The following is a 57,505-nucleotide window of genomic DNA, read 5'->3' on the forward strand; positions in this document are numbered from 1 at the left end:
ATCAGCGTAGGGCCGTGAGCTGTGAGCGGAAGGCACTTTGCAGAACTGATTGAACCCGTGCGGCTACTTGGCGTGCGCGAATGTTTAGGGTGAGTTCCATGTTTCGTATCGAGACAGAAGTGGACAAGGACCGGCAGGCGCAGCTGCATCGGCGGCTGCGGGACACGAATACGGAGCGCTCCCCGGTGCTGCGCGCCCTGCGCGGAACGCCGTCGGAGAAGGAAGTCCCTTTGCACGTCTGGGGGTTGAACGAGGAGGGGCTGCTCGCGGGGGGCCTGGTGGGGCGCACGTGGGCGGGGTGGCTGCACGTCGACCTCCTGTGGATCGAGGCGGGGCTGCGCTCGGGGGGCCTGGGCTCTCAACTCCTCGCCTCGGCCGAGGAGTTGGCGCGCGCCGAGCGGGGTTGCGGATTTTCCCGGGTGGAGACGTGGGACTTCCAGGCGCCGGGGTTCTACCGCAAGCGGGGGTACGAGGTGGTGTGCGCGATCCCCGACTATCCTCCGGGGGTCACGGAGTACACCCTGACCAAGCGCCTGGGCTAGGGCCCCACCCTGCCCGGGGCTCCGCCCCGGACCCCGAGGGACTCGCCCACCCGCCCGCCCGTTACTCAGGGTGGGATGGTTCGGCCCCTGGGGCTGCGCCCCAGCCCCCCTCCACCCCCGGCGGCCACGCGGCACAGCCGCAAAGGGTTGCAGCGGGAAGGGGCGGGGAGGGGCCAACCGGGTCTGGGGCGGAGCCCGCAGCGCACCCCGCCGAACCACCCCGCCCCCCTCACCCCACCCGCCGCGCCCCCTCCGACGGCACCGCCTCGAACACCCTCGGGCGGGTCAGGCCGGATGCCTCGAAGGAGGCGACCAGGGCCTTCGTCACGGGGCCCACCCCCGCCTCCTCCACCAGCACGATCGCCGAGCCCCCGAAACCCCCGCCCGTCATGCGCGCACCCAGCGCCCCCGAGGACACCGCCGTGGACACCACCAGGTCCAGCTCCGCGCAGGACACCCGCAGATCGTCCCGCAGGGAGGCGTGGCCCTCGGTCAGGACGGGGCCGACGCCCCGGACGTCGCCCGCCGACAGCAGCGCCGCCACCCGCTCCACCCGCTCGTTGTCGCTCACCACATGCCGTACGTAGTCCCGTACGATCGGGGACGACAACTGGCCCAGCGCGGTGGGGAGTTGTGCGAAGGAGATCTCGCGCAGGGTCCGTACACCCAGCTCCCGCGCGCCCTGCTCGCAGCCGGCGCGCCGTTCGGCGTACGCGCCGTCCCCCAGCGCGTGCTTCACGCGGGTGTCCACGACCAGGAGTCGCAGACCGTGCGCCGGCAGATCGAAGGGGATCTGGTTCCTGCTCAGGCCCCTCGCGTCCAGGTGCAGCACATGGCCCTCCGTGCAGCACGCCGACGCCGTCTGGTCCATGATCCCGCAGGGGACGCCCACGAAGTCATTCTCCGCGCGTTGCGCCAGACCGGCCAGCTCTTCCATCGACAGGCGGAGTTGGAATACATCACGCAGCGCAAGCCCCGTCACCACCTCCAGCGCCGCCGACGACGACAGGCCCGCGCCCGTCGGTACCGTCGACGTCAGGTGGATGTCGGCGCCCGGCACCTCGTGGCCCGCCTGTCGCAGTGCCCACACCACGCCCGCCGGGTATGCCGCCCAGCCCGCGCCGGACAGCGGCTCCAGGTCGTCGGTCCGGAGTTCCACCACCGGGCCCTCGATGTCCGCCGAGTGGATGCGCAGGACCCCGTCCGTGCGCCGGGACACCGCCGCCACCGCCGTGTGCGGCAGGGCGAGCGGCATGACGAAGCCCTCGTTGAAGTCGGTGTACTCGCCGATCAGGTTGACCCGGCCCGGTGCCGCCCACACCCCCTCGGGCTCGTATCCGTACAACTCCCGGAAGGCGGCGGCCACTTCACTCACCCGGGTGCTCCGTCCGCCGCGCGAACGCCCAGGCGTCCGCCACGATTCCGGCGAGGTCGGCGCGCGAGGGCTGCCAGCCCAGGCGTTCGTGGGCGCGCGCCGCCGAGGCCACCAGGACCGCCGGGTCGCCGCCGCGCCGGCCCGCGACGACCTCCGGGACCGGATGTCCGGTCACCTTGCGTACGGTCTCCACGACCTCGCGGACCGAGAACCCGTTGCCGTTGCCCAGGTTGCAGACCAGGTGCTCGCCCGCCGTCGCCGCGTCGAGCGCGAGCAGGTGGGCCTCCGCCAGGTCGGCCACGTGGATGTAGTCCCGTACGCAGGTGCCGTCCGGGGTCGGGTAGTCGTCGCCGTAGACCGAGATGAACTCCCGCTCCCCCAGGGCCACTTGGAGCACCAGCGGGATCAGGTGGGACTCCGGGTCGTGGCGTTCGCCGCAGTTTCCGTACGCGCCCGCCACGTTGAAGTAGCGCAGCGACACCGCGGCCAGGCCGTGGGCCGTGCACTCGCCCGCGATCATGTGGTCGACCGCGAGCTTGGAGGCCCCGTACGGGCTGGTCGGGGCCGTCGGGTCGGTCTCGGTGATCGGGGTCGAGACCGGTTCGCCGTAGGTCGCGGCCGTGGAGGAGAAGACCAGCGTGCGGACGTCCGCGTCGCGCATCGCCCCGAGCAGCGCCATCGTGCCGCCGACGTTGTTCGACCAGTACTTCTCGGGGTTCACGACCGACTCGCCGACCTGCGAGAACGCCGCGAAGTGGAGGACCGCGTCGAAGGAGAGGTTCAGCCACTTGGCCGCGTCCTGGATGCGGCCCTCGATGAACTCGGCACCCGCCGGGACCGCCTCGCGGAAGCCTGTGGAGAGGTCGTCCAGGACGGTCACCTCGTGGCCGGCCTCGACCAGATGGGCCGCCACCACGCTGCCCACGTACCCCGCACCGCCCGTCACCAGGTACTTGCTCACTTACTGGCCACCTCTCGCAGTCGTTCGGCCGCGGCCTCCGGCGGCACGTCGTTGATGAACACGCTCATGCCGGACTCGGAACCCGCGAGGTACTTCAGCTTGCCGGAAGTGCGTCGGATGGTGAAAAGCTCGAGATGGAGCCCGAACTCCTCGCGGTCGACGGCGCCCTCGCCCCTGAACGGCGCCTGGTGCCAGGCGGCGATGTAGGGGGTGGGCGGCTCGTCGGGGCCGAAGATCCGGTCGAAGCGCCTCAAGAGTTCCAGATAGATCTGTGGGAACTCTGTGCGCGCGCCGTCGTCGAGCGCCCGCAGGTCCGGGACGCGCCGCTTGGGGTGCAGATGGACCTCGTACGGCCAGTGGGCCGCGTACGGCACGAACGCCACCCAGTGTTCGCCTTCGAGGACCACCCGGTCGCCGTCGGCGAGCTCCCGCTCGACCACGTCGTCGAAGAGGTTGCGGCCGCCGGTGCGCTCGCGGTGCTCGGCGAGCGAGCGCAGCATGAGGGCGGTGCGGGGGGTGGTGAAGGGGTAGCCGTAGATCTGGCCGTGCGGGTGGCCGAGGGTGACTCCTATTTCGGCACCCCGGTTCTCGAAGCAGAACACCTGCTGAACTTGGGGGAGTTCAGCGAGTTCGGCGGTGCGGTCGGCCCAGGCCTCCAGGACGAGCGCGGCCTGCTCCTCGGTGAGGTCGGCGAAGGACGCGTCGTGGTCGGAGGTGAAGCAGACGACCTCGCAGCGCCCGGAGTCGCCGGCGAGGGAGGGGAAGCGGTTCTCGAAGACGACGACGTCGTAGTCGGCGGCCGGGATCTCGCTGAGGCGCCCGTCGCGGGATGGGCACAGGGGGCATTCGTCGGCCGGCGGGTGGTAGGTGCGGGCCTGGCGGTGGGAGGCGACGGCGACGGCGTCGCCCAGCAGCGGGTCGCGGCGGATCTCGGACGCGGTCGAGACCGGGTCGAGGGGGCGGGGATCCGTCTCGTCCCGTACGAGGTCGTCCCGCGAGTCGTAGTAGAGCAGCTCACGACCGTCGGCGAGCCGGGTCGACGTCTTCTTCACCTGCAACCAACCTCCACCATCCAACAGAACCGCACACAACAAACCACAAGCCAACAGGCTCCGTCAATGGGCGTGCAAGCGGTTGCTATGGATGATCAAGTACGGCGGCGAAGCGCGACGGCAGGCCGGGCCGAGGTCCACGCTCGATCACAATCAAACAAACAATCTCATCAAAACTGTTCAGTTTCTGAACATGGAGGCGTAGGTTCCCGTCCCGGATCAGTAAGCGCGACGAAGCGAGTACGCATGCAATACCTGGCCGCGGGGCTTCGGCTCCCCACCAACGGGCTCGACTACACGATTCTGGCGATCTACTTCATCGTCGTTCTGGGCATCGGCTTCGCCGCCCGCGCCAGCGTGAAGACCAGCCTCGACTTCTTCCTGTCGGGCCGGTCGCTGCCGGCCTGGGTGACCGGGCTCGCCTTCGTCGCCGCCAACCTCGGCGCCACCGAGATCCTGGGCATGTCCGCGACGGGCGCCCAGTACGGCGTCGCGGTCGTGCACTGGTACTGGATCGGCGCGATCCCGGCGATGGTCTTCCTCGGGCTCGTGATGATGCCCTTCTACTACGGCTCGAAGGTCCGCTCCGTACCGGAATTCCTGCTCCAGCGCTTCGACAAGTCGGCGCACCTGCTGGCCTCGGTGCTTTTCGCGTTCGCCGCGGTGCTGATCGCGGGCGTCAACCTGTACGCCCTCTCGATCGTCGTGGAGGCGCTGCTCGGCTGGCCGCAGTGGGTGGCGATCGTCGTCGCCGGGCTCTTCGTGCTCGCCTACATCACCATCGGCGGGCTGTCCTCGGCGATCTACAACGAGGTGCTCCAGTTCTTCGTGATCCTGGCCGCGCTCATACCGCTGACGATCCTGGGCCTGAAGCGGGTCGGCGGCTGGGACGGCCTGACCGGGTCGCTCAAGGCGAGCCACGGCGACAACTTCCTGTCCGCGTGGGGCGGCACCGGCATCGGCCAGGCCAACCCGCTGGGCGCGAACTGGCTGACCATCGTGCTCGGGCTCGGCTTCGTGCTGTCCTTCGGGTACTGGACGACCAACTTCGCCGAGGTGCAGCGGGCGCTGTCCGCGAAGAACCTGAGCGCGGCCCGGCGCACCCCGCTGATCGCCGCGTTCCCGAAGATGTTCATCGTGTTCCTGGTGATGATCCCGGGCCTGGTCGCGGCCGTGCTCGTGCCCAAGATCGGCACGCCGGGCTCGGACCTGACGTACAACGACGCGATCCCGATGCTCATGCAGGAGCTGCTGCCCAACGGCGTGCTCGGCATCGCGGTGACCGGTCTGCTCGCGGCGTTCATGGCGGGCATGGCGGCGAACGTGTCGTCCTTCAACACGGTGTTCACGTACGACATCTGGGCCAAGTACGTGAAGAAGGACCAGCCGGACGGCTACTACCTGAAGTTCGGCCGCCTGATCACGGCGATCGGGGTGCTCGCCTCGATCGGTACGGCGTTCATAGCCTCCTCCTTCTCCAACATCATGGGCTACCTCCAGACCCTGTTCTCCTTCTTCAACGTGCCCATGTTCGTGGTGTTCGTGATCGGGATGTTCTGGAAGCGGGCGTCGGTGAAGTCGGGGGTGTGGGGACTCTTCGCGGGCACCGCGGCGGCGATGGTCAACTACTTCTGGATCTACAAGCAGGGTGTCGTGTCCATCCCGACCGACCAGGGCGCGAACTTCGTCTCGGCGATCGTGGGCTTCGTGGCGGGTGCGGTGGTGATGGTGCTGGTCACCCTGTTCACAGCGCCGAAGCCGGCCTCCGAGCTCGCGGGCCTCGTCTACGGGACGAAGTCCCCCGGCGTCGAGGAGCCGCCCGCCGAGGGCGACGCGGCCTGGTACCGCCGGCCCGCCCTGCTCGGCTGGGGCGCGATCGCGCTGGCCGCGCTCTGCTACGTCCCCTACTCCTTCTGACTCGGAGGTCACCTCACATGTCCGAACTGCAGCGAGAAGTAACCGAGTTGGAGCGAAAGTCGGCGTCGGCGGCCCGGTTGTTCGACATCCGCCGCATCATCGGGGGGCTGTTCACCCTGTACGGGGTGATGGTGGGCGGGGCGGGGGTCTTCGCGTCCTCCGCGGACCTGAAGAAGGCGCAGGGGGTGAACATCAACCTCTGGACGGGGCTGGGGATGCTGGCCCTGGGACTGTTCTTCCTGATCTGGCTGAAGCTGCGGCCTACGGCTCCGCCTGTACCCGAGGACGGCTGAGGGGTTCTGCGGGTGGGGGTTGGCTGGGGGGCGGGCCGGTCAGGTGCGAGTCGGCTGTGACTGGTCGCGCAGTTCCCCGCGCCCCTGGCAGGATCGATGCCGGCCACCACCGGCATCTTCAGCCTGTCATGGGGCCCCTGGCCCTTGAGGCGCGGACGGGGTCTGGGGCGGAGCTCCAGCGCATCCCGCCGGGTCGCACCCGACACCTCACCCCCCTACAGGGAATCCGCGCTCGGCTGGGCCGCGCGGTCCAGGAGGCCCGTTCGCGCGGCCAGCGCCGCCGCCTCAAGGCGTGAGCCGACCCCCAGCTTCATCAGGACGCGCTGGACGTGGGTCCGGGCCGTCGAGGGCGCTATCCCCATGCCCGCCGCGATCAGCCGCGTGTCCTCGCCGTCCGCCACCCTGACCAGCACCTCCACCTCGCGCGGGGTCAGCAGTTGCAACAGCCTCTGGCCCTCGTCGTCGGGCTGGGCCGCCGGGTTGAGGAGTTCGGCGAACGCGCCCTGCAACAGCTGCGGGGCCACCGCCGCCTCCCCCGCCCGGGCCTTCACCATCGCCCGCTCGACACCCTCGATGCGCTCGTCGTGGCGCACGTACCCCGACGCCCCCGCCGCGAACGCCGCCGCGATTCCGCGCGGGCTCGGCACCGGGCCGAGCACCACCACGGCCACCTGCGGCCGCTCCCGTTTGATCCGTACGATCGGGTCGAACACCCCCGGTTCGGCGGGCGAGGCCGTGCCGAGCAGGCACACCTCCGGCGCCCGGCTCACCACCAGTTCGGCGGCCCCGGCGACCGGAGCCGCCGCGGCGAGCACCCGGTGGCCCCGCAGTTTCAGCGCCGAGGCGAGTGCCTCGGCGAGCAGCCGGTGGTCGTCGACCACCATGAGCCGCACGCCCATCGAGCTACCCCCCATCCCCTCGGCTCTCCCCAGCTCTGCGAGCTGAGGGCAGCCCACTCGGACCCCCCGGTCCCCGGCCCCTCTTGCCCCGGCAAGCTACACGCTTGTTCGACGCCGCGCGCCCCTTACCGGTAAGAAGCCCCCAGAATGCCGAATTCTCCGGCATTCAGGCCCGGTTGAGGAAGAAGGAGGGGACACACAAGGAGCGAACTCGACCCGTACCGAACCGCCCGCACGCCCCCCGACCTGCGAGGGAACAGGTGGCCGAAAGCGAGTGCGGGAAAAGCGGAAGGCCCCGGCGGCGGAGTTCGTACTCCGCCGCCGGGGCCTTCCCCGGACCCGCGCCTCAGCTCGTGCCGGTCGCCATGAACAGGAACTTCTTGTCGGCGTCGCTCGCCGAGTACGGCTTGCTCAGGAGCACCGCGCCCAGGTACAGGCGGCCGTTTCCGTAGAGCATTTCGGAGTACTTCGGCGAGAACGACGTGATCGCGTCGCGGACCGCGCGGTCGGCCGGGTTCTCCAGGAGCAGTGTCGACTTGAGGCTGCCGCCGTCGATGCTGACGACCTGGGTGCCCTTGTTGTACGGGGCGTCCTTGTACGCGATGACGTTGTTGCCGTCCATGCGCATCGGGTACAGCGTGTAGCCGTCGCCCGCGTCCGCCTTGCCGGGCACGGGCTGGCCGGTGGTGAGGTCGAAGGCGACGATCTCGTTGGTGCGGCCGAGCGAGCCGGAGCCGTTCGCTGCGTTCTCGTGCTGCTCGGTCGGCACGTACAGCCGGCCGTTGCCGGCCGCGACCATCGTGCACTTCTCGACGGAGGTGCCGTCGCAGTCGGCCGCGTACTTGTCGCCGGGGGCCGGGATGCGGGCGAGCAGCTTGCCGGTCTTGGCGTCGACGGAGAAGAAGTCCGAGATGCCGCTGCCGTCGCCCGCGCTCTCGCCGACGTCGGCGGCGAGCACCAGCGGGCTGGTGGAGACGATGTGGGCGTACTGGATGCCGGGCAGCATCTTGTACGTCGACGTCGGCTGGCCCGTCTTCGGGTCGAGGGTCTGGATGTTGATGGTGGGCTTGTCGTAGTCGCCGCACTTGCGGACCGCCACGAGTGCGTCACCGCCGCCGTAGCCGACGTCCTTGCACTGGTCGGCGGTGGTGGTGGGCTTCCAGAGTTCCTTGCCGGTGTTCAGGTCCCAGGCCGCACCGCCGTCGAGGCCGCCCGCGGCGACGGTGCCCGCGCCCAGGGTGACCTCGTCGAAGCGGGTCTTGCGGTCGCCGCTGGCGCCCTTGATGTTCGCCTGCCACAGGAGCTTGCCCGTGTTCAGGTCGAGGCCGGCGACCTCGGTGCAGGAGGCGATCTTGGCGCCGTTCTCCTGGCTCTCGAAGGCGAACGCGGTCTTGCCGTCGGCCGAGACGTGCGTGGTCGACTCGCAGACGTTGCCGGTCAGCGGGAGCTTCCACAGCTGGGTGCCCTTGACGGGGTCGTAGCCGACGATCTCCTTGACGCCGGACTTGACGTACACCTTGTCGGTGAGCCAGGAGCCGTGCACCGAGGTGAGGTCGGTGACCTTGGGCTGGGGGGTCTGGAAGAGCACCTTGGCGGAGGTGTTGGCGGGGGCCTTCTCCTTGCCGCCGCCTCCGGTCGCGCTGCCGCCGCCCTGGGCGCCGCCGGTGTCGCCCTGCTTGGCGTCGCTCTTGCCGTCGTCCTTGCCGGCGTACCAGATGCCGCCGCCGACGATGAGGCCCACCGCGACGACCGCCGCGATGATGATCGTCATCTGGGTGTTGAGCTTCTTGCCGCCGCCGCCCTGGCCGCCGGGGGCGGGCGCGCCCGGCATGGCGTACTGCGGCTGCACCGGCTGGGTGGGGGGCTGCGTCGGGTATCCGTAACCGGGCTGGCCGGGCTGCTGCGGCTGGCCCGGGTAGCCGTAGCCCGGCTGCTGCGGGGGCGGGGTCTGCGGGTAGCCGTAGCCGGGCTGCTGCCCGGGCGTCTGCGGGTAGCCGTACGCCGGGGCGGCAGCGGGCGGCGGGGTGCTCGGCGGACCGGCGGGCGGCGGCGGGGTGGGCGCGCCGAACCCGGGCGCGGCCGGCTCCTGGGGCGCGCCGAACCCGGGGGCCGGGGGCTGCTGCGGGGCGCCGAAGCCCTTGGGCGCGTCCTCTGGCTGTGGGGGCTGCTGCGGGGGCTGGGGGGGCTGGCTCATGCCGGGGAGACCTCTGACTGGAAGGCGGGAACAGGGAGTTGGGGCGTCACTTGCCGAAGGACAGGATCGAGTTGTCCTTCTTGTCGGCCTTGGGGCTGTTCACTCGCCCGTTGAGCAGGAAGACGCGCCCGCCCGCCCACGCGATGTGGGGGCTGAAGAAGGCCTGCTCCGTGCTGGCGGCCGCCGACGGGCTCTGCAGGGTGATCGTCGGGGTGCCGCCGGTCGGCGGCAGGGTCGCGATCGCGGCCCCCTCGTCGTCGATGCCGGGCTCGATGTAGACGACGACCTTGCCGCCCTCGACGGCCAGCGGCTGCATCATGCGGCCCTTGGGCGCGGCCGCGTGCCACTTCTCCTTGCCGGTGCCGAGGTCGATGGCGACCACGTCGTTGCTGCGGCCGACCCCGAGGTCGCCGCTGTCCTTGCCCTCGGTGGAGATGTAGAGGGTGTTGGCGTCGGCGGCCGTGCCGGAGCAGTCCTGGAGCTGGCGGTCGACGATGCCGAAGCCGCTGCAGTTCGCGGTCAGTTGGGACTTGGAGTCGACCTGCGAGCGGATCTTGCCGTCAGGGGTGAAGGTGGAGATGTTCCACGTCTTCTTGTCCTTGTTGGTGGCGTAGACGACCAGCGGGTCCATCGAGTAGACGCGCCGGATCGACCAGCCCTTGTCGTACTGGTAGCTCCACTTGGGCTTGCCGGTCGCCGGGTCCAGCTCCTGAAGGAGCTCCGACTGAGGGGCGTCCATGCTGGTGTTGTTCGGGTCGCTGCAGGTGCCCACGGAGATCAGCCTGGGGCCGCCCGCGAACGCGTCGGAGCTGCAGTTGCCGGTCTTCGGGGTGCCGTACAGCTTCTTGCCGTCCGCGATGGAGAAGCCGCTCGCGCCGCCCATGCGGGCCAGCACCACGGTGTTGCCGCTGATCGCCATGTCGCCGCCGACCATGATGTCGAAGAGGCCCTCCGACGGCACCGGGGCCTTCCAGCCCGCCTTGCCGGCCGTCAGGTCGACCATCTGGAGCTGGTTGCACTTGGCGTCCTTGGTGTTGTTCTCCTGGACGCCGAAGACGATCTTTCCGTCCGCGGTGGTGTCGTGCGGGGCGCTGCAGATGGGGGTGTCCAGGGACACCTTCCACTTCTCCTTGCCGTCCGCCACGGCGTAGCCGACGACCTCCTTGTACATGGCCTTGACGACGACGTCGCCCAGGCGCCAGGGGCCGTGCTGCTCCGCGCCGTTCTGGGTCAGCGGGGTCTCGTTCTCGTGCAGCCAGGCCCGCGCCTCGCCGTCCTTGATCCCGGCGTTGATGTCGTCGGAGTCGCTGCCGCCGTTGCCCTTGCCGTCGCCCTTGTCGACGGAGGGCGAGCCGGAGGGAAGTGCGCCGTGGCTCTTGTCGGCTATGGGCTTCTTGTCGTCGCCGCTGCCGCCGCTGAACATGAAGTACGCGCCGCCGCCGATGACAAGGAGGCCCGCGACCGCCGCGGCCACGATCATTCCGGGCTTGCCCTTGAACGGGTTCTTGCCACCGCCCTGCGGCGGCACCGGGGCACCCGGGTACTGCGGCTGGCCGGGGTACCCATAGCCGCCCTGCTGAGTCTGCGCATAGGGGTTGGGGCCCGTCGGGGGCTGGCCCGGGTAGCCGTAGCCGGGCTGCTGCCCAGGGGTTTGCGGATAGCCGTAACCCGGCTGCTGCGGGGCCGCCTGCGGGTAGCCGTAGCCGGGCGCTCCGGCCGGCGGCGTGGGCGGCATCTGCGGCGGCTGCGCGGGCGGGGTAGGTGGAGCGGCCGGCATCTGCGGCGGCTGGGGCGGCGGCCCCTGCGGCTGGGCAGGCGGCCCCTGCGGCTTGTCCTGCGGTGCTCCGAAGCCCCCCTGCGGTGGCTGCGAACTGGGCGGCTGGGTCACAGCGAGATACCCCCGAATTTGCGTCTTTGCGTCTTTACGTCAGTCGAACGGAGCTACTTTCTATCACTCGGAGCAGTACACGCCACGGGCCGGTCATCCCTGTTCCCAAGGGAGGACCGGCCCGTAATGCCGCCGTTACTGACTCTGTACGCGGTCTCTACGCAAGCGCCGCAAGACGTTCGTACGCGTCTGCCTCAGGCCTCCTCGGCCAGTTCGAGCCAGCGCATCTCCAACTCGTCGCGTTCGACGATCAGTTCGCGCAGCTCGGCATCCAGTTTCGCCACCTTCCCGAAGTCCGTGGCGTTATCGGCGATTTGCGCATGCAGATTCGTCTCGCGGTCGGAGATCTTGTTGAGCTGCCGCTCGACCTTCTGGAGTTCCTTCTTCGCGGCGCGGGCGTCCTGGGACGACACCGTGCTCGCGGACTTGGCGGCGGGGGCCGCGACCGGGGCCGGCGCGGACTCGATCATCCGCTGCCTGCGCTCCAGGTACTCGTCGATGCCGCGCGGCAGCATCCGCAGCGTGGCGTCGCCGAGCAGCGCCCACACGTGGTCGGTGGTGCGCTCGATGAAGAACCGGTCGTGGGAGATGACGACCATGGAGCCGGGCCAGCCGTCGAGGAGGTCTTCGAGCTGGGTCAGGGTCTCGATGTCGAGGTCGTTGGTGGGCTCGTCGAGGAAGAGCACGTTGGGCTCGTCCATCAGGAGCCGGAGCAGCTGGAGCCGCCGCCGCTCACCACCGGAGAGGTCACCGACCGGCGTCCACTGCTTCTCCTTGGAGAATCCGAACTGCTCACAGAGCTGACCGGCCGTCATCTCGCGGCCCTTGCCGAGGTCGACGCGGTCGCGGATCTGCTGGACGGCCTCCAGCACCCGCAGGGCGGGCGGGAGTTCGGCCACGTCCTGGGAGAGGTAGGCGAGCTTCACGGTCTTGCCGACGACGACCTTGCCCGCGGCGGGCTGCGCCTCTCCCGCGGTGCGCCAGGCCTCGGTGAGGGCGCGCAGGAGCGAGGTCTTGCCCGCGCCGTTCACGCCGACCAGGCCGATGCGGTCGCCGGGGCCGAGCTGCCAGGTGAGGTGCTTGAGCAACAGCTTCTCGCCCGCCTGGACGGTCACGTCCTCCAGGTCGAAGACGGTCTTGCCGAGCCGGGCGCCCGCGAACTTCATCAGCTCGCTGGTGTCGCGCGGCGGCGGCACGTCGGCGATGAGCTCGTTGGCGGCCTCGATGCGGTAGCGCGGCTTGGAGGTACGGGCCGGGGCGCCGCGGCGCAGCCAGGCGAGCTCCTTGCGCATGAGGTTCTGCCGCTTGACCTCTTCGGTGGCGGCGATGCGCTCGCGCTCGGCACGCGCGAAGACGTAGTCGGAGTAGCCGCCCTCGTACTCGAAGACGGAACCCCGCTGGACGTCCCACATGCGGGTGCAGACCTGGTCGAGGAACCAGCGGTCGTGGGTGACGCAGACGAGCGCGGACCGCCGGGCCTGAAGGTGCCGGGCCAGCCACGAGATGCCCTCGACATCGAGATGGTTGGTCGGCTCGTCGAGCACGATCAGGTCCGGCTCGCCGATGAGCAGCTTGGCGAGCGCGATGCGGCGCCGCTCGCCGCCGGAGAGGGGCGCGATGACGGTGTCGAGGCCCTGTGCGAAGCCGGGCAGGTCGAGCCCGCCGAACAGGCCCGTCAGTACGTCGCGGATCTTGGCGTTGCCGGCCCACTCATGGTCGGCGAGGTCGCCGATGACCTCGTGCCGGATGGTGGCCTCGGGGTCGAGCGAGTCGTGCTGGGTGAGCACGCCGAGGCGCAGCCCACCCACCTGCGTGACGCGGCCGGTGTCCGGCTCCTCCAGCTGGGCGAGCATCCGGATGAGGGTGGTCTTGCCGTCGCCGTTGCGCCCGACGACACCGATCCGGTCCCCTTCGGAGACGCCGAGAGAAACACCGTCGAGCAGGGCACGGGTCCCGTACACCTTGCTGACTGCCTCGACATTGACCAGGTTGACGGCCATTTCACTCCTGAGCAGGGGGATGGATCGTCGTCCAGGGTAGTCGCCGCGGGGGGTCGGATAGCGTGCGGTGCGCGATCAGGGGATCGCACGTTCGGTGGTCCGAGGTCCAAGACCTCGGGTTCACGCGTTGCAAAGGGGCGGGGGCTCATGAAGCGGAATGTGGTGCGGGGCGCGATGGCGGTGGCGCTGGCGGGGGCGGTCCTGACGGGGTGCGGCGACGGGAAGCCGGCGTCGTCATCCCCGTCGTCGGGCCCGGCGAAGCCCTCGCAGGGCGGGGCGACGGCGGCCAAGGGGTCCGCGGTGGGGGCGGCGGGCTCGGCCTGCACGCTGCCGGCGGCCTTCGACCTGGCGGCCAAGTGGAAGGCGAAGCCGGTGGCGCCGGACGCGGCGGACTCGCCGCTGGCCGGGCTCGGCAAGCAGGGCCCGTTCACGATGGCCTGCGAGATGGACGCGAAGCCGGCGGGGAACGTCGGCTTCCTGCGGGCCTGGACCGAGGACGCCGAGTCGGGCACGCCCCGCGCGGCCCTGGAGGCGTTCGTCGGCGCGAACAAGAACGCGAGCAAGGCGACGTACAAGGAGATCGAGGCGGGCGCGCTCCCCGCGACCGAGGTGGTCTTCGAGACGTACAACAAACTGATGGACGAGTCGAAGCAGGAGCGGGCCCTGGCGGTGGTCACCCCGAAGGGGACCCTCGTCCTCCACCTTTCCGGCCTGGACACCCAGGAGCAGACGGAGATGCTCCCGGCGTACGAGCTGGCGAAGTCCAGCATGAGGGCGGCCTCGTGACGCCCTGATCAGCGCCCGCCTCTCGGCTCAGGCAGGCAGGATCGTCGCACCCTGCGCCGGGGAGCTGGTCACCCTCGCGGTACGGCAGGTGCCGGAGGCGATGAGGGCTGCCGCGACCTTGTCCGCGGACTCGGGGTCGGCGCACAGGAAGGCCGTGGTCGGGCCCGAGCCCGAGACCAGGGTGGCCAGGGCGCCCGCCTGCCTGCCCGTCTCCAGGGTGTCCGCGAGGGAGGGGCGCAGGGAGAGCGCGGCGGGCTGGAGGTCGTTGGTGAGGGCGGCCGCGAGGGCCTTCGCGTCGCCGGTGCGCAGTGCGTCCAGGAGGGGCGGGGAGGCCACGGGTTCCGGGGCGTCCGGGGTGAGGCGGTCGAACTCGCGGTACACCGCCGGGGTGGACAGACCGCCGTCCGCCACCGCGAACACCCAGTGGAAGGTGCCGCCGACTTCCAGGGGGGTGAGCTTCTCTCCGCGGCCCGTGCCGAGGGCTGCTCCGCCGAGCAGGCTGAAGGGTACGTCGCTGCCCAGCTCGGCGCAGATGTCGAGGAGTTGGGACTGTTCCGCGCCGGTGCCCCAGAGGGCGTCGCAGGCGAGGAGCGCGCCCGCGCCGTCCGCGCTGCCACCGGCCATGCCGCCCGCGACGGGGATGTCCTTGTCGATGTGGATGTGGACGTCGGGCTCGATGCCGTGGCGGGCCGCGAGGAGTTCCGCCGCGCGGGCGGCCAGGTTGGTGCGGTCGAGGGGCACCTGGTCCGCGTCCGGGCCGGTGCAGGTGATGCGGAGCTCGTCGGCGGGGGTCACCGTGACGGTGTCGTAGAGGGCGACGGCGAGGAAGACGTTGGCGAGGTCGTGGAACCCGTCTTGGCGGGCGGGGCCCACGGCCAGCTGGGCGTTGACCTTGGCGGGGACGCGGACGGTGACGGTGCGGGGGGTCACGGGGCGGGCTCCTTCGGGTGCGGGCGCCCATTTTCCCTCACCCCGCCCCTCCCCGAGACCCTCCGGGGGTTGAAGGACCCCTGGGGCTCCGCCCCAGACCCCGTTCGCGCCTGAACGGCGCTCGTCCTCAATCTCCCCCAAGGCCTCAAGGGCCAGGGGGGACCCCCCATGACGGGCTGAAATGCCCCGGTGCGGGCCAGCACCAATACTGCTAGGGGCGCGGGGAACTGCGCGACCAGCCACACACGGCCCGCAGCCAACTGAACTCCCCCGGAGGCCACGCGGCGGAGCCGCAGAGTGTTGCAGCGGGAAGGGGCGGGGTGGGGGGGATCAGCCCGCCCGGTGCTCCGCGATCCTCGCGAATTCCTCCACCGTCAGTGCCTCGCCCCGCGCCTGCGGAGAGACCCCCGCCGCGACCAGGGCCGCCTCGGCCGCCGCGGGCGAGCCCGCCCAGCCCGACAGCGCTGCCCGCAGGGTCTTGCGGCGCTGGGCGAACGCCGCGTCCACGACCGCGAACACCTCCGGCTTCGAGGCCGTCGTCGCCACCGGGGACGTACGACGGACCAGCGACACCAGGCCCGAGTCGACGTTCGGGGCCGGCCAGAACACGTTGCGGCCGATCGAGCCCGCCCGCTTCACGTCCGCGTACCAGTTCGCCTTCACCGAAGGCACCCCGTACACCTTGTTCCCCGGCTTCGCCGCGAGGCGGTCCGCCACCTCCGCCTGGACCATGACCAGGGTGCGTTCGATGCTCGGGAAGCGGTCCAGCATGTGCAGGAGGACCGGGACGGCCACGTTGTACGGGAGGTTCGCCACCAGTGCGGTGGGGGGCGGGCCCGGCAGTTCCTGGACCAGCATCGCGTCCGAGTGGACAAGGGAGAAACGGTCCGCCCGGGCCGGCATGCGGGCCGCGATCGTCGAGGGGAGCGCCGACGCCAGTACGTCGTCGATCTCCACCGCCACCACCCGGTCCGCCGCGTCGAGCAGCGCCAGGGTCAGCGAGCCCAGGCCCGGACCCACCTCCACCACCACGTCGTCGGGGCGGACCTCGGCGGTCCGCACGATGCGGCGGACCGTGTTGGCGTCGATGACGAAGTTCTGGCCGCGCTGCTTGGTGGGGCGTACGCCAAGCGCTGCGGCCAGTTCGCGGATGTCGGCGGGGGTAAGGAGTGCGTCGGGCTCAGTGGTGCTCACCGATACAGCCTACGGCCGCAGTGCGGCCACGGGCTCGCTCCCCGGCTCACGAACAGCTTCTTCGCCCGGAACGTCTGCTCGCCGGCCGGTGCCTGCTCGGGCCGCCCGCTGCCGCCGAGCGCGTGCCAGGTGCCCGCGTCGAACTGGTAGAGCCCGCCGTAGGTGCCCGACGGGTCGAGCGCACCCGGGCGGCCGCCCGACTCGCAGTGGGCCAGGCCGCTCCAGTTGAGGTGGTCGGCGCCGCCCACCGAGGTGGGAAGTGCCTTGGTGCCGACCTTGACCTGCTGGGTCACCGGTTCGCGCACGATCTCCGAGTCGACCTTCTTCGGCCTCTGCTTGACCCCGTTGACCGTACGCAGCGCGTACGTGACCCTGCGGGCACCCTGCTCGCCCTGGCGGACCACGACCTGCGTACCCGCGAACAGCGTGTCGTCCTTGGTCTTCTCGACATTGAAGGGGATCGGCTCCTCGCGCACCTCCTTCGTTCCGCTGATCCGCATGACCGTGACCGTCTGGCCGTCGTGCGGGAAGGAGAACGGGGTGACGGACGTCGTGTCCTGCCCCTGCAGGGAGATGCCCGCTTCCTGCAGGGCCTCGGCGACCGTGGCCGCGTTGGTGCGCAGGGTGCTTTCGCGGCCGTCCGCGAGGAAGGTCACCGAGCGTTCGGTGCGTACTTCCAGGGAGAGGCCCGCGCGGCCGATCTCCGAGGAGCGGGACGCCGACAGGTAGGCGCCCTCGGCGCGCACGCCGAGCTGGCGCAGGGCCCCGTCGACGGTGCGGGCCGTCGTCCACACCTGGCGGCGCTGCCCGTCCAGGGTGAGCTGGACCGGGCGGCCGTAGCGCACCACGACCTCGTCGCCGCCGGCGAGCTCGGCGGCGGGGCCGGGCGCCACGAGATCATGTGTGCCGACCGGCACGTGCTCGTCGGCGAGGAGTTCGTCGACGCTGTCGGCGAAGGTGTGCATGGTGCGCGGCACGCCGTCGACGGTGAGCCTGACGGCCTTGTCGCTGACGACGAACGCGGAGGTGCCGCCTGCCAGGAACGCGACGACGAGGGCCTGCGGGAGGAGCCGGCGCAGCGCGTCGGGCCCGCCCGAGGACTTGCGGCGCCGGGCCGCCCGGCGCGCCCCGGCCCGCCCTCCGGGCTCCAGGTCCTGGCGGAGAACCGCGGGTTCGCGCGGCTCGGGGATGGTCACCGGGGCGCCCAGCGTCTCGTGGTCGGCGTAGGAGGGCGTGAAGCCGTCGTACCGGGGCACACGGGAGCCGAAGGGGGGCGCGGAGGACTCGGCAGCGCCGGTGGCGACGCCGTAGGGCGGCGTTGCCGTGGCGGTCCCGGCGCGGTGGCCGCCGCGTGCGGCACGGTGACTGCCCTGCGAATTGCTCACGACGCTCCAGGGTCCGGTCCGATGGTGCGGCCCGGGACACTAGCGGAGCAACGGTCACTCTCCAAAGCAACTCGACTACGCAGTGTCGTAGCACTACCCTGTGCGCCGCCCGGTGGCGTGCGAAGGCTGTTATCGGTCAGTAATCAAACGCACGCGCAGTGTTGTCCGCGATCGCCGCGGCCAGCGCGTCTTCGCCAATGCCCTTCACGGCCGCCATGGCCCGCACCGTGACCGGAATGAGATACGGCGCATTGGGCCGTCCGCGGTACGGCGCCGGGGTGAGGAAGGGCGCGTCGGTCTCCACAAGAACGAGTTCCAGCGGGGCGACCGCGAGCGCGTCGCGCAGCGGCTGGGCGTTTTTGAAGGTCATGTTTCCCGCGAAGGACATGAAGTACCCGGATTCGGCGCAGAGTTCGGCCATTTCCGCGTCGCCGGAATAACAGTGGAAGACCGTGCGTTCCGGGGCGCCTTCCTCGCGCAGAATACGCAGCACATCGGCGTGCGCCTCGCGATCGTGGATGACGAGCGCCTTGCCCTGCCGTTTGGCGATCTCGATGTGCGCCCGGAAGGACCGCTCCTGGGCGGCCTTGCCCTCGGGTCCGGTGCGGTAGTAGTCGAGGCCGGTCTCGCCGACGCCCTTGACCCAGGGCAGGGCGGCGAGCCGCTCGATCTCGGCGAGGGCCTCGTCCAGCGCGCCCTCGCCGCCGGGGCCGCGCGCGCCCTGGCGCGACCAGCCGTCGGGGTCTCCGTGGACGATCCTGGGGGCTTCGTTGGGGTGCAGGGCGACGGCGGCGTGCACGGGCGCGTACGCCTCGGCGGTTTCCGCCGCCCACCGGGAGCCCTTCACGTCGCAGCCCACCTGGATCACGGTGGTGACGCCCACGGCCGCGGCCTTCTCCAGGGCCTGTTCGACCGTGCCGTCCTGCATGTCCAGGTGGGTGTGCGAATCGGCCACCGCCACTCCGAGGGGCTCGGGCAGGGGCGGAGGGGCATCCTTGGCACTCATACGGGCGATCCTACGAAAGGGGCGCGCCCCCGTCGCGGCCGGTCACGTACGTGCGGGCACTTACCTCCGGTGGAAGGGGTGCAGGAGGTCCGACAGGTGCCAGTGGTGCTCCGGCTTCACGTGGGGCTCGGCGGTCTCGGCCGTCTCGTCCAGCCCGGACTTGGCCGGCTTCGTTTCGTGGTCCTTGAGCCACTGCTGTGCGGACGACACCCGCCCGGCACGCATGATGCGCACCACGTGCCCGCCGCAGTTGAGGCAGGTGGGGGCGGACAGCGGAGAGGGCACCCGTTCGCCGTTGGCCTTGTATATGACGAATGCCTGGCCAGTGGCGTCTGTGTGGTGCTCTATCTCGTACGCCTGTTCCCAGCCATATCCACACCTCATGCACGCGAAGGCATATGCCTCGTGTGCCGTGGTCTCAGCGATCTCACTCATGTGCCGGCTCCTCTTGTCCGCTGGACAAGCTCTTGCGAGCGCTCTTGCGAGCGGGGGCGAAAGCGTCCCCGATCCAGGAGACGCCTTTCGCGGCCAAAGCGCATCAGGGGCTGTCGAGAGTTGGCGTGGTCTTGGCCTTTCCTAGGGCTGCGTGCTTTTCCCTGCCCCGGTGCGCGGCCTGCGTTTTACTTTTTACGATAGTCCTTTACCTGCCGCGGGGCCCTGACGTGCCGCATTCTTTGCCGCCACCACCGCGTCGAAGACCTCGCGCTTGGGCAGACCCGTCTCGACGGCGACGGCCGCGATGGCCTCCTTGCGCCGCTCCCCCGCCTCTTCCCGCACCTGTACGCGCCTGACCAGCTCGGCTTCGTCCAGATCGGCGGGGCCCGTCTCGGGCGCGCCCTCGACCACGATCGTGATCTCGCCACGCACGCCCTCGGCCGCCCACTGAGCCAGGTCCTTCAGCGGGCCGCGCTTGACCTCCTCGTACGTCTTGGTCAGCTCCCGGCACACCGCCGCGCGCCGCCCGGCGCCGAACACCTCGGCCATCGCGGCCAGGGTGTCGTCGAGCCGGTGCGGGGCCTCGAAGTAGACCAGCGTGCGCCGCTCGTCGGCGACCTCGCGCAGCCTGCCGAGGCGCTCGCCGGCCTTGCGCGGCAGGAACCCCTCGAAGCAGAAGCGGTCCACGGGAAGGCCGGACAGGGCGAGCGCGGTGAGCACCGCCGAGGGGCCCGGTACGGCCGTGACCTTGATGTCCTTCTCGACGCAGGCCGCGACCAGGCGGTATCCGGGGTCGGAGACCGACGGCATGCCCGCATCCGTGACGAGCAGCACCCGGGCGCCGCCTTCGAGGGCCTCGACCAGTTCGGGGGTGCGCGCGGACTCGTTGCCCTCGAAGTAGGAGACGACCCGGCCCTGGGTGTGCACGCCGAGCGCCTGGGTCAGCCGGCGAAGCCGCCGGGTGTCCTCGGCGGCGACGACGTCGGCCCGCTCCAGTTCGGCGGCGAGCCGGGGCGGGGCGTCCGCGGTGTCGCCGATGGGGGTGCCTGCGAGTACGAGAGTTCCGGTCACACGAACCATCCTCGCAGCCCGGCGGCGCCCGAGCCGCCGGGCCCGGCCACGGGACTCCCATAGGTGAGTTCCCTACGATGGCGCGGTGACCAGTACTGCGCCACAGACCCTGCCGGGCCACGAAGCCGGGGACGAGCCGCCCTCCTGGCCGCACCGCATGCGCCGGTTCGGCCATGTCGTGCGGCCGAGAACCGGGCTGCGCGAGCGTCTGGTGCCTCCGTTCACCCGGCCCTCCGGGCAGCTGTGGACGGTGCTCGGCATCTCCCCGCTGTGGGCGGCGCGCATCGTGCGCTGGTCGGCGTGGGCGGGGCCGCTCCTGGTGACGCTGGTCGCGGGGCTCATGCGGTTCTGGCACCTGGGCGCCCCCCACGCGGTGATATTCGACGAGACGTACTACGCCAAGGACGCCTGGGCGCTCATCAACCACGGCTACGAGGGCGACTGGCCAAAGGACATCGACAAGTCGATCCTCGCCAACCCCGATCTGATCGCGGTGCCGACCGCGCCGGGCTATGTGGTGCACCCGCCGGTCGGCAAGTACCTGATCGGCATCGGCGAGAAGATGTTCGGCTTCACGCCGTTCGGCTGGCGCTTCATGGTCGCCGTGCTCGGCACCCTGTCGGTGCTGCTGATCTGCCGGATCGGGCGGCGGCTTTTCCGTTCGACATTCCTGGGGTGCCTGGCGGGCGCGCTGCTCGCGGTCGACGGGCTGCACTTCGTGATGAGCCGCACCGCGCTGCTCGACACGGTCCTGATGTTCTTCGTGGTGGCCGCCTTCGGCTGCCTCCTGGTCGACCGCGACCGTACGAGGGCGAAGCTGGCGGCCGCGCTGCCCGAGGGCGAGGACGGGCAGCTGCGCCCGGACGCCGAGATCGCGGCGAGCTTGAGGTTCGGCTGGCGGCCGTGGCGGATCGGCGCCGGGCTCATGCTGGGCCTGGCCTGCGGCACCAAGTGGAACGGCCTCTACATCCTGGTCTTCTTCTGTGTGATGGCCGTCCTGTGGGACGCGGGCGCCCGGCGCACGGCGGGGGCGGTCACCCCCTACCGGGCGGTCCTGCGCCGGGACGCGTTCTGGGCGTTCCTCTCCACGGTGCCGGTCGCGATCGCCACGTACATGGCGTCGTGGACGGGCTGGTTCGTCACCGACAAGGGGTACGGCCGGCACTGGGCGGACGGCCGTGCGGGCCTGTCCCCCGACCACATCAAGCTGCCGGTCATCGGCACCATCAACCACCTGCCGCAGTTCGACCTGAGCTGGGTGCCGGCCTCGCTGCGCAGCTTCTGGCACTACGAGACCGAGGTCTACAGCTTCCACGTCGGCCTCACCGAGGGCCACACCTACCAGTCGAACCCGTGGAGCTGGCTGGTGCTCGGCCGCCCCGTCTCCTACTACTACGAGAGCCCCGGCCCCGGCACCCAGGGCTGCCCCACCAGCACGAGCGGCAAGTGCGCCGCCGAGGTCCTCGCGCTCGGCACCCCGCTCCTTTGGTGGGCCGGCTGCTTCGCGCTCCTGTACGTCCTGTGGCGCTGGTTCTTCCGACGCGACTGGCGGGCCGGCGCGATCGCGTGCGGCATCGCGGCCGGGTACCTGCCCTGGTTCATGTACCAGGAGCGGACGATCTTCTTCTTCTACGCGGTCGTGTTCGTGCCGTTCCTGTGTCTGGCGGTGGCGATGATGATCGGCGCGATCATCGGGCCACCGGGCTCGGACGAGCGAAGGCGCGCGGTGGGGGCGATCGGGGCGGGCGTGCTCGTCCTGCTGATCGTGTGGAACTTCGTGTACTTCTGGCCGATCTACACCGGCACGGCGATCCCGCTCGACTCCTGGCGCAGCCGGATGTGGCTGGACAGCTGGGTGTGATGCCGGTCGCGTTCCGGTAACCGTTCGACAACTCAGAGCACCACTGTCACTGCCGTCCCGTAGAGTCACCCCCAAGTAACCCTTGAACATGTTCAAGAGGTTCGGGGGACTCCTGGGGAGGGGAACTGCGGAATGCGCAGTGGAGCGAAGGTCGCCATCGCGGGCGGGGTGTTCGTCGTGGTCGCCGGAGGCGTGGCGTTCGGGGCGTACGAGATGGTGGGCGGGGGCGACGGCAAGGGCTCCGGCGGCACGCACACGCAGGGCGCGCCCGCGCGCACCGGGCCGCCGGGCGCGGACGAGATCAAGGAGACCTCCACCGGGTTCTTCCAGGCCTGGGCGAAGGGCGACGCGGCGGGGGCCGCCGCCCTGACCAACAACCAGCAGGGCGCCTCGGCCGCGCTGACCGGCTTCCGCGACCAGGCGCACATCACGAACGTGGTGGTCACCCCGGGCGCGCCGAACGGGCCGGTCGTCCCGTACACGGTCAAGGCCGACGTCTCCTTCGAGGGAAGGACGGCCCCGCTGTCCTACGCCTCCCGGCTCACCGTCGTACGCGGCCAGTCCACGCACAAGGCGCTGGTGGACTGGCAGCCCGCGGTGCTGCACCCGCAGCTGAAGACGGGCGACCGCCTGGTGACGGACAAGGCGCAGAACCCCGAGATCCAGGCCGTCGACTACAAGGACCGCCCGCTGGCCAAGGAGCAGTACCCCTCGCTGGGCGCGATCCTGGACGGGCTGCGCGAGAAGTACGGCGCGAAGGTGGACGGCACGCCGGGCATCGAGCTCCAGATCCAGGGCAACGGCACCCCGGCCCGCACGCTGATCACCCTGCAGAAGGGCACGCCGGGCAAGCTGAAGACGACCCTGGACGCGGATGTGCAGGCGGCCGCCGAGAAGGCCGTGAAGCGGTTCGGGGAGTCGTCGGTGGTGGCCGTCAAGCCCAGCACCGGTGAGATCCGGGCGGTCGCGGACAACCGCAACGACAAGTTCCCGGCCTCGCTCCAGGGCCGGGTCGCGCCCGGCTCGACGATGAAGATCGTCACCTCGGCGATGCTGATCGAGAAGGGCAAGGCGTCCCCGGACAAGCCGGCCGAATGCCCGGCGGACGCGATGTGGCAGGGGGTCACCTTCCACAACCTCAACAACTTCTCGATGGACGGCCAGCCCTTCTCCAAGAGCTTCGCCCGGTCCTGCAACACCGCCTTCATCAAGCTCGTCGACGACGTGAACGACGACGGGGCGCTGGGTCGGGTGGCGGCCAACTACTTCGGCATCGGCCAGGACTGGAAGGTCGGCGTGCCCTCCTTCGACGGCAGTGTGCCCGCCTCCGCGGGTGCCGAGACGGCGGCGGCGTACATCGGTCAGGGCAAGGTGCAGATGAGCCCGCTCGACATGGCGTCCATCGCGGCGACCGCGCAGTCGGGCCGCTTCCGCCAGCCGGTCATCGTGCCGCAGTCCCTGGACGGCCGCGCGCTGGCCCAGGCCGACCCGCTGCCCTCGGGCATCGCCGGCCAGCTGCGCGCGATGATGCACATCACCGCGACCGCCTCCTACGGAACGGCGACCGAGGCCATGGCGGGCGTCGGCGGCGACAAGGGCGCCAAGACCGGCTCCGCCGAGAAGGACGGCCAGAACAAGTCGGACAGCTGGTTCACCGGGTACAGCGACGACCTCGCGGCAGCTGCCCTGGTGCAGTCCGGCGGGCACGGCGGGGACGCCGCCGGGCCCATCGTGGCGCAGGTCCTGCGCGCGGGCTGAGGAGGCCTTCGCAGCTCAGTGACCGGGCTGCGAAACCCCCTCGCATGGCCCGTACACCCACCAGTAGCGTGCGGGCCATGAGCTCAAAGGAACCCCTTGCCCACCCCCGGTTCGCCGAGGCGCTGCGCACCCTCGGCCTCGACGTCGAGGTGCGCGGCTTCCCCGACGCCACCAGGACCGCCGCCGAGGCGGCCTCCGCCATCGGCTGCGATGTCGGCGAGATCGTCAAGTCGCTGGTCTTCGAGGCGGACGGGGTACCCGTGCTCGTCCTCATGGACGGCTCCTCGCGCGTCGATGTGGAGCTGGTGCGCCGGGAGCTGGGCGCCGGGGAGGTCAGGCGGGCGAACGCCGATCTCGTCCGGGCGACCACCGGCTACGCGATCGGCGGGGTCCCGCCGTTCGGGCATCTCACCCGCACCCGGGTGCTCGCCGACCGGGGGCTGCTCGACCACCCCGTGGTGTGGGCGGCGGCGGGCACCGGGCACACCGTCTTCCCGCTCGACCCGAAGACGCTGATCGCGCACGCGGGCGGCACCCTCGTCGACGTGTCCGAGCAGAAGTGACGCTGACCGTCACGTGCGCGGTGCTGCTCGCGGCCCTCACGCACGCCAGCTGGAACGCGCTGGCCCACCACCTCAAGGACCAGCTGCTCTCCTTCACCCTGATATCGGGCGGCGGCGCGCTGATCGGGCTGCTCGCGCTGCCGTTCGTGCCGCTGCCGGCCGGCGGGGCCTGGCCGTATCTGCTGGTCTCGGCGGCGCTGCACGTCGCGTACATGCTGCTGCTCATGCGGTCGTTCACGCTGGGTGACTTCGGGCAGATGTATCCGATCGCGCGCGGCACGGCGCCGCTGGTGGTGACCGTGCTCGCCGCGGTCTTCGTGCACGAGATGCCGAACGCCTGGCAGCTGGCGGGCGTGAGCGTGGCCTGCGCGGGCCTGGTCGGAGTCGCCCTGTGGGGCCTGCGCGGCTCGCGGCCGAACTGGCCGGCCATCCTCGCGGCCCTCGCCACCGGCCTCGCCATCGCCGGGTACACGGTCGTCGACGGCATGGGCGTACGCGCCTCCGGCTCCTCGTTCGGCTACATCGCCTGGCTGATGATCCTGGAGGGCCTGGCCATCCCCGCCTACGCCGTATACCGCCGAAGGTCCCAACTGGCCGTGGAACTGCGCCCGTTCGCGGCCCGCGGGCTCCTTGGCGCGGCCCTGTCGGTGACCGCGTACGGGCTCGTCCTGTGGGCGCAGACCAGAGCGCCGCTCGCCCCGATCGCGGCGCTGCGCGAATCGTCGATCATCGTGGGAGCGGCGATCGGCGCGGTCTTCTTCAAGGAGCGCTTCGGCGCCCCCCGGATCGCCGCGGCGGGCCTCCTGGTGGTGGGCATCGGCCTGATGCTGCGGGCGGGGTGAGCCGCACCGGCGCCCGCGGCCGGGGGCGTCACTCCCCGCGGGCCGCCCGCTGGAGGCCCGTGTTGACGGCGAGGAGGCCGCCGTCGACGCGCAGGGTGGTGCCGGTGATCCAGGACGCGTCGGCCGAGGCGAGGAAGGCGACGGCCGCCGCGATGTCCTCGGGCTCGCCGACCCTGCCCAGCGGGTACATCCGCGCCATCCGCTCCAGCTGGGCCTCGCGGCCGTCCCAGCCGGGGGTGTGGACGGTGCCGGGCTCGACGAGGTTGACCCGCACCCCGCGCGGCGCGGCGTCCCCGGCGAGCGTACGGGTCAGCGAGGCGAGGCCCGCCTTGGCGGCGCTGTAGGCGTGGTTGCCGAAGTCCTGCGCGCCGTTGACCGAGCCGATGTTGACGATCGCGCCCCGGCCGGACGCGGCGAGGTGCGGCAGGGCGGCGCGGGCGCAGCGGAAGGCACCGGTGAGGCTGATGTCGAGGTCGCGGGCCCAGCTCTCGTCGTCCTGGTCCTCGAAGCGGGCGGCGTCCGGGCTGCAGGAGTAGGCGTTGTTGACCAGGACGTCGAGCCGGCCGAACTCCTCGACGGCGAAGGCGACCGCGGCCTCCACCGACGCCCGGTCGGACACGTCGCAGTGCCGGGCGACGGCACCCTTCCCTTCGGCGGCCACGGTCTCGGCCCGCGCCAACTCGACGTCGGTGACGAGGACTTGGGCGCCCTCGGCGGCGAGTCTGCGCGCGGTGGCGGCGCCGATGCCGCGCCCCGCGCCGGTGATCAGTACCGCGTGTCCTTCGAAGCGTGTTGCCCGGATGGTCTGCTGCGGATGCGTCATACGGTCGAACGTAGTGCCCGTACCAGGGCCTGGGCACGGGGATCGGCGGTAACCGACCTGGCCATCCCGTTGGTGACGTAGCCGAAGGCGATGCCCGACTCGGGGTCGGCGAAGCCGAGCGGGCCGCCGCGCCCCGGGTGGCCGAAGGATCCGGCACCGAGCAGCGGCGAGGCGCTGCCGTGCAGCATGTAGCCGAGGCCGAAGCGGGTGTTCACGACCAGCGTGCGGTCCGGGCCCGCGCTCTCCTCGGTGCGGGCCAGGGTGAGCGTGGCGGGCGCGAACAGTCGTGCCGCGCCGTCGACTTCGCCGATCAGGGCGGCGTAGAAGCGGGCAAGCGAGCGGGCGGTGGCGATGCCCGTGGACCCGGCCAGCCCTGCGGCCCGGTACACCGGGTCGTTCTCGTCCGGGGCGGGGTCGATGGCGCCGAAGGCGCGGCGGGTCGGCGAGGCGGGGTCGGCGTAGGCCTCGGCGACGGCCCTCTTGGGGCGGGCCCGCAGCGCGCCGGGCACCTCGGGGGCCTCGATCCGGGCGACCCGGCCCGCCCGGTGGGCCTGCTCGGGCGGCAGGCCGACCCACAGGTCCAGGCCGAGCGGAGCGGCCATCTCCTCGGCGATCCAGCGGCCGATGGTGCGGCCCGTGACGCGGAGGACCAGCTCGCCGATCAGCCAGCTGAAGGTGTGCGGGTGGTAGCCGTGCGCGGTGCCGGGCTCCCAGGCCGGCGGCTGCGCGGCGACGGCGGCCGGTCCGCTCTCGCCGTCGGCGGCCTCGGCGGGGGTGAGCGGGTGGTCCAGGACGGGCACCCCGGCGCGGTGCGACAGGAGGTGCCGTACGAGGGTGCGCTCCTTGCCGGCCGCCTTGAACTCGGGCCAGTACGTCGACACCGGGGCGTCCAGGTCGAGGCGGCCGCGCTGGTGCAGGAGGAGGGGGACTGCGGCAGCCACGCCCTTGGTGGCCGAGCGGACTATCTGGGCGGTGTCCAGCGCCCAGGGGGCGGTGCCGTCCACGTCCTTGGTGCCGGCCCACAGGTCGACGACCTTGCGGCCGTGGCGGTACACGGCGACTGCCGCTCCGCGCTCGCCCCGCTGCTCGAAGTTCCGCACGAAGGCGTCCCTCACGGGCTCGTAGCCCGGTGCTACGGCGCCCTGTACGTCGACCACGATCACTCCCCGTCTTGCCGGGCGCCGCGGTGGTGCCCTCACCCCATGGTGCCCGATGGCCCCACCCCGCCCCTTCCCGCCGCAACACTCTGCGGCTCCGCCGCATGGCCTCCGGGGGTTGGGAAGGGTGAAGCGAGGTGTCCTGGGGCTCCGCCCCAGACCCCGTTCGCGCCCGACGGGCGCTCGTCCTCAAACGCCGGACAGGCGGTTTTAGGGGCGCGGGGAACTGCGCGACCAGCCACGCACGGCCCGCGGCCGAAAGCGGGGTTCTAGGGGCGCGGGGAACTGCGCAGAACAGCCGGCCCGCGCCGAAAGACGAACCGCCCCCTAGCGGAGCGCCGCCGTCGACGACGGGTCGAAGCCGAACGGGAGTTCAAGGCGGTGCGCTCGCATCAGGGCCGCGTCGGACAGGACCTCCCCCGTGGGGCCGTCCGCCGCGATGACCCCCTCGCTCAGGATCACCGACCTCCCGCACAGCTCCAGCGCGTACGGCAGATCATGGGTCACCATGAGCACCGTCACGTCCAACCCCCGCAGGATGTCGGCCAGTTCGCGCCGCGACGCCGGGTCCAGGTTGGACGACGGCTCGTCCAGGACCAGGATCTCCGGGGACATGGCGAGGACCGTCGCCACGGCCACCCGGCGGCGCTGCCCGAAGGACAGGTGGTGCGGAGGCCGGTCCGCGTACTCCGCCATCCCCACCTGGGCCAGGGCGGCCAGAACCCGCTCCTCCAGCTCCGCACCCCGCACGCCCGACGCCGCCGGGCCGAAGGCCACGTCCTCGCGGACCGTCGGCATGAAGAGCTGGTCGTCGGGGTCCTGGAAGACGATGCCGACCCGGCGCCGGATCTCCGCGAGGTTCTTCTTGGCGACCGGAAGACCGGCGACCCTCACCGAACCGGCGCCGCCCTCCAGGATGCCGTTCAGGTGGAGTACGAGCGTGGTCTTGCCCGCGCCGTTGGGGCCGAGCAGCGCGACCCGCTCGCCCCGCGCCACCGTCAGGTCGACGCCGAACAGCGCCTGATGGCCGTCGGGGTAGGCGAAGGCCAGCCCCGACACTTCCAGGGAGGGGACGTTCACAGCGTTCATCGTTGCCTCAGTCATGGGAGTACCTCTCACAGCGTCCAGCCCAGCACGCACACGGCCAGCGCCGCCGCCGGGAGGGCCACGGCCCGCGTCCACTGGGCCCGGGTCGCCGTCACTTCGTCGATCACCGGCATGGCCCCGGCATAGCCGCGGCTGACCATCGCCAGATGGACGCGTTCGCCGCGTTCGTAGGAGCGGATGAAGAGTGCGCCGGCCGACTTGGCGAGGACACCCCAGGAGCGCACCCCGCGTGCCTCGAAGCCGCGCGAGCGGCGGGCGATGGACATGCGGCGCATCTCGTCGGTGATCACGTCCCCGTAGCGGATCATGAAGGACGCGATCTGGACCAGGAGGGGCGGCAGCCGCAGGCGCTGCAGGCCGAGCAGCAGGGCGCGCAGTTCGGTGGTGGAGGCGAGGATCACGGAGGCGGCGACGCCGAGGGTTCCCTTGGCGAGTACGTTCCAGGCACCCCACAGCCCGTTCTCGCTGAGCGAGAGGCCGAGCACGTGCACCTGCTCGCCGGGCACCACGAACGGCATGAGCACCGCGAACGCCACGAACGGGATCTCGATCAGCAGCCGTTTCAGGAGGTACCCGGCCGGGATGCGGGCCGCGCCCGCCACGCCGGCGAGCAGTACGGCGTACAGCGCGAAGGCCCACATCGCCTCGCGCGGTGTGGACACCACGACGACCACGAACAGGAACACTGCGGCGAGCTTGCAGTGCGGGGGCAGGTCGTGGACGGGCGAGTGGCCGTGCCGGTAGAGCCGGTGGGAGTGGCCCGCACCCACGTCAGACCGCTTCCGGGGTGCGCTCGGGGGCGGGCTCGGTACGGCGGCGGCGCACCACCCAGAACACGCCGCTGCCCACCGCGACGGTGACGCCGACGCCGATCACCCCGGCGAGGCCGCCGGCCAGGCGGGCGTCGCCGATGTCCTTGACGGAGTAGTCGGCGAGCGGCGAGTCGGAGGTGGCGTGCTGCTTGGTCTTGGCGTCGATGCCCTTGTCGTGGGCGACCTTCTCCAGGCCGTCGGGGCTGGCCGAGGCGTAGAAGGAGACGAACCCGGCGAGGACGAGCGCGGTGACGATGCCGATGCCCCACACCTTCTTCGTGGAGCGGGTGCGGGCCGCGGCGGGGGCGGCGGCCGGCGCGTCGACGAGTTCGCCGCCGACGCGCAGCTTGAGCGGTGCGGTCAGGCCGCGGGCCCCGTGCACGAGGTCGGGGCGTACGGCGATGACGGCGCCCACGGTCAGCGCGGTGATCACGGCCTCGCCGATGCCGATCAGGATGTGCACGCCGACCATCGCGGTGAGCACCTTGGTGATCGGCACGTCGGTGGTGCCGCCGAGGGCGTAGATCGCGGTGAAGACGAGGGCGGCGGCCGGGACGGAGAGCAGCGCGGCCACGAACGAGGCGACGGTGATGGAGCGGCGGGTGCGGGGCAGCACCTTCACCAGGCCGCGGAAGAGGGCGTAGGCGACGACGGTGGTGGTGATCGCCATGTCGGTGATGTTCACGCCGAGCGCGGTGAGCCCGCCGTCGGCGAAGAGGATGCCCTGCATGAGCAGCACCACGGACACGCACAGGACACCGGTGTAGGGCCCGACGAGGATCGCGGCGAGCGCGCCGCCGAGCAGATGGCCGCTGGTGCCGGCCGCGACGGGGAAGTTCAGCATCTGCACGGCGAAGATGAACGCGGCGACGAGACCGGCGAGCGGCGCCGTCTTCTCGTCGAGTTCCCTGCGCGCCCCGCGCAGGCTGACGGCGACGGCTCCGGCGGCGACCACACCTGTGACCGCCGATACAGGTGCGTTGATGAATCCATCGGGTACGTGCATGGGGGGACTCCGATTTCCCGTGGGGCCCTCTTCCCTGCGCGGCATGCGCAGAACCGTTTGATGATAGTGCCCTGTTGCGAACCCTTCGCAAGAGCGGCTCAGTACTAGATGCCAAGCCGACTCGCTGGGGGTTTACCCGAAAAATATGGGACATTTGATACCAAATAGCGCGAACCGGATTCCAAGCAGCACCCAGCGTGAGGAGCGACCGATGTCCCCCGCAGTCGAGGACCACGCCGAGGACCACGCCGAAAGCCGCTCCGTCGAGGATCACGCCCGGGCCCGCATCGTCACGGACGCCCCGCTCACCAACCCCGTCCCGGTGAAGCTGCGCTACGACCCGGCCGACTCCCCCGGCACGGTCTGCTTCGCCTTCCCGGGCGACAACGAATGGGTCTTCCCGCGCGACCTCCTCGAATCGGGGCTGCGCGCGCCCGCCCGCCGGGGCGATGTGGAGGTGTGGCCGTGCGGCCGCGCCCAGACGGTCCTCGAATTCCACTCGCCGGACGGAGTCGCGGTGGTCCAGTTCGACAACTCGCCCCTGGTCCGCTTCCTGAGCCACACCTACGCCACCGACACGCGGTCGGCCCCGTCCCCCGCGGGCCGCCGCCACTGACCTCCCCGGGCATGCGGAGGCCCCCCGTGCGCGGTACGCACGAGGGGCCGAGGGGCGCCGGCGGTCCCGTCCCCACAGGCCGCCGACGTCGGCCGGGACCCGCGGCCGCTCGGTTCGCGGGGTCCCGGCGTTCAGGGAGGCGGGGTCAGACCCGCGCCAGTTCGCGACGCCCGTCGGGGTCGCCGTCACCGTCGAGCTCGGCCTCCTGCTTGCGCAGGCCCTCGCCCTCGACGTCGACGTTCGGCAGCACCCTCTCCAGCCAGCGCGGCAGCCACCAGGCCTTCGCGCCGAGCAGCGCGAGCACCGCGGGCACGATCGCCATGCGGACGACGAACGCGTCGAAGAAGACCGCTATCGCGAGGCCGAAGCCGATCATCTTGATCATTTGCTCGCTGGAGCCGATGAAGCCGGAGAACACCGCGATCATGATCACGGCGGCGGCCGTCACCACCCGGGCGCCGTGCTTGAACCCGGTGACGATCGCCTGCCCCGGCCGCTCGCCGTGGACGTACGCCTCGCGCATCCGCGTGACCAGGAAGACCTCGTAGTCCATCGCGAGACCGAAGACCACGCCCACCATGAAGATCGGCATCATGGACATGATCGGGCCGGTCTGCTGCACGCCGAACAGCGCGCCGAGCCAGCCCCACTGGAAGACCGCGACGACCGCGCCGAGGGCCGCGACCACCGAGAGCAGGAAGCCGAGGGCCGCCTTCAGCGGGACCAGGACCGAGCGGAACACCACCATCAGGAGCAGGAAGGCGAGCCCGACGACGAGTGCCAGGTAGGGCAGCAGGGCGTCGTTCATCTTCTGCGAGAAGTCGATGTTCATCGCGGTCGAGCCGGTGACCAGGAGCTTCGCCCCGGTCTCGGCCTTGACCGACGCGTTGGTGTCCCGGATCGAGTGGACCAGGTCCTCGGTCTGGGTGGAGGACGGCTTGGACTTGGGTATGACCGTGATGGTCGCCGTGTTGTTGCCGTTGTCCTTGTTGAACTGGGGCGGGAGCACCGGGCCCACGTCCGGCAGCTTCTTGATCGCGTCGACCGTCTTGTTGGCGGCGGCCTGCGGGTTCGTGCTGTCCTTGCCGTCGACGACGACCATGAGCGGCCCGTTGAAGCCGGGCCCGAAGCCCTCGGAGAGGGTGTCGTAGGCGCGGCGCTGCGTGGTGGAGGTCGGCTGCGAGCCGTCGTCCGGCAGGCCCATCTGGAGCGAGCTCGCCGGCAGCGCTATCGCGCCGAGGCCGAGCACGCCGACGAGCAGCACCCACACCGGCTTGCGCAGCACGAAGCTCGCCCAGCGGGTGCCCATGTTGGGCTTGCCCTCGGCGGCCCTGTCGCCCTGCTCGTAGGCCTTGCGGGCCTTGCGGCCGAGCACGCGCTTGCCGGCGAAGCCGAGCAGCGCGGGGATCAGGGTGAGCGCGATGAGGACGGCGATGACGACCGTGCCGGCCGCGGCCGCGCCCATCTTGGTGAGCATCGGGATGTTCACGACGGCGAGGCCGACCAGCGCGATGACCACGGTCAGACCGGCGAACACCACGGCGGAACCGGCCGTTCCGACGGCCCGTCCGGCGGCTTCCTCGCGCTCCCTGCCCTCGGCCAGCTCGGCCCGGTAGCGGGAGACGATGAACAGCGCGTAGTCGATGCCGACCGCGAGCCCGATCATCATCGCCAGGGTGCCGGTGGTGGTGCCGAGGTCGAGCGCGTTGGCGAGCGCGGTGATCGTGGAGATGCCGATGCCGACACCGATGAGCGCCGTGAGCAGCGGGAGCCCGGCCGCGACCAGCGAGCCGAAGGTGATCACCAGGACGACGCCCGCGATGATCACGCCGATGATCTCGCCGGCCCCCTGCTCCGGCATGGCCTGCAGGGCGTCACCGCCGATCTCGACGGTGAGCCCGGCCTTCTTCGCCTCGTCCCCGCTCTTCTTGAGCGCGTCGCGGGTGTCGTCGGTCAGCTCCATCGCGTTGACCTTGTACGAGACCTGGACGTACGCGATCGGGCCCTTGCCGTTCTCCGACACGGCGTTGGCCTTGAACGGATCGGTCACCGCGGCGACCTGGTCCGAGCCGGCCTTCAGGCCCGCGACCGTCTTCTCGACCGCGGCCTTGTTGGCCTGGTCGGCCATCTTCTGGCCCGCGGGCGCCTTGAAGACGATCCGGGCGGTGGCGCCGTCGGCGCGCACGTTCGGGTTCCGCTCCTTGAGCAGGTCGAACGCGCGTTGCGCCTCGGTACCCGGGATCGAGAACGAGGAGGAGGTGGCGGTGGTGGCGGAGGCGGCGCCGAACCCGGCGAGGGCGAGCAGCGCCACCCACACCAGGGCGACATAGCGGCGGCGCCGGAAGGCGAACCTGCCTAGGCGATAGAGGAACGTGGCCACGAGGGCGTACTCCCGGTCAAGTCGTATGGAACCAGCAGGGCATGGGGAACCAGCCCGACGACGAGAGCGGCGTGCGTCAGGTGGGGCGGGTGGTGCTCGGGGAGGGGGTCTAGCAGGGGTCGCCGAGGGCGGGGAGGACCACGGCGTCGATGTAATGGCCGAGGAAGGCCCGGTCGACCGGGCGGTCCTCGATGAGCTGCCGGGCGACGAACGCGCCGACCAGCATGTGTACAACATAGGACAACGCGGGGTTGTCCCCGCGGACCTCACCGCGGTCCACGGCGCGTCGCAGCACCGCGTCGAGACCGGTGATCTCCGGCTCGATGAGCAGCTCCCGCAGTGCCTGGTGGAGATCGGGGTTGTCGTGCACGGCCCGCATCAGACCCCGCATCAGCGCGGAGTCCTTCTCCAGCTTGCAGTCGTCCTCGCGGGAGAGCAGTTCGCGGAAATCGCCGCGCAGCGAGCCGGTGTCGATCTCGGCGAGACTGACCGGCTTGTTGTGCCGCAGGGCGCGCGCGACCAGCTCGGGCTTGTTCCCCCACTGGCGGTAGAGGGTGGCCTTGCTGGAGCGGGTGCGGGTGGCGACGGCGTCCATGGTGAGGGCGTCGTAACCGACCTCGCGCAGCAGGTCGAGCACGGCCTCGTAGAGCTCTGCCTCGCGTTCCGGGGTGAGCCTGCCCGCCATGATCGACCTCCTCTCCTTGCGCGCACGACGTGTACGTACGAACGGGGCGCACGACATGTGCGTACCGAACTCTTCGTACCGTACGAAGGTAACCCTCCCCCGAAGCGAAACGGAACCGTTTCGCTTGTGTCGTCGGCCACAGGTGTCGGAACGGAATAAAGCGCTCCTACGAGTTGCCGCGGCCACCTCCCGCGGAAAGCATTGGGGAGTGAGTGACGACGCCGCGTACCTCCGGTTCCCGCATCTGCACGACGACTTGCTGTGCTTCGCCGCCGAGGACGACCTGTGGGTCGCCCCCCTCGTGCCGGCCGGGCACAGCCCGTCCCGCGCCTGGCGGGTCACGGTCGACCGCACCAAGATCGGCCACCCCCGCTTCTCGCCCGACGGCCGCCAGATCGCGTACACGACCTGGCGCAGCCTCGACCCGGAGATCCATCTGGCCCCGGTGACCGGCGGCCCGGCCCGCCGGATCGGGTACTGGGGGTCCTCCGACACCCGGGTGTGCGGCTGGACGCCCGACGGCGACATTCTCGCGGTGTCCTCCCACAGCCAGCCGTTCTCGTACTTCTCCTGGGCCTACAGCGTGCCCACCGACGGCTCCCCCGGCGGAAAGCTCCCCTGGGGCCCGGTCTCCGACATCGCCGTCACCGATGTCGACGGCGAGCGCCGCACCCTGCTGCTCACCGGAAAGCCGCCGCACGAGCCGGCCGCCTGGAAGCGCTACCGCGGCGGCGCCACCGGCCGCCTGTGGCTGCACGGCAGACGGCTGCTGCCCGACATCGGCGGCCACCTCGACTCACCGATGTTCGTCGAGGGCCGCATCGCCTTCCTCTCCGACCACGAGGGCGTCGGCAACCTGTACTCGTGCCTGCCCGACGGCAGCGACCTGACCCGGCACACCGACCACGACGCCTTCTACGCCCGGCACGCCTCCAGCGACGGCCGCCGGGTCGTCTACCAGTGCGCGGGCGACCTGTGGATCGTGGACGACCTCACCCCCGACTCGGTACCGCGCAAGCTGGACGTACGGCTCGGCGGACCCCGCGCCGGGCGGCGCAGCTACCAGGTCCCGGCCGCCAACCACGTGGACGCCCTGTCCGTGGACACGACCGGCCGGGCCAGCGCCGTCGTGGTGCGCGGCAGCCTGTACTGGCTCACCCACCGCGACGGCCCGGCCCGCACCATCGCCGACACCCCGGGCGTACGGGTCCGGCTGCCCGAGATGCTGGGCAGCGGCGGCCAGGTCGCCTACATCACAGACGCGGACGGCGAGGACGCGGTCGAGATCGCCTTCCTGCCGCGCGCGAGCGGCGAGCGCGAGCCCAGGCGCCTCGCGGCGGGCGAGCTCGGCCGGGTCCAGGAGATGGTGTCCGACCCCGACGGCGAGCGCCTGGCGATCGCCTCGAACGACGGCCGCCTGCTGCTCATCGACGTGACGGAGGAATCCGGGGGCACCTCCCGGACGGAGTCCGGGGGAGGAGAGGTCACCGAGCTCATCCGCTCCATCAACGGCCCGGTCCGCGACCTCGCGTTCTCGCCCGACGGGGCCTGGGTGACCTGGTCGCACCCGGGGATCGGCCGCTCGCTGCGCCAGATCAAGATGGCCCGCATCTCGGGGCCCGGCGCCCGCACCGTCGTGGACGTCACCAACGGCCGCTTCGAGGACGAGAACCCGGTGTTCACCAGCGACGGCCGCTATCTGGCGTTCCTGTCCTGGCGCGGCTTCGACCCGGTGTACGACGTGCACACCGGCGACCTGTCGTTCCCGCTGGGCTGCCGCCCCTACCTGGTGCCGCTGTCCTCGGCGACACCGTCCCCGTTCGCGCTCTCACCGGACGGCCGGCCGGCGGCGGGCGGCATGGACCCCCTGGACGACTCGGCCGACGGCACGGTGACGGTGGAGGTGGAGGGCCTGGAGAACCGGGTCACCCCCTTCCCGGTCTCGGCGTCGAAGTACTCGGCCCTGCACCCGGTGTCGGGGGGTGGCCTGGTGTGGCTGCGCTGGCCGATCTCGGGCGCCCTTGGCGAGACCTTCGCCAACCCGGCCGACACCTCGGGCCGCCCCACCCTGGAACACTTCAACATCTCCAAGGCCCGCAAGACCGAACTGGTCGACCACCTGGACTACTTCGCGATCAGCGGCGACGGCAGCCGCCTGGTGGTCGTGGACGAGGGCGAGCTGCGGGCGGTCCCGGCCACGGAGACGGGCGACAGCGACTCCACGGTCTACCTGGACCTGCGCCGCATCCTGCACGATGTCGACCCGGCACTCGAATGGCGCCAGGCCTACGACGAGGCGGGCCGCATCATCCGCTCCTACTTCTGGGAGCCGCAGATGTGCGGCATCGACTGGTCGACGATCCTGGACCAGTACCGCCCGCTGGTGGAACGGGTCGCCTCTCCCGACGAGTTCGCGGACCTCCTCCGCGAAGTCCTGGGCGAACTGGGCACCTCACACGCGTACGTGACGGCAGCCCGCCGCAACGAAGGCCCCCCGCACTACCAGCGCGCACAGGGCCTCCTCGGCGCGAACCTGGTCTGCAGGGACGGCAGTTGGCAGATCCGGCGCATCCTGCCGGGCGACTCCTCCGACTCCAAGGCACGCTCCCCGCTCGCGGGCGCGGGCATCCGCGAGGGCGCGGTCCTGACCCATGTGGACGGCCGCCCGGTCGACCCGGTCGCGGGCCCCTACCCCCTGCTTGCGGGCGCGGGCGGCACGACGGTGGAGCTGACGTTCCAGCCGGCGGAGGGCGAGGGCAGATCGCGCAGGGTGGCCGTGGTCCCCCTGGTCGACGAACGCCCGCTGCGCTACCAGGACTGGGTGGCCAAACGCCGCGAGGTGGTACGGGAGTTGAGCGGCGGCAAGTGCGGCTATCTGCACATCCCGGACATGGGCGGCTCGGGCTGGGCCCAGTTCAACCGGGACCTGCGCCTGGAGGTGAGCCGCCCGGCGCTGATCGTGGACGTGCGGGGCAACGCGGGCGGCCACATCAGCGAACTGGTGGTGGAAAAACTGACCCGCCGCATCCTGGGCTGGGACCTGACGCGAAACGCCCAGGCGGTGTCATACGCGTCGAACGCACCTCGGGGTCCGGTGGTGGCGCTGGCGGACGAGGCGACGTCCTCGGACGGCGACATGATCACGGCAGCGTTCCGCCTGCTCAAACTGGGCCCGGTGGTGGGCCAGCGCACCTGGGGCGGGGTGGTGGGCATGACGGGCCGTCACACCCTGGGCGACGGCACGGTCATCACGGTGCCGATGAACGCGGCGTGGTTCGACGAGTACGGGTGGTCCGTGGAGAACCACGGGGTGGAACCGGACCTGGAGATCCTGCGCACGCCGCTGGACTGGGCGGAGGGACGCCACGCCCAGCTGGACGACGCGGTCCGCCTGGCCCTGGACCTCCTGACCCTCCACCCGGCGTCGGCCCCACCGGGCTATGCGACAACGCCAAACCTCCAGCGCCCCAAGCTGCCACCGCGGGGGGTGGGGGGCTGAGGGTGCCTTGGGGCGGCCCCCAACCCCGCAGCATTCTCGGCCTGCGGACCGGGGATGCGGGGTTGCGCAGTTCCCCGCGCCCCTGAACCCGCCTTCGCCCGCGGACCGTGCGTGGTTGCTCGCGCAGTTCCCCGCGCCCCCAAACACCCTTCCGGCCGCGGACCGTGCGTGGCTGGTCGCGCCCACGCGGCGGAGCCGCACGATGTCACAGCCCCGCGCCCCTAGCAGCGTCGATTGCTGGCCAGCACCGGCATCTTCAGCCCGTCATGGGGTCCCCCCCCTGGCCCTTGAGGCCTTGGGGGAGTTTGAGGACGAGCGCCCTTAAGGCGCGATACGGGGTCTGGGGCAGAGCCCCAGGACACGACCACCGGGCCGTACCCAGACATCTCACCCCCGGCGGGTTTCGGGAAGGGGTGGGGTGGGGCCTCCCGGGGTCTGGGGCGGAGCCCCAGGAGACCAGTTCAGCCCGTCCACACCCCCGGAGGGTCTAGGGAAGGGGCGGGGTGGGGAAAGTGCCCCGGGCCTCCTCGTCCGCCGCCCCGCCCGCCCCGACCAGCCCCCGCCCGACCCCGGAGAGCCGCGGCTCGAAGCGCCGCATCTCACGGGCCCCCACCACCCCGATCACCGAAGGCAGATACCCCCGCACGGACTGCATCCCCCGCAACCACCCCTGCGCGTACACGTGCGAGGACCGCCGCTCGATCCCCGCAACGATGCGATCGACGGCGGGCCCCAGCGGATACGTCCGGTTGGCAGGCCACGGCAGCCGGGAGCGCAGCTCACGCATCACCTCGTCCTGGTCGGCGCCCCGCACCATGTCCGTATCCGTCCACGACAGGTACCCGACCCCGACCCGCACCCCCTTGTAGCCCACCTCCGCCCGCAGGCTGTGCGCGAACGCCTCGACCCCCGACTTCGACGCGCAGTACGCCGTCATCATCGGCGCCGGGGTGATCGCCGCGAGGGAGGCGATCTGGAGGAAGTACCCGCGCGACTCCATCAGTACGGGCAGGAAGGCGCGAGCCGTCACGGCCCCGCCGATGAGGTTGACCTCGATGACGCGGCGCCACGCGTCCGGGTCGGAGTCGGCGAACGGCCCCCCGGAGGCGACCCCCGCATTCGCGACGACGATGTCGACCTTCCCGAACCGTTCCTTGACCTCGCCCGCGACCCGCGCCATCGCCGCGTGGTCGGTGACGTCCGCGTACCAGGACTCGGCCTCGGTGTGCAGCCGCGCCGCGACCCGCTTCAGCTCGTCGGGTTCGAGCCCGACGAGCGCGACCCTGGCACCGCGCGCGGACAGCTTGCGTGCGAGGAGTTCGCCGACGCCCCGGGCCGCACCGGTGACGACCGCGACCTGCCCCTCAAGACTGACCCTGCTCATACGGCACGCTCCTCGGCGTCGACGGCGGGGGCCACCAGGTGCGTGGCCACCAGCGCGCGGATCTTGTCGGTGATGAATTCGGGCGCCTCGACGGGCGTCATGTGCCCGACGCCGGTGAGGACGTCGAGGGAGCGGCAGTCGGGCAGCCCGGCCGCGATCCGCTCCGCGTGCACGGAGGGAGTGAGCCGGTCCACGCTGCCGACCACCACGGCAGTGGGCGCCGCCAACTCCCGTACGAGCAGGCCGAGTTCGAGCCCTTCCAGCACATGCGACCAGTCCTGGCGCACCTGGCGCGGGCAGGCGTGCACGATGCGGGCGCACGCCTCGACCCGCTCGGGCGCGGCCCCGGGCCCCATCGTCGCGTACCGCAGGATCTTCTTGGCGAGCGGCGTGACGGGCCCGAGCGGCGCTCCCGATCCCAGGATGCGCCGGGTGAGCCCGGTCCGCAGCCGCCCGGCCCGCATCGGCACCACCCGCGACTCGGCCACCAGGCGCGAGGCGCCCGTGCTGCACAGCAGGACCGCCGCCGCGTGCTCGCGCAGGCGGGGCCGCCCGGCGGCCGCCATGAGGGTCATGCCGCCCATGGAGTGCCCGGCGAGCACGGCCCGTTCACCCGGCGCGAGGGTCGCGGCGAGCACCGCTTCGAGATCGTCGGCGAGCGCCTCGGTGGAGTAGCCCGAGCCGGCGGGCGTACGCCCGTGACCGCGCTGGTCGTACGCGATGACCCGGCACTCGCCGGACAGCGCCCGGATCTGCGCCGCCCAGAACGCGGTCGAGCAGGTCCAGCCGTGTGCGAGCACGACGGCGGGCGCGTCCGCGGGCCCGTGCACCTCGACGTGCAGCGGGGTGCCGTCGGCGGAGCGGGCGGTGAGCTCGCGCTCGGCGACGGGCGGGGTGTACACCCCGTGCCGCCTCACGCGGACACCGCCGGCGCTTCGACGGGCTCGCGCACCGGGGCGCGTACGACCTCGTACTCCGCCAGGTCCACCTCGCGGGTCTCGCGGCGGAACTCGCTGGTGGTGCCCGGCCAGACGGTGGTGTTGCGGCCGCCCGCGTCGAGGTACCAGCTGGTGCAGCCGCCGGTGTTCCACACGGTCCGCTTCATGCGTTCCTGCACCCGCCGGTTCCAGGCGCCGACGGCGGAGGGCCGGGCGGCGAGCGCGGCCCTCCCGCCGAGCACGTTCAGCTGCCGCAGATAGTCGGCCATGTAGGCGAGCTGGGACTCGATCATCAAAATCATGGAGGAGTTCCCGAGGCCGGTGTTGGGCCCGATGATCGTCATCCAGTTGGGGAACCCGGCGGCGGTCGCGCCGCGCAGCGACTGCATGCCGTCCTTCCACGACTCGGCGAGCGTGTGCCCCTCGGCGCCGACGACACGGTCGGCGATGGGCATGTCGGTGACGTGGAACCCGGTGCCGAAGATGATCGCGTCGACCTCGGCCTCGGTGCCGTCGGCCGCGACCACGGTGGACCCGCGCACCTCGGCGAGCCCGGAGGCGACGACGTCGACATTGGGCTCGGCGAGCGCCGGATAGTACGCACTGGACAGCAGGATCCGCTTGCAGCCGATGCGGTAGTCGGGGGTCAGCTTGGCCCGCAGAGCCGGATCCTTGATGGACCGGGCCATGTTGGACTTGGCGATCGACTCGATGAGCCCGAGCTCGTTCGGCCGCTTGGTGAAGGCGCTGACCTGCAACTCCCGTATGCCCCACAGGAGTCCGCGCCGGGCGGCCCCGGTGAACGGCAGCTGCCGGTGCAGCCAGCGCTCGGCTCCCGTGATCTCGCGGTCCATGCGCGGCATGACCCAGGGCGGCGTCCGCTGGAAGAGCGTGAGCCGGGCGACGTCGGGCTGGATGGACGGCACTATCTGGATCGCCGAGGCGCCCGTACCGACCATGGCGACCCGCTTGCCGCGCAGGTCGTAGTCGTGATCCCAGCGGGCGGAGTGGAACACCTTGCCGGGGAAGGAGGCGAGCCCCGGAATCTCGGGCATCTTGGGATCGGAGAGCGGCCCGGTGGCGGAGACGACGACGTCAGCGGTGAGGGTGGCCCCATGGGCGACCTCGATCTCCCACCACAACGCGTCCGAGTCCCAGCGCATCATGGTGACTTCATGATCGAGCCGGATGTGGGGCCGCAGCCGGAACACGTCGGCGACATGCTCCAGATAGGCGCGGATGTGCTCCTGCCCGGAGAAGGTGCGGGGCCAGTCGGGGTTGGGCGCGAAGGAGAAGGAGTAGAGGTGCGAGGGTACGTCGCAGGCGCACCCCGGGTAGCTGTTGTCGCGCCAGGTGCCGCCGACGGAGCCGGCCCGCTCCAGGACGACGAAGTCGGTGATCCCCTCGCGCCGCAGCCGAACCGCCGCCCCGAGCCCGCCGAACCCCGACCCGATCACCGCCACCCGCACATGCTCGCGCTCGTGCTGGCCCATGCCACCGCCTCCCATTCCGCCAGTAATCACTGGCACTGTTGGGAGGGTAGAGCAGTCGCATACCGAGCGGTAGGGGTACGGACGGGGAAAGTTACCGCCGGTACAACTCGCCGGTGGGCACGCCGGCCACCGCATAGGCTGACGGGGTGGCAGAAGACCAGGCAGGCAAGGGCGGCCGGCGGCGCGAGGGTGGCGGCGGCGCCCGCGGGGCAGGAGCACCCGAGGGTGTCCCCGACAGCGGTACGCCGCAGCCGAGCGGGGACATCCGCGAGCACCGCACCCCGAAGCAGCCGGAGCCGGCTCCGACGGACGGCGCCCGCGAGTACCGCATGGCTGAGCTGGCCCGAAAGGCGGGCATCACCGAACGCACCCTGCGCTTCTACCGCGAGCGCGGCCTGATCCCGCCACCGCGCCGCGAGGGCCGTATCGCCTGGTACGACGACCACCACCTGGCCCGCCTGCGCACGATCTCCGCCCTCCTGGAGCGCGGCCACACCCTGTCCGGCATCGCAGACCTGACCTCGGCCTTCGAGTCGGGCCGGGACGCGGGCGAGGCGCTGGGCCTGGTGGAGCCGACCGAGGAGACCCCGGTGCGCCTGACCCCGGAGGCACTGGCCGACCACTTCGCGGGCGAGGTCACCCCCGAGAACCTGGCGGCCGCCCTCGACCTGGGCTACCTGGCCGTCTCGGGCGAGGAGATCGTCCACATCAGCCGCCGCCTCCTGGACGTGTCGGCCTCCCTGGTCCGCGAGGGCGTCCCGCTGGCGGCCGTCCTGGCGGCGGGCCGCGAAGTCCGCGAACACGCCGACGCCCTGGCCGCCCTGTTCACCGACCTCCTGCACACCCACGCCTCCCCGGAGGACACGAAGCGCCTGCGCCCCCTCGCCAAGGCGGTGGTGGACGCGGAACTGTCCTTGGCACTGGACCGGCGGCTGTCGCGGGAACCATGACGGGGCCGGACCCCGCTGGACGCGGCCCCCCGGACGCCGGGCCCTACAGGTCGTACACCACCGTCACCGGCGCATGGTCGCTCCACCGCTCCCCGTGCGTCGCGGCCCGCTCGACGAAAGCCTTCACGGCGCGCTCGGCGAGGCCGGGGGTCGTGACCTGGTAGTCGATCCGCCAGCCCGTGTCGTTGTCGAAGGCGCGGCCGCGGTAGGACCACCACGAGTACGGGCCCTCGACGTCCGGGTGCAGGGCGCGCACCACGTCGACATAGCCGCCGTCCGCCGCGTCGAAGACCCGCGTCATCCACTCCCGCTCCTCGGGCAGGAAGCCGGAGTTCTTCTTGTTGCCCTTCCAGTTCTTGAGGTCGGCCTCCTGGTGGGCGATGTTCCAGTCGCCGCAGACCACGACCTCGCGGCCGTCGGCGGCGGCCTTCGCCTTCAGCTCACCGAGGTATTCGAGGAACTCCGCCATGAAGCGGATCTTCTCGTCCTGCCGCTCGGTGCCGACCTCGCCGGAGGGCAGGTACAGCGAGGCGACCGTCACGCCGGGCAGGTCCGCCTCGATGTAGCGCCCGCTGCCGTCGAACTCCGCGCTCCCGAATCCGATCCGCACCCGGTCCGGCTCGCGCCGGGTGAGCAGGGACACACCGGCGCGGCCCTTGGCGGCGGCCGGGGCGTGCACGGCGAACCAGCCCTCGGGCGCGCCGGCCTCGGCGGGCAGCTGGTGAGCCTCGGCCCGTACTTCCTGCAGGCAGACGACGTCGGCCCCGGTCCCCCCGAGCCACTCCACGAAGCCCTTCTTGGCGGCGGCCCGCAGCCCGTTTACATTCACAGAGGTAACAGTGAGCATCCCGGCACCCTACCGACCCGGCACTGCCCACCCATCGCATAGAAGTACGCTATAACGCATGAATATCCACCAGCTCGGCTACGACCACCCCGACGCCGTGAAGCTCAACGACCAGGTCCAGCTCGAATACGCCGAGCGGTACGGGGACGAGGGCGACATCACCCCCCTGGACGCCGCGATGTTCCTGCCCCCGCGCGGCCTGTACCTGATCGCGTACGACGCCGAGGGGCGCCCGGTGGCCACCGGCGGCTGGCGCAGCCAGGACGCCAACGAGGAGAACTACCGCGACGGCGACGCCGAACTGAAGCGCATGTACGTCGTCCCCGAGGCCCGGGGCCTGGGCCTCGCCCGCCGCATACTCGCCGCCCTGGAGGCCGACGCCCGCGCGGCCGGCCGCACCCGCATGGTCCTGGAGACCGGCATCAAGCAGCCCGAGGCGATCACCCTGTACACGTCGACGGGCTACGAACCCTGCGAGAAGTTCGGCCACTACCGCACGTACGACACGAGCCGCTGCTTCGCGAAGCCGCTCATGGATTCCTGACCCCGATCCCCGGCCCCGGCCCGGCGGCTCCGTTCAGCCGCCCCCTCGACCGCCCCGCTCAACCACCCCCGGAAACGACGAGATCCCGCCCGATCGTGATGATCGGACGGGATCTCGTTGTTGTTGTGGACCTGAGGGGATTCGAACCCCTGACCCCCTCGATGCGAACGAGGTGCGCTACCGGACTGCGCCACAGGCCCTTGCAACGAGTGAAACCTTAGCACCCGGATGGGAGTGCTTGGAAATCCGGTCCTCGCTGGTCAGCGAGAGCGGGGTCATTCGTTGGCGGCGCGGGGGCGGTCCTCGTCCGCGTACTGGTCGAAGAGCGGCGTGCGGCGGCGACTTGGGCCGGTGCGCTGCTTCGGGGGCGGGTCGGCGGCGGGCGGGGCCGGGGTGGGGTCGGCGGTCGAGGAGCGGGCCGAGGACCACGTGTCGGGGGCGCCCAGGTCGATGCCGCTGGTGGCGCGCGGGGCGACCGGAGCGGTGACGTACGTGGGCAGCGGGACCGGCACCGGCTCCCAGCTGGCGCCGCGTTCGGGGCCGCGCTCGCGCTGCTGGTCGACCCACTCCTGGTGGTCGGTCTGCTCGACCAGGGCGCGCCGGCCGGCCTCCTGCGGGGAGAGGGCCGGCGCGGGCGCGGGCTCGGGCACGGGGGCCGGGTGGTGGGACTCCGCTTCGTCGTCGGCCTCGGTGCCCGGCGCCGTGGCCCGGGCGCGCGGCCTGCTCTCGCGCAGCCGCTGGGCCGCGGCCTCGGCGCGGCGCCGGTCCATGGTGAAGGCGAAGCGCCGCCGCTCCTGGATCCGCAAGTGCACGATGTACGCGCTCAGCAGGGCGGCCGGGGCGGCCGGCGCCCACAGGAATTCGAGTCCGCCGACGCCCGCGACGACCGCGCCCAGCGTGAACGCCAGGAAGAGGACGACGGTGGTCCGCCGGCGACGGGCGAGTACCGCGCTGCGCTGGGCGCGCCGGGCCCGCTCCGCCGAGGCGGAGTTCGCGGGGCGCTCACGCCGCGGCGCCGGGCGTTCCGGCCGGTCGTGCCGCTCCTGCCGCGCGGGGTGGGCCGTACGGGCCGGGGGCACGGCGGATTCCCGGGCGCCGGTGGACTCCCCCGGCGTGGCGAGGGGTTCCGTCGGGGCGTCCGGAGGGGGCCCGGGGCTCGCCTCGGGCGCTGCCTCCTCGGTGGCCCGCTGGCTCAGCTCCTTGGCATACCGGCGCTCCATGGCCGACCGTCCGGACAGCAGCCGGATGGCGGTGCTGAAGCGTTCCGTCGGACGGGCCTCGTTGAGTTCGTCCTGCCTGCGGAGCCACATCGGCACCAAGTAGGCGGCCCAGGCCCCGACGATGACTGCGTAAATGAGGCCGCTGCTGCTCACACACCACACCGTAGAGGGACGGGCGCGCGGGGATACGCCAATTGAGCCGGTGTGTCGCACGATCTGGCTGATATCACCGGCTTTTTTTGTGATTTCTCGGATCGATCGGCGGGAGAGCGGGATCGGATCGCGATCAAATTCGAACGTTTATTTCATTTCCCGGTGTTTCCCGTGTTCCCGTGATGGGACTGGCGAGCCCGCCGCCACCGGGCGAGGAGCCCGTCGGGGACCTCCTCCGCGGTGAGCGCGTACACCAGGTGATCGCGCCATGCGCCGTCGATGTGGAGATAGCGCGGGCGCAGCCCTTCCTCGCGGAAACCGAGCTTTTCCACCACCCGGCGGCTCGGCGCGTTCTCGGGCCGAATGCACACCTCCATGCGGTGCAGCCCGACCGTGCGGAAGCAGTGGTCGGTGGCGAGGGCGACGGCCGTCGGCATCACGCCCCGGCCCGCCACCTCGCGGTCCACCCAGTACCCGACGTGCCCCGAGCACATCGAGCCCCAGGTGATCCCGGCGACCGTCAGCTGGCCCACCAGGCGGCCCTGGTACTCGATGACGAACGGCAGCATGCGGCCCGCGTTGGCCTCGGCGCGCAGATGGCGGACCATCTGGCGGTACGTGGGGCGCTGGGCGAAGGGCGCGCCGGCCGCGGGCGGCGGGATCGTCGCCTCCCAGGGCCGCAGCCAGTCGCGGTTGCGCCGGTTGACCTCGCGCCAGGCCCGTTGGTCGCGCAGCTTTATGGGGCGGAGGACCACATCGCCCTCCGCGAGCTCGACCGGCCAGGAAGGAACGTTCAGTTCGGGCTCCCCGCGGGTCTCGGGTGGTCGCCGCCGCGGATCTGGTCCACGGCGTGCCGCAGGATCCGCTCCAGGACGGCGAGCCCGTCCCGAACGCCGCCGGTCGAGCCCGGCAGGTTGACGATCAGGGTGCGGCCCCCGGCCACTCCGGCCAGGCCCCGCGAGAGGGCGGCGGTGGGAACCTTGGCCAGGCCCTCGGCACGGATGGCCTCGGGGATGCCGGGCACGTCGTAGTCGATGACCTTGCGGGTGGCGTCGGGGGTGCGGTCGGTGGGCGAGACGCCGGTGCCGCCGGTCGTGACGATCACGTCGTACCCGGCCGCCGCGCCCGCGCGCAGCGCCTGCTCGACCGGGTCGCCGTCGGGCACGACCAGCGGGCCGTCCACCGCGAAGCCGATCGCGGCCAGGCCCTCGGCGAGCAGCGGGCCGCCCGTGTCCGCGTACACGCCGGCGGCCGCCCGGTTGGAGGCGGTGACGACGAGCGCCGCGTACGGAGCCGAAAGCGCCTCGCCGAGCCCCTGGCCGCCCTCGGGGAAGGGCACCGCGGCCTGCGGGCCGGGCCTCGCGGCGGGCTGAGGGGGCGTCATGCTCCGGCCGCCTCAGGCCGGTGCCAGTCGCCGGACTTGCCGCCGGTCTTCTCCTCGACCCGGATATCGGTGATCACTGCGGCCTTGTCGACCGCCTTGACCATGTCGACGACGGTGAGGGCGGCCACCGACACGGCGGTCAGCGCCTCCATCTCGACGCCGGTGCGGTCGGTGGTCTTCACCGTCGCGAGGATCTCCACCGCGTCGTCGGCCACCGACAGGTCGAGCTTCACGCCCGAGACCGCGAGGGGGTGGCACAGCGGGATGAGGTCGGGGGTGCGCTTGGCGCCCATGATCCCGGCGATGCGGGCGGTGGCCAGGGCGTCGCCCTTGGGAACGCCCTCGCCGCGCAGGAGCTCCACGACACGCGGCGAGACGAGCACGCGGCCGCTCGCGCGGGCGGTGCGTGCGGTGACGTCCTTCTCGGAGACGTCGACCATGCGGGCCGCACCCGCCTCGTCGATGTGCGTGAGCCTGCCTTGCGTCGTACTCATTCGGTGGCGCTCCCGGTACGGCTTCTGTGGGCAGACACCGTACCCCCACCGACTGACACTCAGCCGAGCAGGACCACTTCCACCTCGCTGCCGGGCTCCGCCGACGTGGTGTCCTCGGGCAGCACGATCAGGCAGTCGGCCTGCGCGAGCGCCGCGATCAGATGCGATCCGGAGCCGCCGACCGGGCGGACGGTGCCCGCCTGGGCGTCGTAGGTGCCGCGCAGGAACTGGCGCCGGTCCGCGGGCGAGGACAGCGCCTTGTCGGTCTTCAGGACGGCGCGCGCGGTGGGCCGGTGGACGTCGTCGAGGCCCATCAGGGTGCGGATCGCGGGGCGTACGAACAGCTCGAAGGACACGTAGGAGGACACCGGGTTGCCGGGCAGGGCGAGCAGCGGGGTGTGGTCGGGGCCGATGGAGCCGAAGCCCTGGGGCTTGCCGGGCTGCATCCTCAGCTTGCGGAAGTCGATGCCGCTGCCCGGCTCGTCCTCGTCTCCCACGGAGGACAGCGCCTCCTTGACGACGTCGTACGCGCCGACGCTGACCCCGCCGGTGGTGACCAGGAGGTCGGCGCGGATCAGCTGGTCCTCGATGGTGTCGCGCAGCACGGCCGCGTCGTCGGTGACCGCGCCGACCCGGTAGGAGATGGCGCCCGCGTCCCGGGCGGCGGCCGCGAGGGCGAAGCTGTTGGAGTCGTAGATCTGGCCCCGACCCAACTCCTCGCCGGGCTGCACCAGTTCGCTTCCGGTGGAGAGCACGACCACGCGCGGGCGCGGCCGTACGGTGACCGTGCCGCGGCCGATGGCGGCGAGCAGGCCGATCTGGGGCGGGCCGAGCACGGTGCCCGCGGTCAGGGCGAGGTCGCCCACCTGGACGTCGCTGCCGCGCGCGCGGACGTGGGCGCGGGCCTCGGCCGGGCGGTGCACCCGCACCTCGCCGCTCGCCCCTTCGGGGGCGTCCCCCGCCGGGCGCATGGTGGTGGCGGCTCCCTGGCCGGCCCCGCCGTCGGTCCACTCGACGGGGACGACGGCCTCGGCGCCGGGCGGCAGCGGGGCGCCGGTCATGATCCGGGCGGCCTGGCCGGGGCCCACGGTGGGCAGTTCACCGCTGCCCGCCGCGACGTCGCCGATGACGGTGAGCACCGCGGGGAACTCCTCGCTGGCGCCCGCGACATCGGCGACCCGCACCGCGTAGCCGTCCATCGAGCTGTTGTCGAAGGGCGGCAGGGCGACGGACACCGTGACGTCCTCGACCAGGACGCAGCCCTGGGCGTCGGGCAGTTGCAGCTCGATCGGTTCGAGCGGCCTGACCGCGGCGAGGATGTCGTCCAGGTGCTCGTCCACCGACCAGATCGTGTTGCTCACGGGTGCCTACATCTCCTCGGTCACGTACCGGCGAAGCCAGGCCTTGAAGTCCGGGCCCAGGTCTTCACGTTCGCACGCCAGTCTGACAATGGCTCGGAGATAGTCTCCGCGATCGCCGGTGTCATAGCGACGGCCCTTGAAGACGACGCCGTGCACGGGTCCGCCGATCGACTCGTCGGCGGCCATCTGCTGGAGGGCGTCGGTGAGCTGGATCTCGCCGCCGCGGCCCGGCTCGGTGGTGCGCAGCACGCCGAAGACGGCCGGGTCCAGGACGTAGCGGCCGATCACGGCGAGGTTGGAGGGCGCCTCGCCCGCCTCGGGCTTCTCGACCAGCCCGGTGACCCGTACGACGTCACTCTCCGCGGTGGTTTCGACGGCCGCACAGCCGTAGAGGTGGATCTGTTCGGGATCGACCTCCATGAGCGCGATCACGCTGCCGCCCTCGTGCTCCTGGATCTCCACCATCCGCGAGAGCAGCTGGTCGCGGGCGTCGATCAGGTCGTCGCCGAGGAGCACCGCGAAGGGCTGGCTGCCCACGTGCGGGGCCGCGCACAGCACCGCGTGGCCCAGACCGCGCGGGTCCCCCTGGCGTACGTAGTGCATGGTCGCCAGGTCGCTGGACTCCTGCACCTTGGCGAGCCGGTCCGCGTCGCCCTTGCGGGTCAGCGCCGACTCCAGCTCGTAGTTCCGGTCGAAGTGGTCCTCCAGAGGACGCTTGTTGCGGCCGGTCACCATCAGGACGTCGGAGAGGCCCGCCGCCACCGCCTCCTCCACCACATACTGAATGGCCGGCTTGTCCACCACCGGCAGCATTTCCTTCGGGGTGGCCTTGGTGGCCGGAAGGAACCGGGTACCGAGCCCGGCAGCGGGGATGACAGCCTTGGTGATCCGTGGGGGCGACTGAGTCATGCGGGGCACCCTATCCGCTGCGTATGTGCGGAAGATGATCCGTCGGTGAATTCGCTCTCTTACCCGCGCATTTGAGGGGATTGCAGAAACACGGTGAGTGATCACACGTCCGAAAAGGCCCTCTTGCGGCGCAGCCTTCTCGACGCCAGGAAGCAGCTGAGCGACGACGAACTGCTCACCGCCTCCCTGGCGCTCGCCGACCGGGCCCTGGCCCTGCCCGAACTCTCGGCGGCCGCAACGGTGGCCGCGTACATCTCGGTGGGCCGCGAACCGGGCACCCGCGCCCTGGTCCACGCGCTGTACGCACGCGGTGTACGGGTGCTGCTTCCGGTGCTGCTCGCGGACAACGACCTGGACTGGGCACCCTACGCCGGGCCCGAGCACCTCGTGCCGGCCGGGCGCGGGCTGCTCGAACCGGACGGGGCACGGCTCGGCCCGGACGCGGTGACGGCCGCGGATGCCGTGCTGCTGCCCGGCCTCGCCGTGGACACGCGCGGGATGCGGCTCGGCCGGGGCGGCGGCTCCTACGACCGGGTCCTGGCCCGTATCGAGGCGTCCGGCCACGCGCCCGCCCTGGTGGTGCTCCTCTACGCGGACGAGGTGGTCGCGCGGGTCCCGGAGGAACCGCACGACCACCCCGTGCAGGCTGTCGTCACCCCCGACGGGGTGACGCGCTTCACCGCCTGAAGGCCCGTGTCACAAGGCCCGTACTACGGCGTGAGCTTCAGCGTGTCCACGGTTGACCCGTCGACCGCCTTGCCGCTGAACGACCAGTCCAGGAGCTCGCCCTTGGCCCACTTCCCGGTCTGGTCCGAGTAGTGCGCGCTGTAGGCGTGGCCCGAGGCGCCGGTGAGGTTGATCCACTTGGACTTGTCGAAGTCCTTGAGGTTGACGACCATCCGCATCGAGGGCACCCAGGTGACGCCGTAGTCGCCGCTCGCCGCGTTCCAGCCGGTGGCGTTGACCGCGGCCTCACCGCCGCCCAGGTTCCACGGGCCGCGGTTGAGGACCCACTGAAGGAAGCCGGGGCCCTCCTTGCCGAGGGTCTGGTTCTTCAGGACCATCTGGTGGAGCCGGCCCCAGCTCCAGGTCGTGGTGTCCTTGCCGAGCTTGGCGGTCAGCTCCCAGCGGGCGTCCTTCATGGCCCGGGCGAGGAGCTGGTCGCGGGTCGTGGTGGCCTTGTCCAGACGCGTCGCGGGCGACTGCCACCAGGCGTTGTTCTGGTCGTTGAAGATCTTCCGGACGACCTCGGACCAGCGGTCCCCGCCGTCGGGCTGCGTCGAGTCGCCCTCGCGCTCACCGCACTCCTGGACCTTCTGGTTGGGGTCGTCGACCGGACCGGTGCCGGCCGGCGGAGTCACGTACAGGCACTCGCCCTTGGGGCGCAGCTCCTTGGGCAGCTTGTTGCCGAACGCCAGCTTCAGGACGTTGCGCCACACCGAGTTGAAGTAGGCGGCGGCCGCCGAGTCGTTCTCCTGGGTGTAGTCCCAGCCCTCGAGGAGCTTCTGCGCCTCGCGGACGGACGGGTCGGACACGTTGATCTTCAGCAGGGCGGGCGTCAGCAGCGCGGCGATCTCGCTGCTGTTGTCCATCTGCATCTTCTGCATGTCCTCGGTGGAGATCTTCCCGCCGCCCTTGATCTTCGACTCGATGAGGTCGTTGATCCGCTGGCTGCGGGTGCCGTATCCCCAGTCCTTGGTGAGCAGGTACGGGTACTTCTTCTCGTCGATCACGGCCTGGTTGGCGGTGACGATGAAGCCGCGCTTGGGGTCGTACTCGTAGGGCAGCGCGTCGAAGGGGATGTAGCCCTTCCACGCGGTCTTCGACTCCCAGCCCGCGGCGGGCATGGTGCCGTCGACGCCGGCCGCGCGCACCGGGATCTTCCCCGGTGCCTGGTAGCCGATGTGGCCCTTGGTGTCGGCGTAGATCAGGTTCTGCGAGGGGACCTCGAAGTCCTTGGCGGCGGCCCGGAAGGACTTGAAGTCGGTGGCGCGGTTCAGCTCGAACACCGCGTCCATGGACTTGCCGGGCTCAAGCGCCGTCCACTTCAGGGAGACCGCGTAGCCGGTGCCCCGGTCGGGGGCCGCGGAGTTGACGGGCGCCTTCTGGCCGACCTTCTCCAGCTCGTCGTCGCGGTCGGAGACCAGCGGGCCGTTGTTGGTCTCGCGGATGGTGATGGTCTTGCTGGACCCGCCGGCGACCTTGATGACCTCCTCGCGCGTGGCGAGCGGCTTCTCCTGGTTGTCGTAGAGGTAGCTGGAGCCGTTGATCTTCTCCAGGTACAGGTCCGTCACGTCGGCGCCGAGGTTGGTGAAGCCCCAGGAGATGTCCTGGTTGTGGCCGATGACCACGCCGGGCATCCCGGAGAAGGTGTAGCCCGCGACGTCGTAGTTGCACGTGCTGGAGACGGTCCGGCAGTGCAGGCCCATCTGGTACCAGAGCGAGGGCATCATCGGCGCGAGGTGCGGGTCGTTGGCGAGCAGCGGCATGCCGGTCGTCGTGTACTTGCCCGACACCACCCAGGAGTTGGAGCCGATGCCGCTGCCGTTGGGGCCGAGCAGCGCCGGGATCTTGTCCAGGGTGTCGGAGAGCGACGAGAGCTGGCTCTGCATGCCCTGGAGGGCGTCCTGGGCGGTCCCCGAGGCCCCGTCCGAGCCCGTCGCGGGGCGCTGGGGGTCGAACTTCCCGGTGGCCTTGTTGTACGAGCCCTCGTCGACGATGGGGCGGTGCGTGGCGGACGGGTACGCCGGGTACAGGTCGTTGATCTGCTTCGGGCTGAGCCTGCTGGTCATCAGGGACCGGTCGATCTCGTCCTGCATGTTGCCGCGCAGGTCCCAGGCCATCGCCTTGAGCCAGGCCACCGAGTCGACCGGCGTCCAGGCCTCGGGCTTGTAGTCGTTGGTGAAGCCGAGGGCCGCGTACTCGACGGAGATGTCCTTGCCGTCCTTGCCCTTCAGATACGCGTTCACCCCCGCCGCGTACGACTGGAGGTACTTCTTGGTGGCGGGCGAAAGCTTGGTGTCGTACTCCTGCTGCGCGACCTTGCGCCAGCCGAGCGTGCGCAGGAAGGCGTCGGTGTCGACCTGGCCGCTGCCGAACATCTCCGAGAGCCGGCCCGACGTCATGTGGCGCCGGACGTCCATCTCGTAGAAGCGGTCCTGCGCCTGGACGTATCCCTGCGCCATGAACAGGTCGGCGTCGTTGTCGGCGTAGATCTGCGGCACGCCGTAGTCGTCGCGCTTGACCTCGACCTGGCCGAGCAGGCCCGGGAGCTTGATGGTGCCGGTCGTCTGCGGGAACGAGGCGCGCACGGTACTCACCGACCAGTACGCGCCGTAGGCGACGCCCGCGACCAGCGCCAGCACCAGGACGAGGACGAACAGCCTCAGGCGGCGTCCCCTCTTCCTGCTCGTCTTGCCGGCCGTCGTACCGGCGGAAGGGGCGGTTGTGGTGGCGGGCATCGCTGTCCTTCGAGGGGCAGGGTGGTCCAGGAGTGCTGGGAGCAACCATAGGCGCAGCCGCTGACAGCCCCTGACGCGGTGTCTGAGTTCGGGCACCGGGGCGTCGCGCAGAGGAGCCCTCGCGTAAAGAAAGCGTCAAAGATTAGGTAAGGTAACGAAGTAACTTGAGTGACGGAACGTTTCACCAGGTGCGTCAGACACGTCGGGGGAGTCCCCCGGATGCGCACCGGTCACTTGGGGATGCACGATTTTCATGGGGTGCCCGGCGGCGCCTGAGGGGAAGGATCGGCCACTGACTGTCCACCAGCTCAACGAACTCCTGCTCATCTGCTCGCTCGTCCTGCTCATCGCCGTCGCGGCGGTGCGCATCTCCTCCCGCAGCGGGCTCCCCAGCCTGCTCCTGTATCTCGGCATCGGGATCGCGATCGGGCAGGACGGCATCTTCAACGTCAAGTTCAACGACGCCGAACTGACGCAGGTGATCGGCTATGCCGCACTGGTGGTGATCCTGGCCGAGGGCGGTCTGGGCACCAAGTGGAAGGAGATCAGACCGGCGTTGCCGGCGGCCGTCGTGCTGTCGCTCGTCGGCGTCGCGGTGAGCGTGGGAGTCACCGCGGCGGGCGCGCACTATCTGGTGGGCCTGGAGTGGCGGCAGGCACTGATCATCGGCGCGGTGGTGTCGTCCACGGACGCCGCGGCCGTCTTCTCGGTCCTGCGCAAGGTGCCCCTGCCTACGCGCATCACCGGCGTCCTGGAGGCCGAGTCCGGCTTCAACGACGCCCCCGTGGTGATCCTGGTCGTCGCCTTCTCCACACCCGGACCGGTCGACTCCTGGTACCTGCTGGTCGGGAAGATAGCCCTGGAGCTCGCCATCGGCGCCTCGATCGGGCTCGCGGTGGGCTGGCTCGGATCGTACGGACTGCGCCATGTGGCGCTGCCCGCCTCCGGCCTCTACCCGATCGCGGTGATGGCGATCGCCGTGACCGCCTACGCGGCCGGCGCCATGGCCCACGGCTCCGGCTTCCTCGCGGTCTACCTCGCCTCCATGGTGCTCGGCAACGCCAAGCTGCCCCACTGGCCCGCCACCCGCGGCTTCGCCGACGGGCTCGGCTGGATCGCCCAGATCGGCATGTTCGTCCTGCTCGGCCTGCTGGTCACCCCGCACAACCTGGGCGCCGACTTCTGGCCCGCCGTGATCATCGGCCTCGTCCTGACGATGGTGGCGCGGCCCCTGGAAGTGCTGCTCAGCCTGCTGCCGTTCCGGATGCCGTGGCAGGAGAAGGCCCTGATGTCGTGGGCGGGCCTGCGCGGCGCCGTACCGATCATCCTCGCCACCATCCCCATGGTTTCGGGGATCGACGGCAGCGAGAAGGTCTTCAACATCGTCTTCATCCTGGTCGTCGTCTACACCCTGATCCAGGGCCCGACGCTGCCGTGGCTGGCCCGCAAGCTCCAGCTCTCGGACGCCGACGAGGCCGCCGACCTGGGCGTCGAATCGGCCCCCCTGGAGCGCCTTCGCGGCCATCTGCTCTCCGTGGCGATCCCGCCGAAGTCGAGGATGCACGGCGTCGAGGTGCACGAGCTGAGGCTGCCGCCGGGCGCCGCCGTCACCCTGGTCGTACGCGACGGCAAGAGCTTCGTGCCGGGGCCGACCACCGTGCTGCGGCAGGGCGACGAGCTTCTGGTGGTCGCCACCGATCCGGTACGGGACGCGGCCGAGAACCGGCTGCGGGCGGTGGGCCAGGGCGGCAAGCTCGCCGGCTGGCTGGGCACCGGCGGCGCGGCGAGCGAGCCTCCCAGGAAGGCGAAGCCCGGGCGAACGGCTCATTAAGCCGCGTGGCGCCGTGTTAAGCCGCGTGTCGGCCGCATAAACACAGGCCGAAACTTGGCACTCCGTGCGGATTCGTAGGCACGGAGTGCCAAAGCTCTGTATCATGAAGGCACACCACTGATCGACCAACTCTGCCTGACGCAGAGCTGGCGCGACCGTATGGCGGTCGGGAGCCCCCGCAGTAGCCCCCGGCATCTACCGCAGTTCCGCGCAAGAGGACAGCTCTCGGCAACGCCCGCACCCACAGATCTGTGCATGGGGCGCGCTACCAGGCGGCAGAAAGGCAAGGGGCCGTGGCATCCACGGTCACTTCTGACAAGCGGCCCGGTTACGGGCAGCTTCTGCGCACACCTGGCGCACTGTCCTTCCTCCTGCCCGGCTTCGCCGCCCGGCAGCCCTTCGCGATGCTCACCATCGGCATCCTCCTGCTCGTCCAGCACACCACCGGCTCCTACGGAGGCGCGGGCGCCGTTGCCGCCTTCACGGGCGTCTCCATGGCGCTGTTCGCCCCGCAGAGCGGCAAGCTCGCGGACCGCTTCGGACAGCGCGCCGTCCTGGTGCCCGGCGTCCTGGTCCACGCGGCCTCCGTGTCCGCGCTGACCGCCCTCGCGCTGGCCGGCGCGCCCCTGTGGGCGCTGTTCGTCGCGGCCGTGCCCACCGGCGCCTCGGTCCCGCAGGTCGGCCCCATGGTCCGGGCCCGCTGGGCCAACAAGCTCGACGGCTCGCCCCTGATGGCGACCGCCGCCGCCTTCGAGTCGGTGACCGACGAGTTCACCTTCGTCATCGGCCCGGTCCTGGCGACCGCCCTGTGCACCAGCGTGCACCCGGCCGCGGGCCTCATCGCCGAGGCGTCCCTGACCCTCGTCGGCGGCCTCCTGTTCGCGGCCAGGCGCGGCACCCAGCCGCCGGTACGCAGCGCCGCCGAGCACGAAGCGGCCGAGCACACCTCCGCGCTGTCCATCCCGGGCGTACGCGTCCTGGCGATGGCCTTCCTCGGCATCGGAGCGGTCTTCGGCGGCATGCAGGTTTCGCTGACCGCATTCGCGGAAGAGATCGGCAACCCGGGCATCAACGGCGTCCTTTACGGCATTTTCGCCGCCGGAAACATGCTGGCGGGCATCGCCTGCGGCGCCATCGCCTGGAAGTCCGCGCCCCGCACCCGGCTGATCGCCGGCTACGCGGCGCTCACCCTGGCGGCCTCCGGACTGTGGGCGGCACACTCCGCGCTGCTGCTCGGCGGCCTCGGCCTGATCGTCGGCCTGTGCATCGCCCCGGCCCTGATCACCGGCTACACGCTGGTCGAGACGCTGGTCCCGGCGACTTCGCGCACCGAGGCGTTCACCTGGCTGACCGGCGCCGTCGCTCTGGGCCAGGCCGCCGCCGTCACGGTCGCCGGACGGCTGACCGACGCCCACGGTTCGACCGCCGGATTCCTGGTGCCGCTGGGGGGCACGGCGCTGGCCCTGGCCACGCTGCTCGCGCTCCGCTCCCGGCTCTCCCCGCGCCCGGCGGCACGTACCGTGGCGCGTGGCGTCGGTCACCGTGTCCCCGTCACGGTGGACTGATCCCGGGGAATACGTCACTATGGACCGTCGTTAGCACTCAATGAGTGAGAGTGCCAGGAGGAAGACAAGTGCCGACCTACCAGTATCAGTGCACCGAGTGCGGCGAGGGCCTCGAGGCGGTGCAGAAGTTCACCGATGACGCCCTGACCGTATGCCCGAACTGCGACGGACGCCTGAAGAAGGTGTTCTCGGCGGTCGGCATCGTCTTCAAGGGCTCCGGCTTCTACCGCAACGACAGCCGCGGTGCGTCGTCGAGCAGCTCGCCCGCGTCGTCGTCCGGCTCCGGCTCGTCCGCGTCGAAGACGTCGTCGAGCTCGTCCGGCTCGGACTCCAAGCCTGCCGCGTCGACGTCGAGCTCCGGCTCGTCCGCGTCGAGCTCCGGCACGGCCGCCTGACCCAGCCTCGTACAGAACCCCCGCCGTACTACGGCGGGGGTTCTGTCGTTTCCGCCCACGGTTAGTGTGACCGGCATGGTTAACGCAGAGATCGGCGTCATCGGCGGCTCGGGGTTCTACTCGTTCCTGGAGGACGTCACAGAGGTCCAGGTGGACACTCCCTACGGCTCCCCCAGCGACTCCCTCTTCCTCGGCGAGATCGCCGGCCGGAAGGTGGCCTTCCTGCCCCGCCACGGCCGCGGCCACCACCTGCCCCCGCACCGCATCAACTACCGCGCCAACCTGTGGGCACTGCGTTCGGTCGGAGTGCGCCAGGTGCTCGGGCCGTGCGCGGTGGGCGGCCTGCGCGAGGAGTACGGGCCGGGCACGCTGCTCGTACCGGACCAGCTGGTGGACCGTACGAAGGCGCGCACCCAGACCTTCTTCGACGGGCTTCCGCTGCCCGACGGCACGGTCCCGGGCGTCGTGCACACCACGTTCGCCGACCCGTACTGCCCGAGCGGCCGCAAGGCGGCCCTGGGGGCGGCCGACGGGCGCGGGTGGCAGGCCGTGGACGGCGGCACCATGGTCGTCGTCGAGGGCCCCCGCTTCTCGACCCGCGCCGAATCGAAGTGGCACGCCTCGATGGGCTGGTCGGTGGTCGGCATGACCGGGCACCCCGAGGCCTACCTCGCCCGCGAACTGGAGCTCTGCTACACCTCGTTGTCCCTGGTGACCGACCTGGACGCGGGTGCCGAGACCGGCGAGGGCGTCTCGCACGCGGAAGTCCTGCGGGTGTTCGGCGAGAACGTGGCGCGCCTGCGCGAGGTGCTCTTCGACGCGGTCGCCGCCCTTCCGGCCACCGAGGACCGCGACTGCCTGTGCCTGCATGCACATGACGGGTGGGAGCTGGGGATCGAGCTGCCGTAAGGGGGGCGCGGGCCCGGCGCCGGGCGCTTTCCGGGGCCGGGCGGGCCGGGGCCGGGGCCGGGCTTGCCCCTGAGCCGACCGCGGTCCCGAACTCCCCTTCCGCGCCTGAACTCCCCTTTCGGGTGAGCGAGTTGTCCACAGGCGGGCGGTGGTCCACAGGCCCCGGCGAGATCCCGCGGGACGGGGGATCGTGAGGAGCGTCCGAGCAGCACAGGCACCTCACGATCGGCAGTGATCACCATGTCCGCAGGCTCCGCATCAACCGCCTCGCCCACTCCCCGCCCGCTCCCCTACCTGCCTCCCGTGCCCGCTCCCGAGCCCGGCGGCGTGCCGTTCTTCCCGCCGCTGCGGGTGCGCGGCGGGAAGAACGGGCTGCGGCGCGCGATGCGCAGGCGACGGCGCGCGATGGCCGCCGGGCTCGCCGTCACGGCGGCGGCCCTCGCCGTCTCCAGCCCGCAGGCGGCGGAGCGTACGCATCCGCCCGCGGCCCCCGCGCCACGCGAGCGCGGGCCGGCGCGGCCGGCCGCACTGGTGTCGGCGCCGGTACGGATCGCGGACGCCGAGACCGTACGGCTCCTGAAGCCAGGCGACCGGGTCGATGTGATCGCGTCCCCCAACTCGCCCTCCGCG

49 protein-coding genes and 1 tRNA gene (1 of these 50 running past the window's edge) are annotated in these 57,505 nt (G+C 71.4%); 18 read left to right on the plus strand and 32 right to left on the minus strand.

Annotation, left to right across the window (positions count from 1 at the left end; genetic code table 11):
* Positions 1–98: 98 nt before the first annotated feature.
* Positions 99–542 (plus strand): GNAT family N-acetyltransferase, encoded by a 444-nt coding sequence (locus tag ABD346_RS19390; RefSeq protein WP_344376353.1) that lies wholly within the window; start codon positions 99–101, stop codon positions 540–542.
* 229 nt (positions 543–771) lie between these two features.
* On the opposite strand, the gene galK is transcribed toward ABD346_RS19390, so the two are convergent.
* The 3 genes from galK to galT are packed head-to-tail and all read right to left on the minus strand — an operon-like array spanning position 772 to position 3,930.
* Positions 772–1,917, minus strand: a complete 1,146-nt coding sequence (gene galK, locus ABD346_RS19395; RefSeq protein ID WP_344376354.1) for a galactokinase — start codon at positions 1,915–1,917, stop codon at positions 772–774.
* A complete protein-coding gene (gene galE, locus ABD346_RS19400) occupies positions 1,910–2,878 on the minus strand; it encodes a UDP-glucose 4-epimerase GalE (RefSeq protein WP_344376355.1) in 969 nt (322 codons plus the stop codon). The genes galK and galE overlap by 8 nt, the downstream gene beginning before the upstream one ends.
* Entirely contained in the window at positions 2,875–3,930 is a 1,056-nt protein-coding gene (gene galT, locus ABD346_RS19405) for a galactose-1-phosphate uridylyltransferase (RefSeq protein ID WP_344376357.1), read from the minus strand. Before galT ends, galE begins: the two co-directional genes overlap by 4 nt.
* A 246-nt stretch (positions 3,931–4,176) precedes the next feature.
* On the opposite strand from galT, the gene ABD346_RS19410 reads away from it, so the two are divergent.
* Complete coding sequence (locus ABD346_RS19410; RefSeq protein ID WP_344376358.1) at positions 4,177–5,847, plus strand: sodium:solute symporter family protein; 1,671 nt, start codon at positions 4,177–4,179, stop codon at positions 5,845–5,847.
* Between the two features lie 17 nt (positions 5,848–5,864).
* Positions 5,865–6,140: a hypothetical protein gene (locus ABD346_RS19415; RefSeq protein ID WP_344376360.1), complete on the plus strand. Its 276-nt coding sequence runs from the start codon at positions 5,865–5,867 to the stop codon at positions 6,138–6,140.
* A 215-nt stretch (positions 6,141–6,355) separates the two neighbouring features.
* Here the strand turns inward: ABD346_RS19415 and ABD346_RS19420 are convergent, their stop codons facing one another.
* The 4 genes from ABD346_RS19420 to ABD346_RS19435 all read right to left on the minus strand — a co-directional run bounded on the left by ABD346_RS19420 (position 6,356) and on the right by ABD346_RS19435 (position 13,121).
* Positions 6,356–7,039 (minus strand): helix-turn-helix transcriptional regulator, encoded by a 684-nt coding sequence (locus tag ABD346_RS19420; RefSeq protein WP_344376442.1) that lies wholly within the window; start codon positions 7,037–7,039, stop codon positions 6,356–6,358.
* 346 nt (positions 7,040–7,385) lie between these two features.
* On the minus strand, positions 7,386–9,233 hold the full coding sequence (locus tag ABD346_RS19425; protein ID WP_344376361.1) for an outer membrane protein assembly factor BamB family protein: 1,848 nt from the start codon (positions 9,231–9,233) through the stop codon (positions 7,386–7,388).
* A gap of 46 nt (positions 9,234–9,279) precedes the next feature.
* Positions 9,280–10,968: an outer membrane protein assembly factor BamB family protein gene (locus tag ABD346_RS19430; RefSeq protein WP_344376363.1), complete on the minus strand. Its 1,689-nt coding sequence runs from the start codon at positions 10,966–10,968 to the stop codon at positions 9,280–9,282.
* A 347-nt stretch (positions 10,969–11,315) separates the two neighbouring features.
* Entirely contained in the window at positions 11,316–13,121 is a 1,806-nt protein-coding gene (locus tag ABD346_RS19435) for an ABC-F family ATP-binding cassette domain-containing protein (RefSeq protein WP_344376364.1), read from the minus strand.
* Between the two features lie 147 nt (positions 13,122–13,268).
* Here ABD346_RS19435 and ABD346_RS19440 point away from each other — a divergent pair, with 147 nt between their 5' ends.
* Positions 13,269–13,907, plus strand: a complete 639-nt coding sequence (locus ABD346_RS19440) for a lipoprotein (RefSeq protein WP_344376365.1) — start codon at positions 13,269–13,271, stop codon at positions 13,905–13,907.
* 27 nt (positions 13,908–13,934) lie between these two features.
* Here the strand turns inward: ABD346_RS19440 and ABD346_RS19445 are convergent, their stop codons facing one another.
* The 6 genes from ABD346_RS19445 to rsmI all read right to left on the minus strand — a co-directional run bounded on the left by ABD346_RS19445 (position 13,935) and on the right by rsmI (position 19,928).
* Complete coding sequence (locus ABD346_RS19445; protein WP_344376367.1) at positions 13,935–14,837, minus strand: 4-(cytidine 5'-diphospho)-2-C-methyl-D-erythritol kinase; 903 nt, start codon at positions 14,835–14,837, stop codon at positions 13,935–13,937.
* Between the two features lie 330 nt (positions 14,838–15,167).
* Positions 15,168–16,031 (minus strand): 16S rRNA (adenine(1518)-N(6)/adenine(1519)-N(6))-dimethyltransferase RsmA, encoded by an 864-nt coding sequence (rsmA, locus tag ABD346_RS19450; RefSeq protein ID WP_344376370.1) that lies wholly within the window; start codon positions 16,029–16,031, stop codon positions 15,168–15,170.
* Positions 16,028–17,416: a resuscitation-promoting factor gene (locus tag ABD346_RS19455; protein ID WP_381227443.1), complete on the minus strand. Its 1,389-nt coding sequence runs from the start codon at positions 17,414–17,416 to the stop codon at positions 16,028–16,030. Before ABD346_RS19455 ends, rsmA begins: the two co-directional genes overlap by 4 nt.
* A 136-nt stretch (positions 17,417–17,552) precedes the next feature.
* The gene (locus ABD346_RS19460) at positions 17,553–18,422 is read right to left on the minus strand and encodes a TatD family hydrolase (protein ID WP_344376371.1); all 870 of its coding nucleotides are present in this window, start codon (positions 18,420–18,422) and stop codon (positions 17,553–17,555) included.
* A gap of 60 nt (positions 18,423–18,482) precedes the next feature.
* Complete coding sequence (locus ABD346_RS19465; protein ID WP_344376373.1) at positions 18,483–18,857, minus strand: hypothetical protein; 375 nt, start codon at positions 18,855–18,857, stop codon at positions 18,483–18,485.
* Positions 18,858–19,049: 192 nt separating this feature from the next.
* Positions 19,050–19,928 (minus strand): 16S rRNA (cytidine(1402)-2'-O)-methyltransferase, encoded by an 879-nt coding sequence (gene rsmI, locus ABD346_RS19470; RefSeq protein WP_344376375.1) that lies wholly within the window; start codon positions 19,926–19,928, stop codon positions 19,050–19,052.
* Between the two features lie 85 nt (positions 19,929–20,013).
* Here rsmI and ABD346_RS19475 point away from each other — a divergent pair, with 85 nt between their 5' ends.
* The 4 genes from ABD346_RS19475 (at position 20,014) to ABD346_RS19490 (ending at position 24,952) form a co-directional block, all read left to right on the plus strand.
* Positions 20,014–21,789: a dolichyl-phosphate-mannose--protein mannosyltransferase gene (locus tag ABD346_RS19475; protein ID WP_344376378.1), complete on the plus strand. Its 1,776-nt coding sequence runs from the start codon at positions 20,014–20,016 to the stop codon at positions 21,787–21,789.
* A 132-nt stretch (positions 21,790–21,921) separates the two neighbouring features.
* A complete protein-coding gene (locus ABD346_RS19480; RefSeq protein ID WP_344376380.1) occupies positions 21,922–23,547 on the plus strand; it encodes a penicillin-binding transpeptidase domain-containing protein in 1,626 nt (541 codons plus the stop codon).
* Between the two features lie 77 nt (positions 23,548–23,624).
* Positions 23,625–24,110, plus strand: a complete 486-nt coding sequence (locus ABD346_RS19485; protein ID WP_344376382.1) for a YbaK/EbsC family protein — start codon at positions 23,625–23,627, stop codon at positions 24,108–24,110.
* Entirely contained in the window at positions 24,107–24,952 is an 846-nt protein-coding gene (locus ABD346_RS19490; RefSeq protein ID WP_344376384.1) for an EamA family transporter, read from the plus strand. Before ABD346_RS19485 ends, ABD346_RS19490 begins: the two co-directional genes overlap by 4 nt.
* 28 nt (positions 24,953–24,980) lie before the next feature.
* On the opposite strand, the gene ABD346_RS19495 is transcribed toward ABD346_RS19490, so the two are convergent.
* The 5 genes from ABD346_RS19495 to ABD346_RS19515 form a co-directional block, all read right to left on the minus strand.
* Positions 24,981–25,775: an SDR family NAD(P)-dependent oxidoreductase gene (locus tag ABD346_RS19495; RefSeq protein ID WP_344376385.1), complete on the minus strand. Its 795-nt coding sequence runs from the start codon at positions 25,773–25,775 to the stop codon at positions 24,981–24,983.
* Complete coding sequence (locus ABD346_RS19500; RefSeq protein WP_381227437.1) at positions 25,772–26,932, minus strand: serine hydrolase domain-containing protein; 1,161 nt, start codon at positions 26,930–26,932, stop codon at positions 25,772–25,774. The genes ABD346_RS19495 and ABD346_RS19500 overlap by 4 nt, the downstream gene beginning before the upstream one ends.
* Before the next feature lie 327 nt (positions 26,933–27,259).
* Entirely contained in the window at positions 27,260–28,036 is a 777-nt protein-coding gene (locus ABD346_RS19505) for an energy-coupling factor ABC transporter ATP-binding protein (RefSeq protein WP_344376387.1), read from the minus strand.
* Between the two features lie 11 nt (positions 28,037–28,047).
* Positions 28,048–28,809, minus strand: coding sequence for a cobalt ECF transporter T component CbiQ (gene cbiQ, locus ABD346_RS19510; RefSeq protein ID WP_344376389.1), 762 nt, complete (start codon positions 28,807–28,809; stop codon positions 28,048–28,050).
* 1 nt (position 28,810) lies between these two features.
* Positions 28,811–29,857: an energy-coupling factor ABC transporter permease gene (locus ABD346_RS19515; RefSeq protein ID WP_344376391.1), complete on the minus strand. Its 1,047-nt coding sequence runs from the start codon at positions 29,855–29,857 to the stop codon at positions 28,811–28,813.
* Between the two features lie 211 nt (positions 29,858–30,068).
* Between ABD346_RS19515 and ABD346_RS19520 the strand changes: the two genes are divergently transcribed.
* A complete protein-coding gene (locus ABD346_RS19520) occupies positions 30,069–30,473 on the plus strand; it encodes an SsgA family sporulation/cell division regulator (RefSeq protein WP_344376393.1) in 405 nt (134 codons plus the stop codon).
* 145 nt (positions 30,474–30,618) lie between these two features.
* On the opposite strand, the gene ABD346_RS19525 is transcribed toward ABD346_RS19520, so the two are convergent.
* Both ABD346_RS19525 and ABD346_RS19530 read right to left on the minus strand, forming a co-directional pair.
* Positions 30,619–32,853 (minus strand): MMPL family transporter, encoded by a 2,235-nt coding sequence (locus ABD346_RS19525; RefSeq protein WP_344376395.1) that lies wholly within the window; start codon positions 32,851–32,853, stop codon positions 30,619–30,621.
* 109 nt (positions 32,854–32,962) lie between these two features.
* Positions 32,963–33,538, minus strand: coding sequence for a TetR/AcrR family transcriptional regulator (locus tag ABD346_RS19530; RefSeq protein WP_381227433.1), 576 nt, complete (start codon positions 33,536–33,538; stop codon positions 32,963–32,965).
* Positions 33,539–33,746: 208 nt separating this feature from the next.
* Here ABD346_RS19530 and ABD346_RS19535 point away from each other — a divergent pair, with 208 nt between their 5' ends.
* Positions 33,747–37,037 (plus strand): S41 family peptidase, encoded by a 3,291-nt coding sequence (locus tag ABD346_RS19535; RefSeq protein WP_344376397.1) that lies wholly within the window; start codon positions 33,747–33,749, stop codon positions 37,035–37,037.
* Between the two features lie 487 nt (positions 37,038–37,524).
* On the opposite strand, the gene ABD346_RS19540 is transcribed toward ABD346_RS19535, so the two are convergent.
* From ABD346_RS19540 to ABD346_RS19550, 3 genes are read right to left on the minus strand one after another with little or no spacing between them, the layout of a single operon-like run.
* On the minus strand, positions 37,525–38,421 hold the full coding sequence (locus ABD346_RS19540) for an SDR family oxidoreductase (RefSeq protein ID WP_344376398.1): 897 nt from the start codon (positions 38,419–38,421) through the stop codon (positions 37,525–37,527).
* Positions 38,418–39,323, minus strand: coding sequence for an alpha/beta fold hydrolase (locus ABD346_RS19545; protein WP_344376400.1), 906 nt, complete (start codon positions 39,321–39,323; stop codon positions 38,418–38,420). The genes ABD346_RS19540 and ABD346_RS19545 overlap by 4 nt, the downstream gene beginning before the upstream one ends.
* Before the next feature lie 11 nt (positions 39,324–39,334).
* Positions 39,335–40,852 (minus strand): flavin-containing monooxygenase, encoded by a 1,518-nt coding sequence (locus ABD346_RS19550; protein ID WP_344376402.1) that lies wholly within the window; start codon positions 40,850–40,852, stop codon positions 39,335–39,337.
* A 329-nt stretch (positions 40,853–41,181) separates the two neighbouring features.
* Here ABD346_RS19550 and ABD346_RS19555 point away from each other — a divergent pair, with 329 nt between their 5' ends.
* Positions 41,182–41,802, plus strand: coding sequence for a MerR family transcriptional regulator (locus ABD346_RS19555; protein ID WP_344376448.1), 621 nt, complete (start codon positions 41,182–41,184; stop codon positions 41,800–41,802).
* A 43-nt stretch (positions 41,803–41,845) separates the two neighbouring features.
* Here the strand turns inward: ABD346_RS19555 and ABD346_RS19560 are convergent, their stop codons facing one another.
* On the minus strand, positions 41,846–42,649 hold the full coding sequence (locus ABD346_RS19560; RefSeq protein WP_344376404.1) for an exodeoxyribonuclease III: 804 nt from the start codon (positions 42,647–42,649) through the stop codon (positions 41,846–41,848).
* Between the two features lie 58 nt (positions 42,650–42,707).
* Here ABD346_RS19560 and ABD346_RS19565 point away from each other — a divergent pair, with 58 nt between their 5' ends.
* Positions 42,708–43,193 (plus strand): GNAT family N-acetyltransferase, encoded by a 486-nt coding sequence (locus tag ABD346_RS19565; protein ID WP_344376405.1) that lies wholly within the window; start codon positions 42,708–42,710, stop codon positions 43,191–43,193.
* A gap of 126 nt (positions 43,194–43,319) precedes the next feature.
* On the opposite strand, the gene ABD346_RS19570 is transcribed toward ABD346_RS19565, so the two are convergent.
* From ABD346_RS19570 to galU, 7 genes are all read right to left on the minus strand, one after another.
* Positions 43,320–43,393: transfer RNA gene (locus ABD346_RS19570), tRNA-Ala, on the minus strand.
* Positions 43,394–43,468: 75 nt separating this feature from the next.
* Entirely contained in the window at positions 43,469–44,566 is a 1,098-nt protein-coding gene (gene sepX, locus ABD346_RS19575) for a divisome protein SepX/GlpR (RefSeq protein WP_344376407.1), read from the minus strand.
* Between the two features lie 152 nt (positions 44,567–44,718).
* Positions 44,719–45,363, minus strand: coding sequence for a GNAT family N-acetyltransferase (locus ABD346_RS19580; RefSeq protein ID WP_189961882.1), 645 nt, complete (start codon positions 45,361–45,363; stop codon positions 44,719–44,721).
* The gene (locus tag ABD346_RS19585; RefSeq protein WP_344376408.1) at positions 45,360–45,950 is read right to left on the minus strand and encodes a MogA/MoaB family molybdenum cofactor biosynthesis protein; all 591 of its coding nucleotides are present in this window, start codon (positions 45,948–45,950) and stop codon (positions 45,360–45,362) included. The genes ABD346_RS19580 and ABD346_RS19585 overlap by 4 nt, the downstream gene beginning before the upstream one ends.
* Positions 45,947–46,444 (minus strand): cyclic pyranopterin monophosphate synthase MoaC, encoded by a 498-nt coding sequence (gene moaC, locus ABD346_RS19590; RefSeq protein ID WP_344376410.1) that lies wholly within the window; start codon positions 46,442–46,444, stop codon positions 45,947–45,949. Before moaC ends, ABD346_RS19585 begins: the two co-directional genes overlap by 4 nt.
* Before the next feature lie 59 nt (positions 46,445–46,503).
* Positions 46,504–47,805, minus strand: coding sequence for a molybdotransferase-like divisome protein Glp (gene glp / locus ABD346_RS19595; protein ID WP_344376412.1), 1,302 nt, complete (start codon positions 47,803–47,805; stop codon positions 46,504–46,506).
* A 6-nt stretch (positions 47,806–47,811) separates the two neighbouring features.
* Positions 47,812–48,714 (minus strand): UTP--glucose-1-phosphate uridylyltransferase GalU, encoded by a 903-nt coding sequence (gene galU / locus ABD346_RS19600; RefSeq protein ID WP_344376414.1) that lies wholly within the window; start codon positions 48,712–48,714, stop codon positions 47,812–47,814.
* A 123-nt stretch (positions 48,715–48,837) separates the two neighbouring features.
* Between galU and ABD346_RS19605 the strand changes: the two genes are divergently transcribed.
* Entirely contained in the window at positions 48,838–49,401 is a 564-nt protein-coding gene (locus ABD346_RS19605) for a 5-formyltetrahydrofolate cyclo-ligase (RefSeq protein WP_381227426.1), read from the plus strand.
* Positions 49,402–49,424: 23 nt separating this feature from the next.
* Here the strand turns inward: ABD346_RS19605 and ABD346_RS19610 are convergent, their stop codons facing one another.
* Positions 49,425–52,175: a penicillin acylase family protein gene (locus ABD346_RS19610; RefSeq protein WP_344376417.1), complete on the minus strand. Its 2,751-nt coding sequence runs from the start codon at positions 52,173–52,175 to the stop codon at positions 49,425–49,427.
* 253 nt (positions 52,176–52,428) lie between these two features.
* Between ABD346_RS19610 and ABD346_RS19615 the strand changes: the two genes are divergently transcribed.
* The 5 genes from ABD346_RS19615 to ABD346_RS19635 form a co-directional block, all read left to right on the plus strand.
* A complete protein-coding gene (locus ABD346_RS19615) occupies positions 52,429–54,006 on the plus strand; it encodes a potassium/proton antiporter (protein WP_344376418.1) in 1,578 nt (525 codons plus the stop codon).
* A gap of 293 nt (positions 54,007–54,299) precedes the next feature.
* Positions 54,300–55,571, plus strand: coding sequence for an MFS transporter (locus tag ABD346_RS19620; protein WP_344376420.1), 1,272 nt, complete (start codon positions 54,300–54,302; stop codon positions 55,569–55,571).
* 68 nt (positions 55,572–55,639) lie between these two features.
* Complete coding sequence (locus tag ABD346_RS19625; protein ID WP_344376421.1) at positions 55,640–55,966, plus strand: FmdB family zinc ribbon protein; 327 nt, start codon at positions 55,640–55,642, stop codon at positions 55,964–55,966.
* A gap of 75 nt (positions 55,967–56,041) precedes the next feature.
* Entirely contained in the window at positions 56,042–56,875 is an 834-nt protein-coding gene (locus ABD346_RS19630; protein ID WP_344376423.1) for an S-methyl-5'-thioadenosine phosphorylase, read from the plus strand.
* Between the two features lie 240 nt (positions 56,876–57,115).
* Positions 57,116–57,505, plus strand: partial view of an RcpC/CpaB family pilus assembly protein gene (locus ABD346_RS19635; RefSeq protein WP_344376424.1) — the 5' portion only. Its footprint extends 174 nt past the window's final position; the window shows 390 of its 564 coding nt (coding positions 1–390); its start codon is at positions 57,116–57,118; its stop codon lies off the right edge, out of view.

Source organism: Streptomyces mauvecolor (assembly GCF_039532965.1).
GTDB lineage: Bacteria > Actinomycetota > Actinomycetes > Streptomycetales > Streptomycetaceae > Streptomyces > Streptomyces violascens.

What these genes read in the sequence shown, in the direction of transcription:
- ABD346_RS19390 (WP_344376353.1), top strand. Translation starts at nt 99, where the DNA reads ATGTTTCGTATCGAGACAGAAGTGGACAAGGACCGGCAGGCGCAGCTG.
- ABD346_RS19410 (WP_344376358.1), top strand. Translation starts at nt 4,177, where the DNA reads ATGCAATACCTGGCCGCGGGGCTTCGGCTCCCCACCAACGGGCTCGAC.
- ABD346_RS19415 (WP_344376360.1), top strand. Translation starts at nt 5,865, where the DNA reads ATGTCCGAACTGCAGCGAGAAGTAACCGAGTTGGAGCGAAAGTCGGCG.
- ABD346_RS19420 (WP_344376442.1), bottom strand. Translation starts at nt 7,039, where the DNA reads ATGGGCGTGCGGCTCATGGTGGTCGACGACCACCGGCTGCTCGCCGAG.
- ABD346_RS19425 (WP_344376361.1), bottom strand. Translation starts at nt 9,233, where the DNA reads ATGAGCCAGCCCCCCCAGCCCCCGCAGCAGCCCCCACAGCCAGAGGAC.
- ABD346_RS19430 (WP_344376363.1), bottom strand. Translation starts at nt 10,968, where the DNA reads ATGCCGCCCACGCCGCCGGCCGGAGCGCCCGGCTACGGCTACCCGCAG.
- ABD346_RS19435 (WP_344376364.1), bottom strand. Translation starts at nt 13,121, where the DNA reads ATGGCCGTCAACCTGGTCAATGTCGAGGCAGTCAGCAAGGTGTACGGG.
- ABD346_RS19440 (WP_344376365.1), top strand. Translation starts at nt 13,269, where the DNA reads ATGAAGCGGAATGTGGTGCGGGGCGCGATGGCGGTGGCGCTGGCGGGG.
- ABD346_RS19460 (WP_344376371.1), bottom strand. Translation starts at nt 18,422, where the DNA reads ATGAGTGCCAAGGATGCCCCTCCGCCCCTGCCCGAGCCCCTCGGAGTG.
- ABD346_RS19465 (WP_344376373.1), bottom strand. Translation starts at nt 18,857, where the DNA reads ATGAGTGAGATCGCTGAGACCACGGCACACGAGGCATATGCCTTCGCG.
- ABD346_RS19480 (WP_344376380.1), top strand. Translation starts at nt 21,922, where the DNA reads ATGCGCAGTGGAGCGAAGGTCGCCATCGCGGGCGGGGTGTTCGTCGTG.
- ABD346_RS19485 (WP_344376382.1), top strand. Translation starts at nt 23,625, where the DNA reads ATGAGCTCAAAGGAACCCCTTGCCCACCCCCGGTTCGCCGAGGCGCTG.
- ABD346_RS19495 (WP_344376385.1), bottom strand. Translation starts at nt 25,775, where the DNA reads ATGACGCATCCGCAGCAGACCATCCGGGCAACACGCTTCGAAGGACAC.
- ABD346_RS19505 (WP_344376387.1), bottom strand. Translation starts at nt 28,036, where the DNA reads ATGACTGAGGCAACGATGAACGCTGTGAACGTCCCCTCCCTGGAAGTG.
- ABD346_RS19515 (WP_344376391.1), bottom strand. Translation starts at nt 29,857, where the DNA reads ATGCACGTACCCGATGGATTCATCAACGCACCTGTATCGGCGGTCACA.
- ABD346_RS19520 (WP_344376393.1), top strand. Translation starts at nt 30,069, where the DNA reads ATGTCCCCCGCAGTCGAGGACCACGCCGAGGACCACGCCGAAAGCCGC.
- ABD346_RS19530 (WP_381227433.1), bottom strand. Translation starts at nt 33,538, where the DNA reads ATGGCGGGCAGGCTCACCCCGGAACGCGAGGCAGAGCTCTACGAGGCC.
- ABD346_RS19540 (WP_344376398.1), bottom strand. Translation starts at nt 38,421, where the DNA reads ATGAGCAGGGTCAGTCTTGAGGGGCAGGTCGCGGTCGTCACCGGTGCG.
- ABD346_RS19550 (WP_344376402.1), bottom strand. Translation starts at nt 40,852, where the DNA reads ATGGGCCAGCACGAGCGCGAGCATGTGCGGGTGGCGGTGATCGGGTCG.
- ABD346_RS19555 (WP_344376448.1), top strand. Translation starts at nt 41,182, where the DNA reads ATGGCTGAGCTGGCCCGAAAGGCGGGCATCACCGAACGCACCCTGCGC.
- ABD346_RS19560 (WP_344376404.1), bottom strand. Translation starts at nt 42,649, where the DNA reads ATGCTCACTGTTACCTCTGTGAATGTAAACGGGCTGCGGGCCGCCGCC.
- ABD346_RS19565 (WP_344376405.1), top strand. Translation starts at nt 42,708, where the DNA reads ATGAATATCCACCAGCTCGGCTACGACCACCCCGACGCCGTGAAGCTC.
- ABD346_RS19585 (WP_344376408.1), bottom strand. Translation starts at nt 45,950, where the DNA reads ATGACGCCCCCTCAGCCCGCCGCGAGGCCCGGCCCGCAGGCCGCGGTG.
- moaC (WP_344376410.1), bottom strand. Translation starts at nt 46,444, where the DNA reads ATGAGTACGACGCAAGGCAGGCTCACGCACATCGACGAGGCGGGTGCG.
- galU (WP_344376414.1), bottom strand. Translation starts at nt 48,714, where the DNA reads ATGACTCAGTCGCCCCCACGGATCACCAAGGCTGTCATCCCCGCTGCC.
- ABD346_RS19610 (WP_344376417.1), bottom strand. Translation starts at nt 52,175, where the DNA reads ATGCCCGCCACCACAACCGCCCCTTCCGCCGGTACGACGGCCGGCAAG.
- ABD346_RS19615 (WP_344376418.1), top strand. Translation starts at nt 52,429, where the DNA reads ATGGGGTGCCCGGCGGCGCCTGAGGGGAAGGATCGGCCACTGACTGTC.
- ABD346_RS19630 (WP_344376423.1), top strand. Translation starts at nt 56,042, where the DNA reads ATGGTTAACGCAGAGATCGGCGTCATCGGCGGCTCGGGGTTCTACTCG.